52 protein-coding genes (2 of these 52 only partly in view) are annotated in these 57,671 nt (G+C 71.1%); 17 read left to right on the top strand and 35 right to left on the bottom strand.

What is annotated here, in order from left to right; genetic code table 11:
* The 4 genes from OG933_RS12045 to OG933_RS12060 form a co-directional block, all read right to left on the bottom strand.
* Positions 1-1,764 carry the 5' portion of a polynucleotide kinase-phosphatase gene (locus OG933_RS12045; protein ID WP_405627025.1) on the bottom strand. It extends 819 nt beyond the left edge of the window, so only the first 1,764 of its 2,583 coding nucleotides appear in the window; its start codon is at positions 1,762-1,764; its stop codon lies beyond the left edge, outside the window.
* Positions 1,761-3,230 (bottom strand): 3' terminal RNA ribose 2'-O-methyltransferase Hen1, encoded by a 1,470-nt coding sequence (locus tag OG933_RS12050; protein WP_405627027.1) that lies wholly within the window; start codon positions 3,228-3,230, stop codon positions 1,761-1,763. Before OG933_RS12050 ends, OG933_RS12045 begins: the two co-directional genes overlap by 4 nt.
* A 328-nt stretch (positions 3,231-3,558) precedes the next feature.
* Positions 3,559-4,500 (bottom strand): DUF4232 domain-containing protein, encoded by a 942-nt coding sequence (locus OG933_RS12055; RefSeq protein WP_405627029.1) that lies wholly within the window; start codon positions 4,498-4,500, stop codon positions 3,559-3,561.
* Positions 4,501-4,719: 219 nt separating this feature from the next.
* Positions 4,720-5,643 (bottom strand): LLM class F420-dependent oxidoreductase, encoded by a 924-nt coding sequence (locus OG933_RS12060; RefSeq protein WP_362274621.1) that lies wholly within the window; start codon positions 5,641-5,643, stop codon positions 4,720-4,722.
* Positions 5,644-5,885: 242 nt separating this feature from the next.
* On the opposite strand from OG933_RS12060, the gene OG933_RS12065 reads away from it, so the two are divergent.
* Positions 5,886-6,071: a hypothetical protein gene (locus OG933_RS12065; RefSeq protein ID WP_362531281.1), complete on the top strand. Its 186-nt coding sequence runs from the start codon at positions 5,886-5,888 to the stop codon at positions 6,069-6,071.
* 154 nt (positions 6,072-6,225) lie between these two features.
* Here the strand turns inward: OG933_RS12065 and OG933_RS12070 are convergent, their stop codons facing one another.
* From OG933_RS12070 to OG933_RS12090, 5 genes are all read right to left on the bottom strand, one after another.
* Positions 6,226-6,705, bottom strand: a complete 480-nt coding sequence (locus OG933_RS12070; RefSeq protein ID WP_054243428.1) for a DUF6099 family protein — start codon at positions 6,703-6,705, stop codon at positions 6,226-6,228.
* 285 nt (positions 6,706-6,990) lie between these two features.
* A complete protein-coding gene (locus OG933_RS12075) occupies positions 6,991-7,320 on the bottom strand; it encodes a nucleotide pyrophosphohydrolase (protein WP_054243429.1) in 330 nt (109 codons plus the stop codon).
* The gene (locus tag OG933_RS12080; protein ID WP_405633359.1) at positions 7,317-8,435 is read right to left on the bottom strand and encodes an ATP-binding protein; all 1,119 of its coding nucleotides are present in this window, start codon (positions 8,433-8,435) and stop codon (positions 7,317-7,319) included. Before OG933_RS12080 ends, OG933_RS12075 begins: the two co-directional genes overlap by 4 nt.
* A gap of 508 nt (positions 8,436-8,943) precedes the next feature.
* On the bottom strand, positions 8,944-9,333 hold the full coding sequence (locus OG933_RS12085) for a cell division protein SepF (protein WP_028806047.1): 390 nt from the start codon (positions 9,331-9,333) through the stop codon (positions 8,944-8,946).
* Between the two features lie 641 nt (positions 9,334-9,974).
* Positions 9,975-10,490, bottom strand: coding sequence for a YceI family protein (locus tag OG933_RS12090; RefSeq protein ID WP_405627033.1), 516 nt, complete (start codon positions 10,488-10,490; stop codon positions 9,975-9,977).
* A gap of 116 nt (positions 10,491-10,606) precedes the next feature.
* Here OG933_RS12090 and OG933_RS12095 point away from each other — a divergent pair, with 116 nt between their 5' ends.
* Positions 10,607-11,182, top strand: a complete 576-nt coding sequence (locus OG933_RS12095; RefSeq protein ID WP_405627036.1) for a MarR family winged helix-turn-helix transcriptional regulator — start codon at positions 10,607-10,609, stop codon at positions 11,180-11,182.
* A gap of 113 nt (positions 11,183-11,295) precedes the next feature.
* Here the strand turns inward: OG933_RS12095 and OG933_RS12100 are convergent, their stop codons facing one another.
* Positions 11,296-12,924 carry an MFS transporter gene (locus OG933_RS12100; RefSeq protein ID WP_405627037.1) on the bottom strand — a complete coding sequence of 543 codons (1,629 nt, stop codon included), beginning with the start codon at positions 12,922-12,924 and terminating at the stop codon, positions 11,296-11,298.
* Positions 12,925-13,547: 623 nt separating this feature from the next.
* Here OG933_RS12100 and OG933_RS12105 point away from each other — a divergent pair.
* Complete coding sequence (locus tag OG933_RS12105) at positions 13,548-14,333, top strand: DUF2993 domain-containing protein (protein WP_405627039.1); 786 nt, start codon at positions 13,548-13,550, stop codon at positions 14,331-14,333.
* Between the two features lie 43 nt (positions 14,334-14,376).
* On the opposite strand, the gene OG933_RS12110 is transcribed toward OG933_RS12105, so the two are convergent.
* Together OG933_RS12110 and OG933_RS12115 are read right to left on the bottom strand one after the other, a co-directional pair.
* The gene (locus tag OG933_RS12110) at positions 14,377-15,033 is read right to left on the bottom strand and encodes a TetR/AcrR family transcriptional regulator (RefSeq protein ID WP_405627041.1); all 657 of its coding nucleotides are present in this window, start codon (positions 15,031-15,033) and stop codon (positions 14,377-14,379) included.
* A 409-nt stretch (positions 15,034-15,442) separates the two neighbouring features.
* Positions 15,443-16,726 carry a multidrug effflux MFS transporter gene (locus OG933_RS12115; protein ID WP_405627042.1) on the bottom strand — a complete coding sequence of 428 codons (1,284 nt, stop codon included), beginning with the start codon at positions 16,724-16,726 and terminating at the stop codon, positions 15,443-15,445.
* Positions 16,727-16,790: 64 nt separating this feature from the next.
* Between OG933_RS12115 and OG933_RS12120 the strand changes: the two genes are divergently transcribed.
* The 5 genes from OG933_RS12120 to OG933_RS12140 all read left to right on the top strand — a co-directional run bounded on the left by OG933_RS12120 (position 16,791) and on the right by OG933_RS12140 (position 23,787).
* Positions 16,791-17,294 (top strand): MarR family transcriptional regulator, encoded by a 504-nt coding sequence (locus OG933_RS12120; RefSeq protein ID WP_362531308.1) that lies wholly within the window; start codon positions 16,791-16,793, stop codon positions 17,292-17,294.
* A gap of 175 nt (positions 17,295-17,469) precedes the next feature.
* Positions 17,470-17,886, top strand: a complete 417-nt coding sequence (locus tag OG933_RS12125; protein WP_405627044.1) for a hypothetical protein — start codon at positions 17,470-17,472, stop codon at positions 17,884-17,886.
* Positions 17,883-18,539 (top strand): hypothetical protein, encoded by a 657-nt coding sequence (locus tag OG933_RS12130; RefSeq protein ID WP_405627045.1) that lies wholly within the window; start codon positions 17,883-17,885, stop codon positions 18,537-18,539. Before OG933_RS12125 ends, OG933_RS12130 begins: the two co-directional genes overlap by 4 nt.
* 2 nt (positions 18,540-18,541) lie before the next feature.
* Positions 18,542-23,317 carry a putative T7SS-secreted protein gene (locus tag OG933_RS12135; protein WP_405627046.1) on the top strand — a complete coding sequence of 1,592 codons (4,776 nt, stop codon included), beginning with the start codon at positions 18,542-18,544 and terminating at the stop codon, positions 23,315-23,317.
* Positions 23,318-23,349: 32 nt separating this feature from the next.
* The gene (locus tag OG933_RS12140) at positions 23,350-23,787 is read left to right on the top strand and encodes a hypothetical protein (protein WP_405627048.1); all 438 of its coding nucleotides are present in this window, start codon (positions 23,350-23,352) and stop codon (positions 23,785-23,787) included.
* Positions 23,788-23,868: 81 nt separating this feature from the next.
* Here the strand turns inward: OG933_RS12140 and OG933_RS12145 are convergent, their stop codons facing one another.
* Both OG933_RS12145 and OG933_RS12150 read right to left on the bottom strand, forming a co-directional pair.
* The gene (locus OG933_RS12145) at positions 23,869-25,209 is read right to left on the bottom strand and encodes a class I SAM-dependent RNA methyltransferase (RefSeq protein WP_362531322.1); all 1,341 of its coding nucleotides are present in this window, start codon (positions 25,207-25,209) and stop codon (positions 23,869-23,871) included.
* A gap of 131 nt (positions 25,210-25,340) precedes the next feature.
* Complete coding sequence (locus OG933_RS12150; RefSeq protein WP_405627050.1) at positions 25,341-27,434, bottom strand: APC family permease; 2,094 nt, start codon at positions 27,432-27,434, stop codon at positions 25,341-25,343.
* Positions 27,435-27,847: 413 nt separating this feature from the next.
* On the opposite strand from OG933_RS12150, the gene OG933_RS12155 reads away from it, so the two are divergent.
* The gene (locus OG933_RS12155) at positions 27,848-28,516 is read left to right on the top strand and encodes a TrkA family potassium uptake protein (protein ID WP_020125146.1); all 669 of its coding nucleotides are present in this window, start codon (positions 27,848-27,850) and stop codon (positions 28,514-28,516) included.
* Entirely contained in the window at positions 28,516-29,193 is a 678-nt protein-coding gene (locus OG933_RS12160; RefSeq protein WP_020125145.1) for a TrkA family potassium uptake protein, read from the top strand. Before OG933_RS12155 ends, OG933_RS12160 begins: the two co-directional genes overlap by 1 nt.
* Positions 29,194-29,384: 191 nt before the next feature.
* Here OG933_RS12160 and OG933_RS12165 read toward each other — a convergent pair whose 3' ends face one another.
* From OG933_RS12165 to OG933_RS12200, 8 genes are all read right to left on the bottom strand, one after another.
* Positions 29,385-30,149 (bottom strand): DUF3159 domain-containing protein, encoded by a 765-nt coding sequence (locus tag OG933_RS12165; protein ID WP_405627052.1) that lies wholly within the window; start codon positions 30,147-30,149, stop codon positions 29,385-29,387.
* A gap of 3 nt (positions 30,150-30,152) precedes the next feature.
* Entirely contained in the window at positions 30,153-30,551 is a 399-nt protein-coding gene (locus OG933_RS12170) for an OB-fold nucleic acid binding domain-containing protein (RefSeq protein WP_078615454.1), read from the bottom strand.
* 57 nt (positions 30,552-30,608) lie between these two features.
* Positions 30,609-31,325 carry a response regulator gene (locus OG933_RS12175; protein WP_362527699.1) on the bottom strand — a complete coding sequence of 239 codons (717 nt, stop codon included), beginning with the start codon at positions 31,323-31,325 and terminating at the stop codon, positions 30,609-30,611.
* A complete protein-coding gene (locus OG933_RS12180) occupies positions 31,319-33,877 on the bottom strand; it encodes an ATP-binding protein (RefSeq protein ID WP_405627055.1) in 2,559 nt (852 codons plus the stop codon). The genes OG933_RS12175 and OG933_RS12180 overlap by 7 nt, the downstream gene beginning before the upstream one ends.
* A 185-nt stretch (positions 33,878-34,062) precedes the next feature.
* On the bottom strand, positions 34,063-35,241 hold the full coding sequence (locus tag OG933_RS12185) for an alginate lyase family protein (protein WP_405627056.1): 1,179 nt from the start codon (positions 35,239-35,241) through the stop codon (positions 34,063-34,065).
* Between the two features lie 208 nt (positions 35,242-35,449).
* Positions 35,450-36,214: a DUF3710 domain-containing protein gene (locus OG933_RS12190; RefSeq protein WP_054243625.1), complete on the bottom strand. Its 765-nt coding sequence runs from the start codon at positions 36,212-36,214 to the stop codon at positions 35,450-35,452.
* Position 36,215: 1 nt separating this feature from the next.
* Positions 36,216-36,767, bottom strand: coding sequence for a dUTP diphosphatase (dut, locus tag OG933_RS12195; protein ID WP_054243626.1), 552 nt, complete (start codon positions 36,765-36,767; stop codon positions 36,216-36,218).
* Positions 36,764-37,348, bottom strand: coding sequence for a PaaI family thioesterase (locus tag OG933_RS12200; protein WP_405627060.1), 585 nt, complete (start codon positions 37,346-37,348; stop codon positions 36,764-36,766). The genes dut and OG933_RS12200 overlap by 4 nt, the downstream gene beginning before the upstream one ends.
* Before the next feature lie 58 nt (positions 37,349-37,406).
* Between OG933_RS12200 and OG933_RS12205 the strand changes: the two genes are divergently transcribed.
* The gene (locus OG933_RS12205) at positions 37,407-37,871 is read left to right on the top strand and encodes a DUF3093 domain-containing protein (protein ID WP_142266559.1); all 465 of its coding nucleotides are present in this window, start codon (positions 37,407-37,409) and stop codon (positions 37,869-37,871) included.
* Positions 37,872-37,880: 9 nt separating this feature from the next.
* Here OG933_RS12205 and OG933_RS12210 read toward each other — a convergent pair whose 3' ends face one another.
* From OG933_RS12210 to OG933_RS12225, 4 genes are all read right to left on the bottom strand, one after another.
* Positions 37,881-38,873 (bottom strand): hypothetical protein, encoded by a 993-nt coding sequence (locus tag OG933_RS12210; protein ID WP_405627062.1) that lies wholly within the window; start codon positions 38,871-38,873, stop codon positions 37,881-37,883.
* A 13-nt stretch (positions 38,874-38,886) separates the two neighbouring features.
* A complete protein-coding gene (locus OG933_RS12215) occupies positions 38,887-39,183 on the bottom strand; it encodes a DUF4193 domain-containing protein (RefSeq protein ID WP_003993510.1) in 297 nt (98 codons plus the stop codon).
* Between the two features lie 396 nt (positions 39,184-39,579).
* A complete protein-coding gene (locus tag OG933_RS12220) occupies positions 39,580-40,824 on the bottom strand; it encodes a HAMP domain-containing sensor histidine kinase (protein ID WP_362527712.1) in 1,245 nt (414 codons plus the stop codon).
* A gap of 6 nt (positions 40,825-40,830) precedes the next feature.
* On the bottom strand, positions 40,831-41,484 hold the full coding sequence (locus OG933_RS12225; RefSeq protein WP_020125132.1) for a response regulator transcription factor: 654 nt from the start codon (positions 41,482-41,484) through the stop codon (positions 40,831-40,833).
* Between the two features lie 416 nt (positions 41,485-41,900).
* Here OG933_RS12225 and OG933_RS12230 point away from each other — a divergent pair, with 416 nt between their 5' ends.
* The gene (locus tag OG933_RS12230; RefSeq protein WP_362527715.1) at positions 41,901-42,077 is read left to right on the top strand and encodes a hypothetical protein; all 177 of its coding nucleotides are present in this window, start codon (positions 41,901-41,903) and stop codon (positions 42,075-42,077) included.
* A 72-nt stretch (positions 42,078-42,149) separates the two neighbouring features.
* Here OG933_RS12230 and OG933_RS12235 read toward each other — a convergent pair whose 3' ends face one another.
* Positions 42,150-42,965 (bottom strand): inositol monophosphatase family protein, encoded by an 816-nt coding sequence (locus tag OG933_RS12235; RefSeq protein ID WP_362527718.1) that lies wholly within the window; start codon positions 42,963-42,965, stop codon positions 42,150-42,152.
* 8 nt (positions 42,966-42,973) lie between these two features.
* The gene (locus OG933_RS12240; RefSeq protein ID WP_405627065.1) at positions 42,974-44,101 is read right to left on the bottom strand and encodes a ferrochelatase; all 1,128 of its coding nucleotides are present in this window, start codon (positions 44,099-44,101) and stop codon (positions 42,974-42,976) included.
* A 233-nt stretch (positions 44,102-44,334) separates the two neighbouring features.
* On the opposite strand from OG933_RS12240, the gene OG933_RS12245 reads away from it, so the two are divergent.
* Positions 44,335-45,573: an MFS transporter gene (locus tag OG933_RS12245; RefSeq protein ID WP_362527722.1), complete on the top strand. Its 1,239-nt coding sequence runs from the start codon at positions 44,335-44,337 to the stop codon at positions 45,571-45,573.
* Positions 45,533-46,861, top strand: coding sequence for a D-arabinono-1,4-lactone oxidase (locus tag OG933_RS12250; protein ID WP_362527725.1), 1,329 nt, complete (start codon positions 45,533-45,535; stop codon positions 46,859-46,861). Before OG933_RS12245 ends, OG933_RS12250 begins: the two co-directional genes overlap by 41 nt.
* On the opposite strand, the gene OG933_RS12255 is transcribed toward OG933_RS12250, so the two are convergent.
* Positions 46,785-47,621: a hypothetical protein gene (locus OG933_RS12255; RefSeq protein ID WP_405627068.1), complete on the bottom strand. Its 837-nt coding sequence runs from the start codon at positions 47,619-47,621 to the stop codon at positions 46,785-46,787. The two genes, OG933_RS12250 and OG933_RS12255, sit on opposite strands and share 77 nt — an antisense overlap.
* Positions 47,622-48,140: 519 nt before the next feature.
* On the opposite strand from OG933_RS12255, the gene sepH reads away from it, so the two are divergent.
* The gene (gene sepH, locus OG933_RS12260) at positions 48,141-49,178 is read left to right on the top strand and encodes a septation protein SepH (RefSeq protein WP_327185494.1); all 1,038 of its coding nucleotides are present in this window, start codon (positions 48,141-48,143) and stop codon (positions 49,176-49,178) included.
* A 145-nt stretch (positions 49,179-49,323) separates the two neighbouring features.
* On the opposite strand, the gene OG933_RS12265 is transcribed toward sepH, so the two are convergent.
* A complete protein-coding gene (locus tag OG933_RS12265; protein WP_362527732.1) occupies positions 49,324-50,175 on the bottom strand; it encodes a sulfurtransferase in 852 nt (283 codons plus the stop codon).
* A gap of 220 nt (positions 50,176-50,395) precedes the next feature.
* Here OG933_RS12265 and OG933_RS12270 point away from each other — a divergent pair, with 220 nt between their 5' ends.
* Positions 50,396-51,196, top strand: coding sequence for a VOC family protein (locus OG933_RS12270; protein WP_405627070.1), 801 nt, complete (start codon positions 50,396-50,398; stop codon positions 51,194-51,196).
* 26 nt (positions 51,197-51,222) lie between these two features.
* On the opposite strand, the gene OG933_RS12275 is transcribed toward OG933_RS12270, so the two are convergent.
* The 4 genes from OG933_RS12275 to OG933_RS12290 form a co-directional block, all read right to left on the bottom strand.
* Entirely contained in the window at positions 51,223-51,870 is a 648-nt protein-coding gene (locus OG933_RS12275) for a thymidine kinase (RefSeq protein WP_362527738.1), read from the bottom strand.
* A gap of 50 nt (positions 51,871-51,920) precedes the next feature.
* A complete protein-coding gene (locus OG933_RS12280) occupies positions 51,921-53,132 on the bottom strand; it encodes an alkaline phosphatase family protein (RefSeq protein WP_054243637.1) in 1,212 nt (403 codons plus the stop codon).
* Complete coding sequence (locus OG933_RS12285) at positions 53,132-53,728, bottom strand: DUF5998 family protein (RefSeq protein WP_054243638.1); 597 nt, start codon at positions 53,726-53,728, stop codon at positions 53,132-53,134. Before OG933_RS12285 ends, OG933_RS12280 begins: the two co-directional genes overlap by 1 nt.
* Before the next feature lie 172 nt (positions 53,729-53,900).
* On the bottom strand, positions 53,901-56,714 hold the full coding sequence (locus tag OG933_RS12290) for a GNAT family N-acetyltransferase (protein ID WP_362527741.1): 2,814 nt from the start codon (positions 56,712-56,714) through the stop codon (positions 53,901-53,903).
* A 177-nt stretch (positions 56,715-56,891) separates the two neighbouring features.
* On the opposite strand from OG933_RS12290, the gene OG933_RS12295 reads away from it, so the two are divergent.
* A complete protein-coding gene (locus tag OG933_RS12295) occupies positions 56,892-57,173 on the top strand; it encodes an HPr family phosphocarrier protein (protein WP_054243640.1) in 282 nt (93 codons plus the stop codon).
* 226 nt (positions 57,174-57,399) lie between these two features.
* On the opposite strand, the gene OG933_RS12300 is transcribed toward OG933_RS12295, so the two are convergent.
* Positions 57,400-57,671, bottom strand: partial view of a GntR family transcriptional regulator gene (locus OG933_RS12300; RefSeq protein WP_054243641.1) — the 3' end only. The gene runs 424 nt beyond the window's last position; 272 of the gene's 696 nt are visible here — the last part of the coding sequence; its start codon lies off the right edge, out of view; the stop codon is at positions 57,400-57,402.

A 57,671-nucleotide genomic window follows, 5' to 3' on the forward strand; every position in this document is an offset into this window, starting at 1 on the left:
CCAGAGGCCCGCCTCGTCCACCGCGGTCCGTATCCGGCCGAGGATCTCCTCCGTCACGCTCTCGTCGTCGAAGAACGGCCGGCCCGTGCGGGTGTAGAGGGATCCGGTGGGGCCGTCCACGCCGAAACGCTTGCGTGCCGTTTCCGCGTCCCGGCACACCAGGGCCACCGCCCTCGAGCCCATGTGCTTCTCCTCGCACACGACCCGCGCGACACCGTCCTGCGCGTACTGCGCGAACGCCTCCGCCGGGTGCTCCAGGTAGCCCTCGACGTGCGAGGTCGCCGTGGGGGCCATCGTCGGCGGCAGGTACGGCAGCAGCCGCGGGTCCACCGCGAAACGGCTCATGACCTCCAGGGCCGCGGCCGCGTTCTCCTCGCGGATCGAGACACGGTTCTGACCCTCGTAACGGGTTTCGACAATGCGTCGGCCGTGGACGTCCGCCAGGTCCAGCGGGCGGCCGTCGTGCCCGCCGGGTGCCTCGGAGCGCAGCGGCTTCGTCGGCTCGTACCAGACCTGCTCCGCCGGTACGTCGACCAGCTCGCGCTCCGGCCAGCGCAGCGCGGTCAGCTTGCCGCCGAACACGGCGCCGGTGTCCAGGCAGATGGTGTTGTTCAGCCAGGTGGCCTCCGGGACGGGCGTGTGGCCGTAGACCACCGCCGCGCGGCCCCGGTAGTCCTCCGCCCACGGGTAGCGCACCGGCAGGCCGAACTCGTCGGTCTCGCCGGTGGTGTCGCCGTACAGCGCGTGCGAGCGGACGCGCCCGGACGTGCGGCCGTGGTACTTCTCCGGCAGACCCGCGTGGCAGACCACGAGCCTGCCGCCGTCGAGGACGTAGTGGCTGACGAGGCCGTCGATGAACTCCCGTACCTCGGTGCGGAACTCCTCGCTCTCGCTCTCCATCTGCTCGATGGTCTCGGCCAGGCCGTGGGTGTGCTGGACCTTGCGGCCGCGCAGGTGACGGCCGTACTTGTTCTCGTGGTTGCCGGGCACGCAGAGGGCGTTGCCCGACTTGACCATCGCCATCACGCGACGCAGCACACCCGGGCTGTCCGGGCCCCGGTCGACCAGGTCACCGACGAACACGGCCTGCCGGCCCTCCGGGTGGACGCCGTCCACATAGCCCAACTTGCCCAGGAGGCCCTCGAGTTCGAAGGCACAGCCATGGATGTCGCCGACGATGTCGAACGGGCCGGTGAGGTGGGTCAGGTCGTTGTAGCGCTTCTCGGTGACGACCGAGGCGTTCTCGATGTCCTCGACACCCCGCAGGACGTGCACCTTGCGGAAGCCCTCGCGCTCCAGGTGGCGCAGCGAGCGGCGGAGTTCGCGGGTGTGGCGCTGGATGACCCGGCGGGGCATGTCGGCGCGGTCGGTGCGGGCCGCGTTGCGTTCGGCGCACACCTCCTCCGGTACGTCCAGCACGATGGCGATGGGCAGCACGTCGTACTGCTTCGCCAGCTCGATCAGCTGACGGCGGGCGTCCTGCTGCACGCTGGTGGCGTCGACCACCGTGCGACGGCCGGCCGCGAGCCGCTTGCCCGCGATGTAGTGCAGGACGTCGAAGGCGTCCCGTGTCGCGCTCTGGTCGTTCTCGTCGTCGGAGACCAGACCTCGGCAGAAGTCGGAGGAGATGACCTCGGTGGGCTTGAAGTTGCGGTGGGCGAAGGTGGACTTGCCGGACCCGGACGCACCGATCAGCACGACGAGGGAGAGGTCGGTGACGGGCAGTACACGGCCCTGCTTCGTGGAAACCTGAGTCTCGGTCATGCTGCCTTCGCCTCCTTCTCGTTCACGCTGCTCATGGTGAAAACGGCCATCTGGGTGGGCGGGCCGACCTCCGGGTCGTCCAGGCCGACCGGGACGAACTCGACGGCGTAGCCGTGCCGTTCGGCGACGGTGGCCGCCCAGCCGCGGAACTCCTCCCGGGTCCACTCGAAGCGGTGGTCGCCATGTCGGACGTGTCCTGCCGGGAGGCTCTCCCAGCGGACGTTGTACTCGACGTTCGGGGTGGTCACCAGGACCGTACGCGGGCGGGCCGAACCGAACACCGCGTACTCCAGGGCAGGCAGCCTGGGCAGGTCGAGGTGCTCGATCACCTCGCTGAGCACGGCGGCGTCGTAGCCCTTGAGGCGGGTGTCGGTGTAGGCGAGCGAGCTCTGGAGGAGCTGGACGCGGGAGGCCTGCCGCTCACCCATGCGGTCCAGCTTCAGCCGCCGGGAGGCGATGGTGAGCGCGCGCATCGACACGTCGACACCGACGATCTCGGTGAAGCGCGGGTCCTTCAGCAGCGCCTGCACCAACTGGCCCTGGCCGCAGCCGAGGTCGAGGACCCGGGCGGCCCCGGACTCCGACAGCGCCGTGACGATGGCCTCACGGCGCAGCACGGCCAGCGGCGTCGGGCGCTCCTCCGTCTCGGCCTCCGCCTCGACCGCGTTGTCGATCTCCTCGACCTCGCTGTCGTCGGCTTCGGCGAGCCGGACCAGCTCCAGCCGCTCCATCGCCTGGCGGGTCAGCGACCAGCGGCGGGACAGGTAACGGCTGGTGATCAGTTTCTGCTGGGGGTGATCCGACAGCCAGCCCTCACCGGCGCGCAGCAGCTTGTCGACCTCGTCGGAGGAGACCCAGTAGTGCTTGGCGTCGTCGAGGACGGGCAGCAGGACGTACAGGTGACGCAGGGCCTCGGCGACGGTGAGCGTCTCCGCCTCCAGGACCAGGCTCACATACCGCGAGTCTCCCCACTCCTCGAACTCCGTGTCGAGGACGACCGGTTCGGCGCTCACGGCCCAGCCGAGCGGCTCGAAGAGACCGCGTACGAGGTCGACGCCGCCGCGGGCGGGCAGTGCGGGCACCTCGACACGCAACGGCCGCTTCTGCGCGGGGAGTTCGGGCTTCGCCGCGCACACACCGCGCATCGCGCTGGAGAACACCCCGCTCAGGGCGACCGCGAGCAGCGAGGAGGCCGCGTAGGGGCGGTCGTTGACGTACTGGGCGAGGGCTGCGTCCGGAGCGCCGCCCCGGCCCTTGCCCTTGCCTCGCCGGACCAGCGCCACGGCGTCCACCTCCAGCAGCAGCGCCGCCGTGCAGCGGTCGGCATCGGCCTCGGGATAGAGGACGTGGGCCTTGCCGTAGGAGGTGGAGAACGCCTGCGCCTTGTCGGGATGCTTGTGCAGCAGGAAGCCCAGATCGGTGGCGGGACGTTCAGGGGTGCCGGTGGTGCTGATCGTCAGGAACACGTGGGTGCCTCGGTGGGTTCGGAAGAAGGAGCGGAAGCGCTGATCGTGCGCTCGCGCACCCTTACAACGTACAGAGAACGCTTCCGCGCCACTCGCGATTTTCCCAGCCGGCCGACGACCGTCCGCGCTGGTCAGACACCGGGCGCCGGGGGCGGAGACGCTCACCGCCGCCGGGATCCCCGGCTCGCCCCTTCCAGAGGTTTCTCGGACCTTTCGGTCGTCCGCCGTTTCGGTCGTCCGCCGTTTCGTCCCTCCGGCGCTCCGTCCCTCCGGCGCTCCGTCTCCCTGTCTCCGCGTCCCTCCGTCTGTCTGCTGCTCCGTCCGTCTGTTACTCCGGTGTGCTTCGCCACGGGCTGACGCCCAGCTTTCCGGTGGTGCCGAGGTCCAGGTGGGGGGTCACCATCACCGGCTCGGCGTCGGACCTGGCACGCACCCGGACGTACGGGACGTCGACCGCGGTGCCGGAGCCGGTGGTGTTGCGCCACATCAGGCCGGCGTTCGCGCGTTCGCCGGGCTTCAGCGTGACGGGCCGGGGCGCGTCGTCGAACCCGGTGACGGTGGAGATGCCGCCGCTGCCCTTGAAGATCTTGACGCCGTCGACCGGCTTGTGGTCCTCGTCCAGGAGGGTCACCTGCGGGTAGCCGTCCACCGTGTAGTCCCGATCGCCGCAGTTCTCCAGGATGAGTCCCACGACGCGCAGCCCCATCGCGGCGTCGCCGTCGTCGGCAAAGACGCGGACCCCGGAGGGCGGGCAGACCCCGGCCTCGGTCGGCGCCTCGGCCGCCGGGACCTTGGTCACCTCACTGACCTTCACCGTCGTCACCGGCGACGACCCCGGCACGAGCTCCCCCGGCCGTACGGTGCCCCGTACCGTCCGGCCGGCCCCCACCGAGCGCACGGTCACCCGCTCGTTACTCATGACCTCGCCCGCGCTCGTCGTGAAGTCGAAAAGGACGGTGTACGTCAACGCTTTGGTACCGGAGTTGGTGACCTCGTACGCGGCCGAGATGCCGGAATCGGCGGCGAGCCCGGTCGGGAGGCGTTCGGCCTTGACGAGGCCGCCGTCGGATGCGCTGGGGCTCGCGGAGGCTGAGGGGATGGTCACCGAGGTGATCCGGACCCCGTCCACGGCGGGCTGGGTGACCTGCGTCCGCGGTGTCGAGCCGCTCGCGCCGACGCCGCCGTTCTGGGTGCCGGCCTGTTCCGATCCGCACGCCGTGAGGAGCAGCACGGCGGCGAGAGCCGGCAGGAGCGGGAGGGGTCTGCGCATCCGGCCACCTCATCAGGGCCCGGCCATGCCGACTGTGACGGAAGCCATAGCTCCGGTCACAGCCGTGTCACAGATGATCGGCGGCGCGTCCCGGCCGTCCGGACAATGAGGATAACGAAGACAACGAAGACAACGATGTCCAAGCCGGGCCGGGCGCGCCGCCGCGCACGTCCCCGATCGCCGTACTAGTTCAGCTGCGCCTGCCCCTGCATCGCCGTACTAGTTCAGCTGCGCCTGCACCTGCGCGGAGATCAGCTCCAGGTGGTCCAGGTCGTGCAGGTCGAGGACCTGGAGGTAGAACCGCCGGGAGCCTGCCTCGGCGTAGCGGCCGATCTTGTCGACGACCTCGGCCGGAGAGCCGGCCAGCCCGTTGGCCTTCAGCTCGTCGACCTCGCGGCCGATCGCGGCGGCGCGCCGGGCGAGCTCCTGGTCGTCCTTGCCGACGCAGACGACGAGGGCGTTGGAGAAGGTGATCGAATCGGCTGCGCGGCCCGCCTCCTGAGCGGCGGCCCGTACCCGGCCGAACTGGCGCTCACTGTCCTCGATCGAGCCGAACGGCATGTTGAACTCGTCGGCGAACCGGGCGGCCAGCCGCGGTGTGCGGGTCGCGCCGGTGCCGCCGATCAGCACCGGGATCTTCGCCTGCGCGGGCTTGGGCAGCGCGGGCGAGTCGGTGAGGTCGTAGTACGTGCCGTGGAAGTCGTACGTCTTGCCGAGTTCCGTCGCCCACAGGCCCGTGACGATCTCCAGCTGCTCCTCCAGCCGGCCGATCTTCTCCTTCGGGAAGGGGATCCCGTACGCCGTGTGCTCCTCCTCGAACCAGCCCGCGCCCAGGCCCAGTTCGACCCGTCCGCCGGACATCTGGTCCACCTGCGCGACCTGGATGGCGAGGACGCCGGGCAGCCGGAACGTGCCGGCGGTCATCAGCGTGCCGAGGCGGATGCGCTTGGTCTCGCGGGCGAGCCCGGCGAGGGTGATCCAGGCGTCCGTGGGGCCCGGGAGGCCGCTCACGTCGCCCATCTTCAGATAGTGGTCGGACCGGAAAAAGGCGTCGAACCCGAGGTCCTCGGTGGCCTTCGCCACGGCGAGGAGGGTGTCGTAGGTCGCCCCCTGCTGGGGCTCGGTGAAGATACGCAGATCCATGCCTCCATCCTGCACTCCGGCCTTCCCGTCAACCCCACCGGTCCCGTCTCCCCCGGCCGTCCCCGGTCGGGTGAAAAATCGTCCGTGCCGTGCGTGGGGGGTTGCCCGGGCCAGTGACCCGCCCCTCCGGTGATCGTTGGGCGGGCGGAGCCGGACCGCCCGGCGCCCGTGCCCGGCCGGTCAGCGCCGGGACGTCACCCGCATCGGCCCTCCTCACGGGGGCCAGGGCCGAGGAGGCCGTCATGTCCGAAGAGACCGTGCCGCAGCAGGGCGGCGCCCACGCCGCAGCCCAGCCGAAGGGGTTGTTTCAGCAGATGGAGGAGCTGATGGCGGCCCTGAACGCGGACCTCTCCGCGTTGGATGCGGATTTCCAGTCGACCGGGGGTGCGCAGCGGGGGCCCAGAGAAGAAGGCGGCATGGGGGGCTGAGCCTCTCCGCCCCCTCCCCCCTCCCCCCTCCCCCTGCCCCCTCCCCCACCCGCCCCTCCCGCCCCTCCTCCACTCCCGCCCCTTCGCTGGGCGCCGGATGCCGGGCGCCCGGCGAAGGGGCGCCGAGCACCGAGCGCCGGACAGGTCGGCTTTCTCACCTCTCCGGCAACGCGCCCTCTCTCTCCTCCCGTTCCTCTCTCGCCGCCAGCTTGCGCAGCATCTCCAGGACCCTGTCCCTGGACTCGTCCGCCGCGTCGATGGCCTCCATGCACTTCCAGTACGTGCCCTGGTCGTCCGCCGAACTCGCGAGGCCGACCAGGGCGATGCCGACCTCGCCCAGCAGGCCGCTCAGGTCGAGCAGCGCCTGACGGGCGTCGTCCAGTTCGGTGAGCCGGGCGGCGAGCAGGTCCCCGGGATCGAGGTCCGGCGCGCCCAGCACACCGCAGCCTCTGCCCGCCAGCTCGGTCAGTCCCAGTGCCTCGCCACGCAGTTCGGGCGGGCCCGAGACGGCGAGGCGACTGCCGATCGCCTGCGCCAGGGCCTGTGCCTGCCACACCTCCTCGAGGATCCTTGCTCCCTCGCCGCTGCCCGCGAGCGCGCGCCTGCTCGTCAGGATGAGCCGCACCGCGTCCATGCGCTGCCCCCGTCTGCCCGACGTGCTGCCCGCACGTCCGCCCGAACACCCGTGTCCACCAGTCCACTACCCAGAGTGAGGGTCTGTGGGGCGAAAAGCCAGAGGAAGACCGAAATCTGTGGACAACAAATCGATTTCGGTCCGCCCGTTGACTGCGGAGAGTGAAAACGGACTGTTCGGCTCCCTCCGAGAAGCCGCCACGCACCGCTACGTCGTTGCCGAGCCACCGCCGGGCCGACGCCGAGTCACCGCCGGGCCGGCGCCGGGTCACCGCCGCGGCCGGCGCTACGGCGCCGGGAACCTGTGCTCGTTGCGGTCGATCTTCGCGTTCAGCGCCGCCAGCGGATCGACACCGAGCACTTCGCACAGCTGGAGCAGATAGGCGAGCACGTCGGCGACCTCGTCCGTGACCCTGTGGGCGGTCTCCGGGTCCTCCATCACGTTCGCCGACTCCTCCGGCGTCAACCACTGGAAGATCTCGACCAGTTCCGACGCCTCCACGCTGAGCGCGGCGACGAGGTTCTTGGGGGTGTGGAAGGGCTGCCAGTTCCGCGCGGCCGCGAACTCGGCGAGTCTGCGCTGGAGCTTCGCCACGTCGAGGTGTTGTTCTGTCACGGACCCAGGTGTACCACCGTCACTCCCTCGGTCCGGGCGGCCCCGTGCTCGTCGCCGACGGCGCCGACGCAGCGGATGTGCCCGCGCTCGGCCATCCTCACCGCCAGCCGCAGCAGTTCGGCGCGCTGTCGTACGTCGAGGCCACGGTCGAGGCCGTCCGCGAGCAGGGTGAGGGTCTGCATCGCGGCGGGCACCTCGCCGACCGGGTCCACGTCGAGGACGCCCGGTCCGGTGAGGAGCACCAGCGCGAGGGCGACGTAGCGCAGTTCGCCGTATCCCAGCCGGGCGAGCTCCGTGCGGCTGCCGTCGGCGCGGTGAAGCAGTGCGCGGACCGTGCCGTCGGCCAGCGGTTCGGCGCGCAGGTCCACGACCGGTCCCGTGGATCCCGCGGACAGCGCGGCCACCAGTTGCGCGTGCCGTCGTCCGCACTCCTCGCGGGTGCGCCAGAGGACGTCGGCGAGGTTGTCGCAGCCGGCGAGCAGTCGGCCGGAGCCGGTGGGGACGGGGACCCCCATCCAGTCGGGTTGCGGATCGCAGGCGAAGACGGACCGCAGGGCGACGACCATCTGTTCCGCGGCGGCGAGCACCTGCCGCTGTCCGTCGGTCTTGCCGGCCACGCGCAGCGGCAGCAGTGCGGTGCCGAGCCGGTCGTCGGGCAGGGGGGCGCGCGTCACCGGTGCGGAGCCGCCGGTGTGCCAGGCCGCCTGTACCGCGCGGCGCCCGGGATCGCGCAGCGCCGTCTCCAGCAGCACGACGCCCGCCGCGCTCAGCCGCTCCCCCACGATGCGCAGCTCGGGTTCGGCCTGCACGGCGACGTCGAGCAGCACCGGGCCGCCGGGACCGTCGGCCGTGCATCCGATACGGAACCCCCGGCGACGCTGGGCATCGGGCCGCGCCCCCTGCGGCACACACGCGGCCGGGTCGGCGAACACCTCGCCCAGCGGGGCCCCGCCCCCCAGCCGGGCCAGCGCCTCGTAGGCCCGCAGCGCGCTGCTCTTGCCACTCCCGCTGGCCCCGACGAACAGCGTGACCGGACCCAGCGGAAACCGGGCCCGCCGGTGCCCCGCAAAGGCGGAGAGCCGCAGTTCGGTGACACAGGGCCGGACGTACCGCACCTGGGCGGACGCCGTACGGAGACCCGGCGCGGGGGACGGACCATGTCGCTCCGCCACGGACGGCCCCTGCGCGGGCACGGTACGGGAGACGTCCCCAAACGGCGGCTGGTCGGACGCCGGTTGCGGTACGGCCTGGTGAGGTAAGGGCGTGGAGGCGGCGGAAGAGGCGGCGGAGGACGCAAACGGCGAGGACATATCCGGACCGTAGGACTCCGCCACCAGACGAACCGTTCCGCCCCGCACAGCTTCCTACGATCGAGCGACCCGACGACCACGCCGACCCTACGACCTGACGGCCCGACGGCCCGACGACCTCAAGGATCGGACGACCCGGAGGCCCCCGAGGATCCGGTACGACTCCGCCGACTCCGAAGACTTCGAAGACTCCGACGATCGTCGCGGAGCGCGACAGTGGCGGAGGCGACGTGTGTGCCGAGCCGACGTGCCGACGTGCCTGGAGGTCGCCGAGCGCCGCGCCAGGTGCGGGCGCTCGACGCCCGAGGACCGCTCAGACTCCGGGAACCCCCGCCCCCTCCATGATCCCGCTGACCTCGGTGCCCGGTGGGGTCAGCAGGAAGACGTTTCGGTCGACCCTGTGCATGCCGCTGGCCAGGCCGAAGACGACTCCGGTGGAGAAGTCCAGGACCCGCTTGGCGGTGTCGGTCTCCGCGCCCGTCAGGTCGAGCAGCACCGGGATGCCCGCCATCAGCGTCTCGGCGACCTCGCGGGCGTCCGCGAAGACGTTGACCCGCAGCACGACGAAACGGCGCCGGGTCTCCGTCTCCGCGTCGGGGAGCGAGCGGTGGCTCACCGCCGACGGCCACGCGTCCCGGCCCCGCAGCGGAACAACCTGAGCGAGCCCTTCCCACTGTTCATCGGTGACGTCGTAACGGTTCACCGGCACCCCCCGAACTGACTCGCCTTCAATGCCTGCACCAGCCATTCTTACGCCAAGTCACCCGTTCAGCCCAACAGCGACACGGTCCGCCACCGGCTCCGGTGCCGCGCAACGGCTTCCCACCGTGTCCGCACCGGAGTCCTCAGGTCCAGGCGCACCCCGCTCACCAGCCCCGATAACGTTGCGAAACGGCTTACTCGGCAGAAACGGCGCTGGTAACACCCGCCGAAAGCGAGAACCCGCGGCGTCCGCCGGACAGCAGCGGGCGGCTCGCGGTGTGTGCACGCGAGCATTCTGCCGCGCCCCGGCCGGATCGGCCGCCGGGAGCGCACCGGAGGCCGATCCGGCCGACCGACCGGGCCGACCGTCCGCATCACCGCGTCGGATCCCCCCGTCGGCACACCGCGTCGGCACACCGCGTCGGATCCCCGCGTCGGCACACCGCGGCCGCACTGAGCGTCGTCCTGGTCCCTGGCACGTACGACAGGATGATCACGAAGGGCCCCCGCCCTCCACCCCCCGAGCCCACCTACCGGCGACCTGCGAACCCCGGTCATGAGCAGGGCAGTTCACTTCCTCGCCCAAACCCAAGCGCATGAGATGCCACTGACGCCGCGTCAGGCAAAACCTTTGGCGATACCTCAGGCGACCGTGCGGGTGAAGCGGAGCGTGGTGGTGATCGTCGTCAGGCCGCCCATCATGCCGAGCTGGTTCAGGGTGATCCCGAACTCGTTCCGGTCCACGGTGAATGTGGCGTCCAGGGTGACCGCGTCGGCGTCCGCCTGGCTCAGGCGGGCGGTGAAGTTCTGCGGTCGGCTGATGCCGTGCACCGTCAGCCGGCCGGACACCTTCACGGCCCCGTCGGCGCCGAGTTCGGCGGCACGCACCGCGAAGGTGATCTCGGGGTACTTCTCGACGTCGAAGAAGTCCGCACTGCGCAGGTGCGCGTCCCGCTTGGCGTTCTTGGTGTCGATGGAGGCCGCGTCCAGGACCAGGGTGCCGGTGACCGCTCCGTCGGCGGCCACCTCACCCCCGCCGCTGACGATGGCGAAGACGCCCTTGGCGGCGGCCAGGCCCCACATCGCCTTGTGCTTCAGGGCGACGGTGGAGGCACCCGTGTCGAGCTGCCACAGTCCGGCTTCCACGGCGACGGTCATGGTCGTTCTCCTCGATAATCCAAATTTGGATGAAGCTGGGACGACCCACGCTAGCCGGTAATCCAAATCTGAACAACCTGGTCGTGCAAATTTGGACCACAGATACACTCGTAGCTATGGCAGACCCCGCTGAGCACCCCACCGACCTGCCCTCATGCCCGTCCGCTCAGGGCGCCGGCCTGCTGCCGGCCGAACTGCGCGGCTGGATGCTCCTGCTGGCCGCGACCGGGGCGGTGGAACAGCGGCTGCGCTCGGTGGTCAAGGAACGGCTCGACGTATCGCACGACGAGTTCCTGGTCCTGTGCCTGCTGGCGGAGCAGCCCCGGGAAGGCCTCCGCATGACCCGCATCGCGGAGCTGCTGGGGCGACCCAAGACGCGGCTGACCTATCAGATCGCCTGTCTTCAGCACGCCGGCCTCGTGACCCGCAAGTCGGTCTGCGGCGACAAGCGCGGCATAGAGGTGGCCCTCACCGACAAGGCCCGGCGCATGCTCCGGGAGACGTCCGGCGCCCTGGCCGAGACGGTGACGGGGGCGCTGGCCCATGTCATGGGCCCCGAGCAGTGCGCCGCGATGAGCGGGCTGATACCGAAGACCGCCACGGCTACAGCCACGGCTCCGGAGCCGACGCCGGAGCCGGAGCTGGAGCTGGAGTCGGAGTCGGAGCCGCAGCACTCCACCGTCTCCGACTGACATCCGTCCGCCGGCGGCCGGACGCCGGACGCCCCACCGGCGGGGTTCCGAGGAACACCACGGCAGGGCGGGGCGAGCGGCAACGGGGCAACGGGGCAACGGGGCGGATCGTCCTACCGGGAAGCGTCGGAGTACTCCTCCGCGGACGCGGCATCCTCCGACCCCGCCGGCTCCTCCGACCCCTCCGTGTCCAATGAGGCCTTACGGCCGGGCAGGACCGCGAAGACGATCATCGTGCCGGCGGCCATGATGATCCCGCCGACCAGGCTGGTCTGGGCGACACCCTGCGCGAACGCCTCGTGCACCGCCTCGACCAGGGCCTGCGCCTGCTGCGCCCCGCCTGCGGGGTCCTTCGCGACCTGCTCGGCAACCGCCAGGCCACCGCCCACCGAGTCCTTGGCGGTCTCCAGCGCGGCGGCCGGAAGGTTGCCGCCGACCAGGTCGGTCAGCTCGTCGCGGTACGCGGTGCCGAGGAGCGAGCCGAGGATCGCGATGCCGAGCGAACCGCCCAGCTCCAGCGCGGTGTCGTTGGCTCCGCCGCCGACACCCAGCTCACTCTCCGGGAACGATCCCATGATCGTGTCGGTGGCCGGGGACACGCTCAGGCCGATCGCGAAGCCCAGCATCATCATCGGCGCGAGGAAGTCCGCGTACGTCGAGCCCGTGTCGACCCGGGTGAGCAGGAAGACGCCCGCGGTGCCGATCACCATGCCGGACACGACCATCGCCCGCACGCCCAGCTTCGGGGTCAGCCGCCCGGTCACCGCGGCGCCGACGAAGACCGCACCGGCCAGCGGCAGCAGCCGTACACCGGTCTCCAGCGCGTCGTAGTCCAGCACGAACTGGAGGAACTGGGTGGAGTAGTAGATCGCGCCGAAGGTGCCGAAGAAGAAGAACAGCACCGCCAGCATCGAACCGCTGAAGGGCCGCATCCGGAACTTGCGGACGTCCAGCATCGGATGCGGATGACGAAGCTCCCAGGCCACGAACCCCACCAGACCGGCCCCGGCGACCACGGCAGCGGCGATCGGGCCGGTGCCCCAGCCGAAGTGCGGGCCCTCGATGGTCGCGTACACCAGCGAGCCGACGGAGACGATCGACAGCAGCCCACCGACGTAGTCGATCCGGCCCATGCCCGCCGCCTTGGACGGCGGGACCAGCGCGAGCGCGCCGACGACGGCGATGACCGCGATGGGGATGTTGATCAGGAAGGTCGAGCCCCACGCATGGTCCTGGAGCAGCCAGCCCGCGACCAGCGGTCCGACGGCGATGGCCAGCCCCGAGGTGGCCGTCCAGGCCGTGATGGCCTTGGCCCGCTCACGCCGCGGGAAGATCGCGACCAGCAGCGACAGCGTGGCCGGCATGACGACCGCTGCACCGACACCCATGATCGCGCGGGCCGTGATGACCAGCTCGGTCCGGTCCACCAGGCTGCCCATCACCGAACCGCCCGCGAAGACCAACAGCCCGGTGACCAGGGCGCCACGACGGCTGTACTTGTCGCCGATCGACCCCAGCACGAGCATCAGCGCCGCATACGGGACGGTGTAGCCGTCGATGACCCACTGGAGGTCGCTGCTGCTCAGGCCCAGGTCCGTGGTCATGTCCGGCGCGGCCACGATCAGCGAGGTGTTCGCCATGACCACGATCAACAGGCTCAGGCAGAGCACGATCAGCGCCGACCAGCGCTTGGCGTACGGCCCGGTCATCTTCTCGACGGGTGTGTTGACGGGGAAGGGCATGGGGGCTCCTAAGAGGACGAGTTAATTGCCCGTTGATGTGCAGACTAGTTTATTGCCCATCGGTGTGCAAATATTCCGATGACCCGCTGCCCGCTGCTCCGAGCCACGAGCGACGAGCCCCGAGCCCCGAGCCCCGAGGAGGCGAAGTGACCGGCCTACCGCCCCCGTGCGAACCGCAGCGCCACACCCCCTCACGCGCCACCCTCGATCCGCCCGGCCCATCGCCAGCGCCCGGGAGACTGCCGGCGGGACCGAGCCGTGGCTCCGACACCCGGATCGCTGGCCTCGCCGGGACCGCCGAGACCGCCGGGACCGACGCCGCCACGAGTGCCCTGGCCCGCCCCGTCCTCACCTTGTGCACGGTGAACGACCGCTTTCGCACGCTCATCGGGCTCACCCACCGGGCTCACCCACCGGGTTCGTTCACCGGGCTCACCCACCGGGTTCGTTCACCGGGCCCACCTGCCGGGTCCGTTCACCGGGCTCGTTCACCGCCGCTCATTCATCGGGCTCAGGACCTCGACGCCACCCGGCTCGGCGAACTCCTCACCGCCGCCCGGGACATGGCCGTCCCGTACCGGCCCCCTTGCGCAGGCGAAGCCGCCGTCCACGAAGGAGAGTTGATGTACCAGCACACGTACGGGACCGGCGCGTCCTACGACACGACCGAAGCACCCCGCACGCGACGCAGGCGGCGGCCGGCCGCCACCACCATCGCCCTTGCCGCCCTGCTCACGCTGATCCTGGTCCCCGTCACGGTCGACCGGCTCGTGACGGCACGGGTGGAGTCGCGAACGGCGGAGGCGTTCCAGGAGGGCATGGACACCCCGGCGCGGCCCCAGGTCCACGTGCGCGGGTTCCCCGTCCTGACGCAGGTGGCCTCCGGCACCCTGCGGCGGGTGGACATCACCGCCCACGACATCCCCGCCGACGGGTCGGCCCGCCCGCTGCCGCTGTCCGAACTCGACCTACGGCTGGACGGGCTGACCAGGTCCGACGACGGCAGCGAGGCGCGGGCCCGTTCGGCGGCGGCGACCGCTCGTCTGACCTACCCGGACGTGTCCGAGGCCCTCGGTCTGGAGGTGTCCCAGGGCAAGGGGCCGGGGCGGATCAGCGCGGACATCCTGCTGCCTCTCGGCGGAGGGCGGGTCACTGTGACCACGACCGTCTCGGCGGCGTCCGGCAACCGGATCGCGTTCGACGACTTCCAGGTCGAGGGCGGCGCGCTGCCCGCGGCCGGGGAAGCGGTGCTCGACCAGGTCTTCGAGCAGCCGATCCGGCTGCGGAACATCCCCGACGGCCTGAACCTGCGCTCCGTGACCACCACCGCCACCGGCCTCGACGCCCGGTTCACGGGAAGGTCGGTCACCTTCCGACCGGACGAAGCACCGTCGGACCAGGACCTGTGAGCGCGGAACGGAGAGGCAGGGGAACTATGGCGATCCGGACAGCTCAGGCCCCCGGCTCAGCATCCGCTGCCGCTGCTGCTGCCGCCGACACGACCTCGCCGACCACGGCCCGGGCCCGCTCCTCCGGCACCCCCGCCGCGACGAGCGTCACGACGGCCGTCCGGGTGCCGTCGTCCTCCAGCGCCCCGGTGTTGACCTCCTCCAGCAGCGCGACCTGCATCGCCTCGAGCCCCGCGCTCAGCACGGCGGGCGGCAGCTGCGTGTGGAAGACACCGTCGCGCTGCCCGCGCGCCAGGATGGCGGTGACCTCGTCGCGGGCGGGGGCGAGGATCTCGGCGACGCGCTCGTCGCCCAGGTCACGCCGGGCCAGCGCCAGGAGCAGCCGGTAACGGTCGCCCACCGGCCAGATCGTGTGCACGAAGTGCGCGAGCGCCCGCTCGGCCGGCTCCTGCGGCGCCGTCGCGACCGCCAGCGCGCCGCACAACGCCTCGGACGCCTCCTCCGCGAGCGCCTCCAACAGCGCCGCCCGTCCGGGAAAGTGGCCGAAGAGCGTTCGCCGTACGACGCCGGAGGCCCGCGCGATCTCCTCCAGGGTGACGTCCGGGTTCCGGCCGAGCTCCTGCCGGGCCGTGGCCAGAATGCGCGCCCGGTTGGACCGCGAATTACGCCGCTGCGGCTCGCGGGCCACGGAGTGGGTCACGGGAAACCTCGGGTGGTTCGGTACGGACGAACGGACGACGGGCGCCCATTGTGGCCGATCTTCGCCGCGGGGGCGACCCGGGTGCGACTCGGGTGCCACCCGGATTTGACGTGGGTACGACCCGGCTGCGCCTGGAAACGAGGGCCGCGCCCCACCGAGAGCAGCGCCAGACCGACGACGACGTCACGCCGAGAGCAGCGCCAGACCAGACGGCAACACCTCACCGACGACAGCGTCAGACCGACGGCAGCACCTCATCTCACCTCACCGACATCAGCGCCGGACGACGACACCGTCACGCCGACGACGACACCGTCACGCCGACGGCGACACCGCAACGTCACACCGCCAGCACCACCAACACCGACAGCCCCGTCCCGCCGACAGCCCCGTCAGACCGACAGCCCCGTCAGCCCGAGGCGGCCGGTTCCCCGTGGCCCTGCCACGGCCGGGCCAGCCCGACGAGGGCGAGTCCCGCCCCCGCCGCGGCGACCAGCATGATGACGGCCATCGGCAGGGAGCTGTCCTCCCCGAACAGCCCCACCAGCGGCGAGGCGAGCGCTCCGAAGAGGAACTGGAGGCCGCCCAGCAGCGCGGACGCCGCTCCCGGCGCCATCCGCCCCACCGCCTGTCCGATGCTCATGCCGCCCGGGAAGACCAGCCCGATGCCGCTCGCGGTCACGAACAACGTGACCCACGTGCCCACGAGGCTCTCTCCCACGGACAGGACCAGCAGGACCTGCGCCAGCGTGCCCACCAGCACCACGCCGACACCGGCCGCGAGCAGGGTGTTCAGCCGCACGCCCCGCCCGGCGAGCCGGGAGAAGACCGTGCCGGCGAGCAGCATGCCGACCGCGTTGGTGGCGAAGATGAGGGAGTACGTCGTCGAGGAGACGCCGTGGAGGTTCTCGAAAACGAAGCTGGAACCGCTGATATAGGTGAACAGGGCCGCCGCCACGAAGGCGACGACCAGGACGTATCCCATGAACGCCCGGCGGCCGAGCAGCGTTCCCATGGCACGGAACGTGTTCACGAACCCGCCGCTCTGACGCCGCTCGGGCGGCAGGGACTCCGGCACCCGGCGCACCACGGCGAGCAGCAGCAGTCCGCCCAGCACCGCCAGCACGGCGAACACCGCGCGCCAGGTGGACACGCTCAGGATCACCCCGCCGAGCACCGGCGCGGCGATCGGCGCCACGCCCATGACCTGGGAGAGCACCGCGAAGTGGCGCGGCAGTTCGGCGCCGTGGAAGCGGTCGGTGAGTACGGCCCGGGCCAGCACCATGCCCGCCGCGCCGGCCACGCCCTGGAGAAAGCGGGCGCCGGTCAGCAGACCGACGTTCGGGGCGACGGCGCACACCAGGGAGAAGAGGACGAATCCGGCCGACCCGGATATCAGCAGCCGGCGCCGCCCGAGCCCGTCGCTGAGCGGTCCGATCAGCAACTGCCCGAAGACCAGCCCGGCCAGGAACGCGGTCATCGTCAGCTGTACGGCCGAGCTGCTCGCGCCGAGCGTGTCCCCCATGGCCGGGAAGCCGGGGACGTACATGTCGGTCGCGAGCGGGGCGACCGCCGTCAGGGCGCCGAGGACGGCGACAAGGGCGACGGCCGAACGCTCCCCGGGGGCAGGGGCAGGGGCAGGGACGCCGGCGGTCGGCAGGGCGGTGGCACGGGAGGATGACGGAGGTACCATGAGAATAAAGATAACCAATAGTTCACTAGCTAACAAATAGCGAGCAGGTCAGAAGGCGAGCCTCATGCCCACCTCCCCCGCCTCCCCCGCCGACGTCCGCGCCCAATGGGCCGCGCACCATCCGGGCCTCGACACCTCCCCCATGGAAGTGGTCGGCCTGCTCAAGCGCGCCACCGGCCTGCTCGACCGCGCCGTCGAACCCCTCTACGCGGGCGCCCCGCTCACCGCCCCCGAGGTCGACACGCTCATCCCCCTGCGCCACGCCACCGAGCCGGTCATCGCCCGCAGCCTCGCCGAACGCCTCGGCCTCTCCCGCGCGGGCGTCAGCAAGACGCTCGCCAAACTGGAGAAACGCGGCTTCATCACCCGCACCCCCAACCCCGCCGACCGCCGCGCCGCCCTGCTCACCATCACCGAGTCGGGCGCCAAGGCCGTCGACGACCTCTTCCCCCGCCAACTCGCCGCGGAGGTCGATCTGTTGGCAGGTCTGGGAGACGACCGGGACTGGGTCCTCAAGGCGTTGGGCCGACTGGTGGAGACGATGGAGGGGCAGGGACGCCACGGCTGAACCCGGGGCCGGCCGAGTGGTGGCCGGGCCGGGCCGACGGGGGAGGACGCAGGTCCGGCGGGATCCCGTCCTCGGGAGGTGCCTGTCGGACGGGCGGGGCTCACCAGAACCGCCCGCTTCTTCGCGCGCGTCCTGCTCTACGGTGCCATCAGTCACCTACGACCGGGGAGGAACCGTGCAGCAGCCGAAGGCGGCTCTCGCCGAACGCATCGCCGAGCGCAGAAGCGGAGGCGACGACCCGCGTGCTCTGGTGGGCGAGATGCGACGCTCGGTCCTCCTCGTGCCGCTGGCCGACGGAGGTCTGTGGTCGGTGCGTTCGGGCGGGGTGCGGTGGATCTGCGGGTTCACCGACGAGGTCGCACTGGCCCGGTTCGCCCTGCGCCACGCGCGCGGTGACCAGCCCATGGAGTACGCGGCGCTGCTGGGTGCGCGCATCGTCGACGAGCTCGTGCCCGCCCTGGGCGAACCCGCCGGTCTCGCCGTCGACATCGCCACCGAGGACGGGTCGATGTTCTTCCCGCCGGTCGTCGGCATCGTGCCGGACGCGGTCGCCGTGGACGCCGGTGCGGCGGGAGAGGGGCCGCGGTCATGAGCGGTGACGGACCGGACCTGCGGCTCGACAAGGCGTCCGTCGCCAAGTTCACCCAGGGGGTGGGCGCGACCATCGACCAGCTCGGTGAACTCGGCGGCGCCACCGGGTCGGTGATGGGAAAGGGTTTCTCGGAGCTGGCGATGACCGGGATGGAGGCCGGGCACCACGGCCTCGCGGTCGACTTCGAGGACTTCTGCGAGCGTTGGGAGTGGGGCGTGCGCGCCCTGGTGCACGACGCCAGTGCGCTCGCGAACCGCCTCGGTCTGGCAGCGGGCACCCAGTGGGAGCACGACCAGTACGTGGCGGCAACGCTCAAGGTGGGCGCCAACTCCCTGTTCGGCGGGAACCCGCACGCCAGTGAGGAGGAGATCGCCCAGCAGAACTGGGGCGACATCTTCACGCCGGACTACCTGAACCCGGACTGGAGCGCCGAGTCGTTCGACAAGGCAGGTCAGGACATGGAGCAGACCTGGAAGGACACCGGCCGCACCGTTCTCACCGAGGGCCAAGGCGGCCGGCAGTCGCAGGTGCTCAACGACGCTCTCGGCATCTCCGACGACCAGTGGAACCAGGCGCTGGACGACACCTTCGGCCCGTCGCCGGAGGAACGCGCCCAGCAGGAGCAGCAGCAGGGTGAGTCCGGGGGGAACTGACGGTGGGTATCGGCGACTTCATCAGTGACATCACACCCGACTCGGTCGAGGACGCGGTCGAGGACGGCGTCGAGTGGGTGGGCAACCGGGTCGAGGACGCGGGCAACTGGACCGCCGACCGGCTGGAGGACGTCGGGTGGGAGTCCGGCGCGGACTGGGTGCGCGAACAGTCCCGTTCGGTCGCCAACCGGATGGGCGCCGAGGTCGACGAGATGGACCTCGGGCAGACCGAGGACAAGACCAAGCTGATCTACGGCAGCGCGAGCGAGATCACCTCCACCGCCACGAAGCTCCGCGCCTTCCAGTCGGCCTTCGACAACGCCGGCGACGGGCTCAAGGGCCTCGACTCGTCCCGGCTCAAGGGTGAGACGGCCGAGGCGCTGCGCACCGCGGTGAGCACCCAGCCGCCCAAGTGGTACACCGCCGCCGACGCCTGCGCGAAGGCGGTCGGTGCGCTGGACGCGTTCGCCGGCACCGTCACCTGGGCGCAGGGGCAGGCGCAGACGGCGATCGACAAGTGGAAGGAGGGCGTCAAGGCCTCCGAGGACGCCGCCGACGCCCACCGCAAGAAGGTCGACGACTACAACGGCGCCGTCGATCGCTACAACGCCCAGCCAGCGGACCAGCGCGACCCGGCCTCGCTGCCGCCGAAGCCCGCGGCGACGTTCGACGATCCCGGCAAGAAGCTGATGCAGGACGCTCAGGACCTCCTCGCCGAGGCCCGCAAGCAGCGCAACTCGGCGGCGGAGACCGCGCGCACGGCGGTCCGCGCCGCCCGCGACATGGCTCCGCAGAAGCCGTCCTACGCCGAGCAGTTGGGCGACGGGATGCAGGAGCTGCAGCTCATGGGCGACCATGTCGGCGGCGGCGTCATCAAGGGCACGGCGGGGCTGCTCAACTTCGTCCGCAGCGTCAACCCCATGGACCCGTACAACATCACGCACCCGGCCGAGTACGCCACGTCCCTCAACAGTCTGGCCGCCGGTCTGGTGGTGGCCGCCAACGATCCGGTCGGCACCGGCAAGCAGATGGTCGGCGACTTCATGAAGGACCCGGCGGAGGGCTTCGGCCGGCTGCTGCCCGACGTCGCGCTGACCGTGGCCACCGGGGGCGGCGGCGCCGCGGTGAAGGGCGTGCGGATCGCCGAGGAGGCCGCCGACGCCGCGCGGCTGCGCCGCCTGATCGACGACGCCCCGGACGGCACCCACCGCCGTCCGGACGGCGAGCGCACCACCGACGGCACCGACCCGGTGGACCTCGCCTCGGGCCGGATGTTCCTGCCGCAGACCGACCTCGAGATCCCCGGCATCCTCCCGCTGCTCTTCACCCGCCGCACCGAGTCCGGCACCGCGACCGGCCGCTTCCTTGGGTCCGCCTGGACGTCCACGGTCGACGAGCGTCTGGAGATCGACGCGATCGGCGTCGTCCACGTCACCGCCGACGGGCTGCTCGTCCCGTACCCGCACCCGGCACCCGGCGCGCCCACCACACCGGAATCGAGCCGGGCCCGAACGCTTCTCGCCAGGGAGACCGACGGCGACTACACGGTCACCGACCCCGACACCGGTCTGACCCGTCGTTTCACCGCCCCGCCCGGCACCGAGCCGGGCGACGACGGCACGGCCTGGCTGTCGACCGTCGCCGAACGCAACGGCCGCACGAGCACCGTCGACCGCGGCGAGGACGGCCTGCCACTGGCCCTCGTCCACTCGTCAGGCCCCCGGGTGAACCTGTCCGTCACCGACGGCCTGGTCACCGCGCTGTCCCTGGCCGGCGCGGGCGAGGGCGGCGCGGACCTGGCGCTGACGAGCTACGGCTATCAGGACGGCAATCTCACCACCGTCACCAAACCCTCCGGCGCCACCACCACCTTCGTCTACGACGACCGCCGCCGGGTCATCGCCTGGATCGACTCCAACGGAAGCCGGTACGACTACGTCTACGACGATCGCGACCGGGTCATCGCCGAAGGCGGCGAAGCCGGCCACATCCAGATCACCCTCGCCTATTCCGCACCCGAAGCCGGAACCGGCCACCGCACCACCACCCTGACCACCGCCGAGGGTCACACCACCCGCCATCTCATCGGCCCCGGCTGTCGCGTGCTGGCCACCACGGATCCGCTCGGCCACCTCAGCACCTTCACCTACGACGCCCGCGGGAACCTCCTCACCCGCACCGACCCACTCGGCCGCACCACCGCCCACACCTACGACGAGCACGACCGCCTGGTCGCCGTGCTCCGCCCGGACGGCAGCCGACTCACCATGAAACCCGGCCCGTTCGGGAGGTACACGGACCTCCACGGCCCGGACGGCAGCCGCTGGCTCCAAAGCTTCGACGAGCGCGGCAATCGCGTGGCGGTCACCGATCCGGCCGGCCACACCACCCGGTACGCCTACGACGCTCGCGGATGCCCGACGTCGATCACCGACGCGCTGGGAGCCGTCACCACCGTCCGCTGCGACGCCATGGGCCTGCCCGCGCAGGTCGTCGACCCGGCCGGCGGGACCACCCACGTCGAGCGCGACGCCCTCGGACATGCCGGACGCGTCACCGACCCCACAGGTGGCGTCACTTGTCTCGAGTGGGACACGGACGGCAATCTGATCCGCCGGGAGGCCCCGGACGGCGCCACCGAGTCGTGGACCTACGACGGCGAGGGCAACCGCCTCACCCACACCGACCCGATCGGCGGGGTGTCCCGCTTCGAGTACACCCACTTCGACCTGGTGGCGTCCCGCACCCGACCGGACGGAGCCCGGTACGAGTTCGGGTACGACGCCGCCCTGCGGCTCGTCCAGGTCACCGACCCGCAGGGCGCACGCTGGGCCTACGAGTACGACGCGGCCGGTCGGATGGTCTCGGAGACCGACTTCGACGGCCGAACCCTCGGCTACCGGCTCGACTCCGCCGGACAACTCGCCTCCCGAACCGACTCGCTCGGCCACGTCATCTCCTTCGAACGGGACGAACTCGGCCAGGTGATCCGGAAGGACGCCGACGGCCGGGTCACCGACTACGGCTACGACCGGGCCGGACGGCTGCTGCAGGCGTCCGGCCCGGACAGCGAACTCCTCTACGTGTACGACCGCCGGGGACGGGTCAAGTCCGAGCTCGTCGACGGCCGCGCCATGAGCTACGCGTACAACGCCGTGGGCCGCCGCACCCGCCGTGTCACTCCCACCGGCCACGTGACCACCTACGCATACGACGCCGGTGGCCGTCCCGAGCGCCTGACCAGCGGGGGGTCCCCGGTCGTCTTCGCCCACGATGTCGCGGGCCGTGAAACGGCTCGTGTCTTCGCAGACTTCGCCGACGCGCTCACCGTCACCTCGGCCTGGGACGAGGCCGGGCGGCTCTCCGCCAGCCACCTGACCGTCGACGGCCGTACGGTCAACAGCCGCGCCTACTCCTACCGCCCGGACGGCCACCTCTACTCGGTCAGCGACTTCCTGTCGGGCACCCGCACCTTCGACCTGGACACGGTCGGCCACGTCACCGCCGTCCACGGGCAGGGTTGGACCGAGCGGTACGCCTACGACGCCGGCGGCAACCTGACCGAGGCGTCCTGGCCCGCCTCCCACCCCGGCAACGAGGCCACCGGCCCGCGGACCTACGCCGGCACAGCGATCACCCGCGCCGGATCCGTCCGCTTCGAGCACGACGCCCTCGGCCGCATCACCCTGCGGCAGAAGACCCGCCTGTCCCGCAAACCCGACACCTGGCGCTACGAATGGGACGCCGAGAACCGACTCACCTCGGTGGTCACCCCGGACGGAACCCGTTGGCGCTACCGCTACGACCCCCTGGGCCGCCGCGTCGCCAAGCAGCGGCTGGCGGACGACGAGAGCGTGGTGGAGGAGACCCGGTTCGCCTGGGACGGCATGACCCTCTGCGAACAGACCCTTCACCACCCGGATCTCCCGAACGCCGTCGCCCTCACCTGGGACCACCGGTCCGGCGTTCCCCTCTCACAGACCGAGCGCATCCTCACGGCGGATGCCCATCAGGACGAGGTGGACCGGCGCTTCTTCGCCATCGCCACCGACCTCGTCGGCACCCCTGTCGAGCTGATCGGCCAGGACGGCGACATCGCCTGGCGCACCCGCGCCACCCTCTGGGGCACCACCGCCTGGAGCAGTTCCAGCACGGCCTACACCCCGCTCCGCTTCCCCGGTCAGTACTACGACCCGGAAACCGGCCTGCACTACAACGTGTTCCGGCACTACGACCCCGAGACCGCGCGATACCTCACTCCGGACCCCCTCGGGCTCGCGCCCGCCCCCAACCCCGCCGCCTACGTCCACAACCCTCACACCTGGTCCGACCCCCTCGGACTCAGCCCGTATCCGCGTGGCGAGAAGGGCAACCCGTTCGAGAACCGTGCGGACGCGGAAAAAGCGGCGTTCGAGCTCGCCGGTGTTCGTTACGGCGAAGAACCCATCGCCGAGTGGGTGGTCACCGGGGACAAGCAAATGAAGCACATGCCGGGCTATATCTATTCGCCCGATCCGGCACACTGGGGAAATTTCCGGCAATTCGAGACCGACAGTGGCTCGCGTGTGGTCGTCGAGCACACCAACGATCCGGCAGGCCCACACTTCCATGCCGGCAAGCCGAAGATCGACGACACCCGGAGCCTGGTCAACTTCGGCTGGGACAACGCACGGGTGCAGCGTCCCGACGGCAGCCTCGGCTATCCGGAGTCCATGGAGAGATACGGCAAGATAGACAAGTCGGGTGGCGACCATCACCTGTTCTACGGAGGCGGCTGAATGTCCTGGGGACCGATGAAAGGTCAGGGAGCATGATGGACCGGCAGGCACCGCAGTGGCGGGACGCCCTTCGCCGCTGCGGGCTCGAGGTGACGGGAGAGGCCGCCCCTGACGGCCCGCCCGTGAACGCCGCCATCCATGCGGTCAGCGGCTTCGAGGTGGAACCGGTCGCCACCGTCCCCGCCGCCGCCCCCCACGCCGCCGACGAACTGGACGAGGCATGGCATCGCCATGCCTCACAGGCCTCGCTCTACGGGGAGAACGGGGAGTTCCTCATCCTCCCGCCCGTACCCGGCGGGAGCGCGATCGGCTGGGTGCGGGTAAAGGACCCGGTCGGCAAGAACCTCCCGTCACGTATCTCCGGAGTGACGGGTTCACCCGAGTTCGTGGCCGTCTCGGCCGACGGCCGCCACCTGTGTGCCGCCTCGGTCGAAGAATCCGACTACTGGGTGGTGGTCCACGAGTTCTGAGGTCCTCAAAACCCCGGCCGCGGCGAATCGATCGACGGCACGGCCGGGAAACTCGGACAAAGCCTCGTTCGGCCTTGTGGTTCAGGCGCCCTTGGCCACCGGCTCCAGAATCGCCACGCACTCCACGTGATGCGTCATCGGAAACAGATCGAACGCCCGCAGCATCCGCACCTTGTAGCCGCCGTCCCGGAAGTACGCCAGGTCGCGCGCCAGCGCCGCCGGGTCGCACGCCACGTACGCGATCTTCCGCGCCCCCAGCGAAGCCAGGTGTGCGACCGTCTTCTTGCCCGCGCCCGCGCGCGGCGGGTCGAGGACGATCAGGTCGACCTCGGTGATCCCGGTGCGCGGCAGCACCGCCTCGACCTTGCCCTGCTCGATCCGCACCCGCTCGAACCCGGCGAGGTTGTGCCGGGCGTCCTCCACGGCGCGCTTGCCGGACTCGATGCCCAGCACCGCGCCCTTGTCGCCGAGGCGGTCGGCGAGGGCGCCCGCGAAGAGGCCGACGCCGCAGTACAGGTCGAGCGCCATGTCGCCCTTGCGCGGCAGCAGGCCCTGCATGACCGCCTTGACGAGGGTGTCGGCGGCCTGCGGATGGACCTGCCAGAAGCCGCCGCTGCCGACACGGTACGTCCGGCCGTCGGCACGCTCGCGGACGAAGGCCCGGCCATGGACGCGGTGGATGCCGCCGTCGTGCTCCTCGACCCGCATGACGGAGACGGGCCGGTCCAGCTCGACGAGGGGCAGACGGGCGCCGGGGCGGGGTTCGAGGATCACCATGCGGTCCTGGGAGCCCGTCGCGGCGATCGCGTCGACGGACGCCATCCCGGACCAGTCGCGGTCCTCGATGCCCAGCTCGCTGACGCCCGGCGCCGCGATCATGCAGTGCTCGATCGGCTCGACCTCGTGCGAGCGGTGGCGCCGCAGCCCGGCGTTGCCGTCGGCGTCGACCGCGTACTGGACGCGGGTGCGCCATGCGGGCACCTCGCCGGCCGGCAGTTTGTCGCCCTCGGCCGGCATCACGGTGCCGTCCCAGCCGGCCTCCTCGGGCGTGAGGCCCGCGAGCCGCAGCAGCTGCTCGGCGATCACCTCGCCCTTGAGGCGGCGCTGGGCGCCCGGCTTGGCGTGCTGCCAGTCGCAGCCGCCGCAGCGGCCGGGTCCGGCGTACGGGCAGGGTGCCTCGACGCGGTCCTTGGACGCCTCCAGCACCTGTACGGCGTCCGCGCGCAGGTACCGGGCCCCTTCCTCGCCCTCGGTCACCCGGGCCACGACCCGCTCGCCGGGCAGCGTGTGCCGGACGAACAGCACCTGGCCGGCTTCCGTCCGGGCGATGCAGTGGCCGCCGTGGGCGACGGGGCCGATCTCGACCTCGTATTCCTGCCCCACGAGCGACACCGCCTGCGACTTCTTCGGTTCTGCCTGCATGGCGGGGTGACTCCACAACGTCGAACGAGGAACGGCCGGACAACAGCCCACCAGTCTACGTGGCTGTCGTCCGGCCGTTCACCATGCGCCGGGACGAGGGTCGAGGGTCGAGGTCCCGCCCGGCGTGAGGGTCACTTCTTCGGGTTCGGCCCCGAGGAGCCCGGGGCGCTGCCGGAACCGGTGCCCGACGGCTCCTTCGGGTGACCCTGCTGCGCGGGACCGCGTCGTACCGAGCCCGGAGCGTTCCACTCCGAGCGCCTGCGGGCCCGCTTCTTCGCCGCCTCGGACGACTGGAGCTGGTACGGGACGGACGTGACCATGACGCCCGGCGTGAACAGCAGCCGGCCCTTGAGCCGCAGTGCGCTCTGGTTGTGCAGCAGATGCTCGTACCAGTGGCCGACCACGTACTCCGGGATGATCACCGACACCGCGTCGCGCGGCGACTCCTGGCGCAGGCTCTTGACGTACTCGATGACCGGCCGGGTGACCTCGCGGTAGGGCGAGTCCAGGACCTTCAGCGGTACGTCGATCCCGCGCCGTTCCCACTCGTCGCGCAGCGTCTTCGTCTCGGCCGGGTCGACGTTGACGGTGAGCGCCTCGAGGGTGTCGGAGCGCATCAGCTTGGCGTAGGCGAGGGCGCGCAGCGTCGGGCGGTGGATCTTGGAGATCAGCAGCACCGAGTGGACGCGCGAGGGCCGGACGGTGTCGTCGCTGGGGCCCTCGGGAGCGGCGATCTCCGCGGAGACGCCGTCGTAGTGGCGGCGGATCGCGCTCATCGTCCCGTAGAAGATCACCATGCCGAGCAGGGCGACCCAGGCACCGTGCGTGAACTTGGTGACCAGGACGACGATCAGGACCAGGCCGGTGAAGAAGGCGCCGAAGGTGTTGATCGCGCGGGAGCGGACCATGTGGCGGCGCTTGGCCTGGTCGGTCTCGGTCGCCAGGAGGCGGTTCCAGTGCCGGACCATGCCGATCTGGCTGAGGGTGAACGACACGAACACGCCGACGATGTACAGCTGGATCAGCCGCGTGGAGTCGGCGCCGTAGATGATGACCAGCAGCGTGGCCGCGCCGGCGAGCAGCACGATGCCGTTGGAGAAGGCGAGGCGGTCGCCGCGGGTGTGCAGCTGGCGGGGCAGGTAGCGGTCCTGGGCCAGGATCGAGCCGAGCACCGGGAAGCCGTTGTACGCGGTGTTCGCCGCGAGGAACAGCACCAGGGCGGTGGCCGCGGCGAGGACGATGAAGAGGAAGCTGTCCTTGCCGAAGACGGCCTCGGCGACCTGGGTGATCACCGGGTTCTGGACGTAGTCGGCGCCGACCGCGACCCCGTCGTGCAGCAGGTCGACGGCCGGGTTCTCGGCCATCCGGACCTTGGTGAACAGGGCCAGCACGATGATGCCGCAGAACATGGTGACGGCCAGCAGGCCCATCGCCGCGAGCGTACTCGCCGCGTTCTTCGACTTGGGCTTGCGGAAGGCGGGGACGCCGTTGGAGATCGCCTCCACGCCGGTCAGCGCGGCACAGCCGGAGGAGAAGGCGCGCAGCAGCAGGAAGACCAGGGCGAACCCGGCCAGCCCCTGGTGCTCGGCCTTGATCGTGTACTCGGCCGTGGGGGCCCGCATGGTGTCGTCGAGCACCAGCCCGCGGAAGGCACCCCAGGCGATCATGATGAAGACGCCCGCGACGAAGACGTAGGTCGGGATCGCGAAGAGCTTGCCGGACTCCTTGACGCCCCGCAGGTTCATCAGCGTCAGCAGCACGATCACGGCGACCGCGCAGGCCACCTTGTGCTCGACCACGAACGGGATCGCGGAGCCGAGGTTCTCGATGCCGGAGGCGATGGAGACCGCGACGGTCAGGACGTAGTCGACGAGCAGCGCGCTCGCGACGGTCAGGCCGGCCTTGGGGCCGAGGTTGGTGGTGGCCACCTCGTAGTCGCCGCCGCCACTGGGGTAGGCGTGGACGTTCTGCCGGTAGGAGGCGACCACCGTGAACATCAGCACGACGACCGCGAGGGCGATCCAGGGGCTGAAGTGGTAGGCCGACACGCCCGCGATGGACAGGACCAGCAGCACCTCCCCGGGCGCGTAGGCCACGGAGGACAGCGGGTCGGAAGCGAAGACGGGCAGGGCGATGCGCTTCGGCAGGAGCGTTTCTCCGAGCCGATCACTGCGCAGTGCGCGCCCGATCAGAATCCGTTTGGGCACGTCGGTCAGTTTGGACACAACAGAGGATCGTAGGCCTTCGAACACGGGACCGCCCACCCTCCCCCGGCGTCGGCCGGGTGATGGCGTGCCGCGTCTGCCTCCCGGGTGAATTCGGCCATGCCCGTGCTGCGGATTCCGCGACCGCGCCGATCCCCATGTCTATATGACAATCCCCGCCCGCTGCCGCCCCCTTGGAGGGTCCATGCACACGACCGCGGAGATCATCGGCGCCGTCGGCACCCTCGTCGGCCTCGGAATCCTTACCTTCCTCAGTCTCTGGAGCATCAGCCGCCGCTGATCGCGTAAAGCGTGCACGGGGGTGCCCTGCGCCGACCGCACGTGTGTAGCTTGGGCGACGGTCTGAGACCCTGTTCAAAGCCAAGCCAGAATTTTTATTGACTTCTTGACTTCTTGACCTCGGAAGGACGGTCGTGCACATCGTCATCATGGGCTGCGGCAGGGTGGGTTCCGCCCTCGCGCAGACCCTGGAGCAACAGGGGCACACGGTCGCCGTGATCGACCAGGACCCCACCGCCTTCCGACGACTGGGCTCCGGTTTCGGTGGCCGGCGGGTCACCGGAGTCGGCTTCGACCAGGACACCCTGCGCGAGGCGGGCATCGAGGAGGCCGGCGCCTTCGCCGCCGTGTCCAGCGGCGACAACTCCAACATCATCGCCGCCCGGGTGGCCCGTGAGATGTTCGGCATCGAGAACGTCGCCGCGCGCATCTACGACCCTCGGCGCGCCGAGGTCTACCAGCGCCTCGGCATCCCCACCGTCGCCACCGTCCGCTGGACGGCCGACCAGATGCTGCGCCGGCTGCTCCCCTCGGGTGCCGAGCCGCTGTGGCGCGACCCCACCGGGGGCGTCGAGCTCGCCGAGGTGCACGCCGCCCCGTCCTGGGTCGGCCACAAGATCAGCAAGCTGCAGGAGGAGACGGGCGTCCGCGTCGCGTTCCTCACCCGCCTCGGCGAGGCGATCCTGCCCACCTCCCAGACGGTGCTCCAGGAGGGCGACCTGGTGCACGTGATGCTGCGGAGCGACGAGGTCGAGAAGGTCGAGGCCTCGTTCGCCGAGGGCCCCAAGGAGGACGGTCACTGATGAGGGTCGCCATTGCCGGAGCCGGCGCCGTCGGCCGCTCGATCGCGGGCGAGCTGCTGGAGAACGGCCACGAGGTCCTGCTCGTGGACAAGGCGCCGACCGCCATCTCGGTCGAGCGCGTCCCGCAGGCGGAGTGGCTGCTGGCCGACGCCTGCGAGATCACCTCCCTCGACGAGGCGGCCCTCCAGCGTTGCAACGTCGTGATCGCCGCGACCGGCGACGACAAGGTCAACCTGGTCGTGTCGTTGCTGGCCAAGACGGAGTACGGCGTCCCGCGCGTCGTCGCCCGGGTGAACAACCCGAAGAACGAGTGGCTCTTCAACGAGTCCTGGGGCGTGGACGTGGCCGTCTCCACCCCGCGTCTGATGTCGGCCCTGGTCGAGGAGGCGGTGAGCGTCGGCGACCTGGTGCGACTGCTCCGCTTCAGCCACGGCGACGCCAACCTCGTCGAACTGACCCTCCCCGAGGAGTCGGCCCTGGCCGGCACTCAGGTCGGCGACGTGGAGTGGCCGGAGGACACCTCACTGGTCACCATCATCCGCGGCACCCGGGTCCTGACCCCGACCCGCGAGGACTCCCTCGAGCCGGGCGACGAACTGCTCTTCGTGGCCGCCCAGGCGAGGGAGGAACAGCTGGAGGACCTCCTGTCGGTCCGCAAGGAGGACACCGGCAGCTGAGCCGCCAGGGACACACGCGCGATGGGGGCGCCCGGAGATCTCCGGGCGCCCCCATCGCGTGTACGTCTATTCGGCCCGTCCGGCGTTACGAGTCCCTGTCAGCCCGTCCGGCGTCTGAGGACGAGGCCCGTTCAGGGCCGAAGGGGGTCTGGGGGCGCAGCCCCCAGGGACGGTCACCCCGACACCGGGAGCTAACCCTCCCGACGGTGCCGCCCACCAGCCTCCGACGCCTCCGACGCCTCCGCGGCAGCGGCCGCGGCCTTCTCCTCCGCCTCCATCTCCGCGAACACATCGATCGGCGCGGGCGCCTTCGCGAGGAAGACCCACGTCAGCCAGACGGCGAGCAGGAACGGCGGGATCTTCAGTGCGATCAGCACCCAGCCCAGCTGCGCGGTGTTGGCCCACCAGTACAGCGGGAAGAGGATCGCGCACTTGGCGAGCAGGATCAGCCCCCACGCCCAGCTGGCCTTGGCGTACGCCTTCTTGCGACCCGGGTTACGGGTCCGCCAGGAGAGGTTCTCCTTGAAGACCGGGCCCAGGATCAGGCCGATCAGCGGCACCCCGCACAGCGTCGTGACGATGTAGGCGAGGGCGAGGCCGAGCGTGTAGAGCATGCCCGGCAGATAGAAGTCCTTGGCGTTGCCGGTCATCATCGCGAAGACGACGCCGAAGGCGACGCCGAAGACCCCGCTGAAGGCGTGCTTGACCGTGTCCTTCATCGCCAGGCGGACCACGACCAGGATCAGCGACACCGCGAGCGCGGCGATCGCGGACATGTGCAGATCCTTGTTGATCGTGAAGATCGTGACGAAGAGCAGGCCGGGCACGACCGTCTCGACCATGCCCCGCACCCCGCCGAACGCCTCGAACAGCGCGGCCTCGGTCACCGCCCGGGCGTCGGCCGCGGTCGTGTCGTCCGCGGTCGTCTCTTCGGTCGGCTTGTCGAGCGACGTCACCGGCTACTCCCTACCCAGGGGTCTCAGTTCGTACTTGGGGTTGAACAGCACCCGGCGGCCCCGGCTCATGGAGACCCGCCCCGATGCGATGAGTCTGCGTCCCGGCTCTATGCCCACTATGGAGCGCCTGCCCAGCCACACCACGTCCAGCGCCGCGGTGCCGTCGAACAGCTCGGCCTCCAGGGCCGGGACTCCGGCGCGTGGCCGCAGAGTGACCGTGCGCAAGGTACCAGTAACCGTGACGATCTGGCGGTCCTGGCAGTCTCCGATCCGCGTGCATCCGGCCGTCTCGGCGTCCTCTCGCAGCTCCTCGGACTCCAGGTCCTCCTGCGACGAGGAGAGCCGGTCGAGCATGCGCCGGAACCGGCCCACCGGCTTTTCGGAACGAGGGACAGCACTCATGTCTGAAGGGTACCGGGGCACACCCACCGAGCCGTAGCCGCCGCCCCACCCGTCGCACTAGCGCTCGAACCGGTATCCCATCCCGGGTTCGGTGACGAAGTGCTTGGGATGCGAGGGATCCGCCTCGAGCTTGCGTCTCAGCTGCGCCATGTACACCCGCAGGTAGTTGGTCTCCGTTCCGTACGACGGCCCCCACACCTCCTGGAGCAGCTGCTTCTGGCTGACCAGCCGGCCGGTGTTGCGCACCAGCACCTCCAGCAGATGCCACTCCGTGGGGGTCAGCCGTACGTCCTTCCCGGCCCGGTTGACCTTCTTCGCGGCCAGGTCGACGGTGAACCCGTCGGTCTCCACCAGGACCTCGTCCTCGCCGCCCCCGGCGGGTTCCGCCCGGCGGACCGCGGCTCGCAGCCGGGCCAGCAGCTCGTCCATGCCGAACGGCTTGGTGACGTAGTCGTCGGCGCCCGCGTCCAGCGCCTCGACCTTCTCGTCCGAGGAGTGCCGGGCGGACAGCACCAGGATCGGCACCCTGGTCCAGCCGCGCAGTCCCTTGATCACCTCGACGCCGTCCATGTCCGGCAGCCCCAGGTCGAGGACGATCACGTCCGGGTGGCGGGCGGCGGCGAGCCGCAGGGCGGTGGCGCCGTCGTGGGCCGAGTCGACCTCGTACCTGCGGGCCTTGAGGTTGATCACGAGGGCGCGGACGATCTGCGGCTCGTCGTCGATCACGAGCACTCTCGTGGGGGCCTGGGGCGTCCCCTCGGCCGGGCTCAGCATGAGGCATGCCTTTCGGGTTGTGCGGGTTGCGCGGCTTGCGGCTCGAGGCGCGGCCCCGCCGCGCGGACGGTGAGGACCATGGTGAGGCCGCCGCCGGGGGTGTCCTCGGCGTTGAGGGTGCCGCCCATGGCCTCGGCGAAGCCACGCGCGACCGCGAGGCCCAGCCCCACCCCGGCCCCGCGCGGAGCGTCACCGTAGCGCTGGAAGGGGGCGAATATCCGCTCCTTGGCCTCGTCGGGAACGCCCGGCCCGCGGTCCACGACCCGTACCTCGACCCGGTCGGACATCGCGCTCGCCGAGACCAGCACGGGCTCGCCGCCCGGACTGTACTTGACCGCGTTCTCCACGAGGTTGGCGACCGACCGCTCCAGCAGCCCGGCGTCCACGGCGACCATGGGCAGCGACTCCGGGATGTCCAGCTCCACGCTCGCCGCCGGATCGGGCACCCCGCCGAGCGCCATCGGCACCACCTCGTCCAGGTCGATCTCCCGGATGATCGGCGTGACCGTACCGGTCTGGAGGCGGGACATGTCCAGCAGGTTGCCCACCAGGTGGTCGAGGCGGTCCGCGCCCTCCTCGATGCCCTCCAGCAGCTCCGCCCGGTCCTCCTCGGACCAGGCCACGTCGTCGGATCTGAGGCTCGACACGGCCGCCTTGATCCCGGCCAGCGGGGTCCGCAGGTCGTGGCTCACGGCGGCCAGCAGGGCCGTGCGGATGCGGTTGCCCTCGGCCAGCGCGCGGGCCTGGTCGGCCTCCTCCTGGAGGCGCCGCCGGTCCAGTACGACGACCGCCTGCGCGGCGAACGCGGCCAGCACCCGCCGGTCCTCCGCGGGCAGCAGCCGCCCGGTGAGCGCCAGCGCCAGGTGGTCGCCGACCGGCACCTCCACGTCCGCGTCCTCGGGCCGCTCGACCGGTCGTCCGAACCCGACGTGGCCCGCGCGGGTCCACGGCGCCCTGTCGTCCGCCCGCTCCAGCAGGGCCGCCGACTCCATCCCGAAGGTCTCGCGCACCCGCTCCAGCAGCGCCTCCAGGCTGGTCTCGCCCCGCAGTACGTTGCCCGCCAGGTAGGACAGGATCTCCGACTCGGCCCGCAGCCGGGCCGCCTGGTGCGTACGCCGGGCCGCCAGGTCCACCACCGAGGCCACCGACACCCCCACCCCGACGAAGATCACGATGGCGACGATGTTCTTCGGGTCGGCGACCGTCCATCGGTGCAGGGGCGGTGTGTAGAAGTAGTTCAGCAGCAGCGAGCCCACCGCCGCCGAGGCCAGCGCCGGCAGCAGCCCGCCGAGCAGCGCCGCCGCCACCGTCACGGCCAGGAAGAGCAGCATGTCGTTGGCGAGGCCGAGGTGGACGGTGTTCAGCAGCAGCGCCAGCAGGGCCGGGCCCGCCACACCGACCAGCCAGCCCCAGATGATCCGGGCCCGCCCGAGCCGGGCTCCCCGGGCCACCGGCAGTCCACGCCCCTTGGCGACCTCGTCGTGGGTGACGATGTGCACGTCGAGGTCGGACCCCGACTCCCGGGCGACCGTCGCGCCGACGCCGGGCCCGAAGACGTACTGCCAGGCCTTGCGGCGCGAGGAGCCGAGCACGATCTGCGTGGCGTTGACCCCGCGGGCGAAGTCGAGCAGCGCGGCCGGGATGTCGTCGCCGACGACGTGGTGGAAGGTGCCGCCCAGGTCCTCCACGAGGGTGCGCTGGACCGCCAGTTCCTTGGGCGAGGCGGAGGTCAGCCCGTCGCTGCGCGCGATGTACACGGCCAGCACCTCGCCGCCGGCGCCCTTCTCCGCCAGCCGCGCCGCCCGCCGGATCAGGGTGCGTCCCTCCGGACCGCCGGTCAGCCCGACCACGATCCGCTCGCGCGAACCCCAGATCGCCGACACCCGGTGCTCACTGCGGTACTGCTTCAGGTACTCGTCGACCCGGTCGGCCACCCACAGCAGGGCCAGCTCCCGCAGGGCGGTGAGGTTTCCGGGCCGGAAGTAGTTGGACAGGGCGGCGTCGACCTTGTCCGGCTTGTAGATGTTCCCGTGCGCCATCCGCCGCCGCAGGGCCTGCGGTGACATGTCCACAAGCTCGATCTGGTCGGCGCGCCGGACGAACTCGTCGGGCACCGTCTCCTGCTGCCGCACCCCCGTGATCGACTCCACGACGTCGCCGAGGGACTCCAGGTGCTGGATGTTCACGGTCGAGACCACGTCGACGCCGGCGGCGAGCAGTTCCTGCACGTCCTGCCAGCGCTTGGCGTTGCGCGAGCCCGGGACGTTGGTGTGCGCGAGTTCGTCCACCAGGGCGACCCGCGGGGCGCGGGCGAGAACCGCGTCCACGTCCATCTCGGTGAAGACGCCGCCCCGGTACTCCAGTTCCCGGCGCGGGACCTGCTCGAGGCCGTGCAGCATCACCTCGGTGCGCTGCCGCCCGTGGTGCTCGACGAACGCCACCACACAGTCCGTGCCGCGCTCCACCCGGCGGTGCGCCTCGGACAGCATCGCGTACGTCTTGCCCACGCCCGGTGCCGCACCGAGGTAGATCCGAAGCTTTCCGCGTGCCATGGCCTCATTGTCTTCCTGTGACTCCTGCGTACGCAGCGTCGACCTTACGGCCAACAGTTCCGACATAAGGGACGAGCTGAAGGGTGAGGGGCGCCTTTGACGCAACCCTGACGCGGCGGGACGACCACCGGCGCCCCTCACCCCTTCATCGGACGAGCCCTCCGAATCGGTTCACGCACACCGGGTCACGCGGGATTGTCTCCGTGGGTGAGCGTCTCCCAGGCGACGAAGAGGTTGTTGCTGCCGGCCGGGCGGTTCTGCAGGGTGAGCGTCTGGGTGTTGGTCATCGCGATGCCCAGACGGTTGTGCAGCGCGTTGTAACCGACCTCGGTGACCGGGCCGAGCGCCTGGTTCAGCGAGCCGCCGCACAGCCAGCTCGGGACGGCCGCGCCGAGCTCGTACTTGGCCTGGAAGCCGAGGGCCTGCCGCAGCCGCTCGCCGACGTCGGTGCCGTACAGGTCCTGCCCCTGGATCCGGCTGGTCTCGGCGACGTGCGAGATCGCGGAGATGCCGTACCCGGTGTGGGTGAGGTCGCGGCAGGTCTCCTGGGTCAGGCCGGTGACGAAGGTGCCCTGTCCCTGCCAGTAGGCGACGACCTTGTCCCGGGTGTTCAGGTTCTGGCTCGGCACGGTCTTCGGCAGCTCCCCGTCGGAGGCCAGGTAGACGTAGGCCGCCGTGCGGGTGCGGAATTTCGCCATGGCCTTGTCGTACGAGGTTCTGTCCTCGAGGAAGACGGAGATGCCGATCGCGGCCTCCGTCATGGACAGCTCCCAGTTCCCGTTGGAATTGGAGCCGTTGATGACCTCGGGCAGGTAGACGTCCCGCAGCATGGTCGCGAAGCGGCCGGAGTTGGCCCAGCCGCCGGTGTACGTGTACTTGATGATCTCGGCGGCCCTCGGCCAGGACGAGCCGGCCCAGCCGGTCTGGAGGGGCGCGTTGCTGTTCGTGTGGTCCTTGACGACGGCCGACCAGGCGTCCATCAGCTCGATGGCCTTCTTCGCGTACCGCTCGTCCCGCGTGACGTACCAGGCGAGGGCGTCGGTGTACGCCGCGAGGGCGTCCTCCCGCTCGTCCGTGCAGCCGTAGTTCGGGTTGGAGTAGGACCCGCACTCGACCACGGCGCGGGGCTTGGGGGTGCGGCTCAGGCTGGCGTACTTACTGGCCAGAAGCTGGTCGAAGGCGCCCTTCCAGGGCTGGGCCGCGGAGTCGACCTTGCCCCGGACGAAGTCCAGTTGCGCCCGGGAGACGGTGACGCCGGGGTGGGCGAAGGTGGTGGGGGCGGCTTGAGCCGGGGGGACGTTCGGTGACGCGAGAGCGCCCAGGACCAGGGCGGTGACGGTCACAAGGAATGCGGTTCGACGCACAGCAGCTCCGTTCTTGTTCGTGTATGTGAACGCAGAGCGCCCTTATGAACTCAGGCGTTGAGCGGAGACCGTAGGTCCAGACCAATGCACCGTCAAGGGTTCCCACACGAGAAGAACGCGAGACGCGCACACGAGACGCGAACACGACAAAGGGCCGCACCCCGTGCGGGGTGCGGCCCTGTCAGCCGTTACGGTCTGCCGTCGCCGACTAGCGGACCTCGGTGATCTCCGGTCCGCGCTGGAGCTGACCCATGCCGCCGGAGAAGCGGGAGCCCTCGTCCTGCTGCTGAACGCCCTCGGGGACCATCTGCGCGTCGTTCGGCAGCTTGAGGACGATCGGGTCGCGGGGCGCCATCGGGCCCTCACCGCGGACCACGACGGTGTCCCGGAAGATCTGCTCGAGCAGACCGGCCGCCTGCGGCTGCACCGCGCCCTGGCCCGAGATCACCCCGCGCAGGAACCAGCGGGGACCGTCCACACCGACGAACCGCACGACGTGGAAGCCACCCGTGCCGTCCGGCAGCTGCACCGGCACCTGGGCCCGCAGCTCCCAGCCCAGCGGGCCTTCGACCTCGTCGACGATGCCACCCTGCTGAGTGATGCCGGAGCCGATCTCCTCGCGCACCTCGCCCCAGATGCCCTCGCGCTTGGGAGCGGCGAAGGCCTGGAGCTGGATGGCGCTGTCGCGCAGTACGACCGTCGCCGCGACGATCGCGTCACCGGCGACCTCGACCCGCAGCTCCATGCCGTCGACCCCGGGCACGAAGATCCCGCCGAGGTCCACACGGCCCTCGGCGGGGTCGCGCACCTCCGAGTCGTCCCAGGGCCCGTCGGGCCGCGGCTCGGGCTCGAGCCGCACACGCTCGCGCTCGCCTTCTACGTCGTCCGCCTCAGCGTCGACATTGTCGACGACCTGCTCGGCCTCGCCGGCCGCGTCCTCGGCGGCACCCTTCTTCTTGCGACGTCCGAACACGTCACTGTCCTTCCCGGTCGGATACGACCGAAGCGTATCGATTCCCACCCGTCGCGCCGCCCTCGGCGGCCGAGGCGCTTGTACCGCTTTCACCGCCCACGGCGGCATGCCCGCCGGTGGACCCGAAGCCCCCTGCGGCCCGCGCCGATTCGGGAAGCTCCGCCACCTCCTGGAAGCGGACCCTCTCGACCTGCTGGACGACCAGTTGGGCAATCCGGTCGAAGCGCTCGAACCGCACGGACTCGCGCGGGTCGAGATTCACCACGATCACCTTGATCTCCCCACGGTACCCGGCATCAACCGTCCCCGGGGCATTCACGAGGGCTACTCCGCACCGGGCGGCCAGCCCCGAGCGCGGGTGCACGAAGGCCGCGTACCCCTCGGGCAGGGCGATGGACACCCCCGTGGGCAGCACGGCCCGCTCCCCCGGCGCGAGTTCATGGCTGCGCGTGGTGCGCAGATCGGCCCCGGCGTCACCCGGGTGCTCGTACGTCGGAAGCGGTACGTCGGGGTCGACGCGCCGGATCAGGACGTTCAGGGGGTCGCGGCTCACGGGTTCACCTCGAAGGCGCGGGTGCGCCTGATCTGGTCCGGGTCGCTCATGGCGGCCTGGATCTCCGCCTCACGGCCGTGGCTCACGAAGTGCTCGACCGCGACCTCGATGAAGAGCGCGTCGGCACGGACGGCGAGCGGCCCGTCGGGGCCGCCGATCCGCCCGGTGGCGCTCGAGTAGATCTTGCGCCTGGCCACCGCAGTGACCTCGGCCTCCAGGTACAGCGTGGTACCGACGGGCACGGGGCGCACGAAGTCGGTCTCCAGCCGTCCGGTCACGGCGATCGTCCGCAGCAGCCAGTTCAGCGAGCCGAGCGTCTCGTCGAGGGCGGTGGCCAGGATTCCGCCGTGCGCGAGGCCGGGCGCACCCTGGTGCGCGGACTGCACGGTGAACTCGGCGGTGACGGTCACGCCCTCACCGGCCCGCGCCTCCAGATGCAGCCCGTGCGTCTGCTCGCCGCCACATCCGAAACAGTGTTCGTAGTGGGCACCGAGAAGCTCACCGGGCACGGGAGCGTCGGGGTGCCGGACGGGTTTCACGGCATCGGCCGGAGGCTCAAGAGCTGCGGAAGTACCACTCACAGCCGCAGACCTTACCCGCGCGTCCGCCATATCAGGACACCGTGCCAAGCTTGGCTCCATGCAGCTCTCGACCACCCCGTACGAAGAACGCCTCACCGCCCCACGATCGTGGTGGTTCGTCTCGTTCCTCGTGGGTGTCTCCATGGCCCTGATCCTGCTGCCCTTCGGCACCCTGCCGTTGCTCGGCGGTCTGGTCGGCGGCACCGCGGCCGCCGCGGTCGTGGCCAGCTCGTACGGTTCCCTCCGCATCCGCGTCGTGGGCGACTCGCTGATCGCGGGCGAGGCGAAGATCCCGGTCGCGGCCCTGGGCGAGGCGGAGATCCTGGACGCGGACGGGGCGCGCGCCTGGCGCACCTACAAGGCCGACACCCGGGCCTTCCTGCTGCTGCGCTCCTACATCCCCACGGCCCTGCGGGTCGAGGTCACCGACCCGGACGACCCGACGCCCTACCTCTACCTGTCGACGCGAGAGCCGGAGCGCCTGGCAGAGGCACTGAAGGCGGCGCGGGAGGCGACGGCGTAACCGGCGTCCTCAGCGTCCGATTTCTCTGGGGTTCCCGGGGTCGTCGGGGTCGTCGGGGCCCAAGGGGTTCAAGGGGTGCTGAGCGATCTCCCCCATGGCCAGGGGATCCGCCGGCCTCTCCAGCGGCGGCAGTTCCGGCAGCGCGTCCCACGGCACCTGCATCTTCCGCAGGTCGGCCCGGACCTTCGCGGCCACCCTCCTAGTGTCCCGCCGGTTCATAACCGCGCCGACGGCGGCGCCCACCATGAAGGGCATCAGGTTCGGCAGGTCACGGACCATGCGCTTCATGATCTGCTGGCGCAGCTCGCGCTTCATCTGGCCGCCGAGCGCCGAGTTGATCGAGGACGGCTTCATGACATCGACGCCGCGTTCGCCCGACCACGAGCGCAGATACGCGGTACTGCGGTCCTTGAGATTGCCCGCCGGCCGCACGCCGTAGACCTCGTGGAGTTCGGCGATCAGTTTCAGCTCGATGGCCGCGACCCCGGTGATCTCCGCGGCCAGTTCGGTCGGCATGGCGGGCGGCACGGGAAGCATCGCCGCCGCCCCGATGCCCGCGCCGACGGTGGACGTGGCGTTCGCCGCGCCCGACACGAGTTTGTCCGCGAGCTGCTCGGGCCCGAGGCCGGGGAACTGCCTGCGCAGCGTCTGAAGGTCCCGTACGGGGACCCGTGGGGCAAGGTCGATGATCCGGTCGGCGAGGTGCCCCAGTCCCGCCCTGGCGCGGTTCCCGCCCTTGCGGACGCCTTCCAGGGCCAGGTCCTTCGCCTTGTCCCGGATGACCGCCGCCCGTCGCTTGGCGACGGGGGCGGCGTTCCGCGTCGGCACCGGGAGGTCAGCCCGGTCGGCCGCGGGTTCGAGCGAGGCCGATCCTGCCGGGACATCTCCCGTACCGGATGAGCCTCGCTCGTCGTCACGCACGCCGTGAGGGCCTTGGGAAGGCCCCTTGTCCGTTCCCCGCAGGGGGAAGCGGCGCTTCCGAGGTGGGGTCGAGCCAGTCACGGCCGACCCCGCCTCAGTCGCAGTCGCGGCAGATCGGCTGGCCGTTCTTCTCCCGGGCCAGCTGGCTGCGGTGGTGCACCAGGAAGCAGCTCATGCAAGTGAACTCGTCCTGCTGCTTCGGCAGCACCCGGACGGCCAGTTCCTCGTTCGAGAGGTCTGCGCCGGGCAGCTCGAGCCCCTCCGCGGCCTCGAATTCGTCGACGTCGACTGCCGAAGCGGACTTGTCGTTCCGCCTGGCCTTCAGCTCTTCAAGACTGTCTGAGTCGACGTCGTCATCGGTCTTGCGTGGGGTGTCGTAATCGGTAGCCATTTCGCCTCTCCCCCTCTGGGTGTCTGCGGTGTCTCCAGCGCACGTAACGCGTGAGAGGCCGGACTTGTGCCCGCCTCGAGGCGGAGATTTTGCCTCACATCAAGGTCTGTTACTCAATCGACACCCAACCGAACTCCTCACGAGTGATCGGCTTGGATGGCGATCGGGACCGTACACGGTCCGAATGCCGCACTTCAAAGGCGTCTCACCGTGTACTTCCCGTGATCAGGACCCCTGAAAACCCGGATTTTCCGGGCTTTACGACGGCATTCATGATCACGGAGAGTAGATGGCCGGAAATTCGCCCTTGTGATCGATCACACACGGGATAGCCAGGTCGGGATCCAGAAAATTCCGCGCAAAGCGAACATCCCCGCGTGTGTCGGCGACATGATCTCAGACGGGGAAGGTGACCCGCATCACGAGCCCACCCCCCTCGCGCGGCTGGGCCGCGATATGGCCGCCGTGCGCCCGGGCCACGGACCGCACGATGGACAGGCCCAACCCGACCCCCTTGTCACTGCCGGTCCGCTCCGTGCGCAGGCGACGGAAGGGCTCGAACAGATTGTCGATCTCATATGCGGGCACGACCGGCCCGGTGTTCGACACGACGAGGACCGCCTGCCCGTGCTGGACCTCGGTGGTCACCTCGACCCAGCCGCCCTCGGACACGTTGTACCGTACGGCGTTCTGCACGAGATTCAGCGCGATCCGCTCCAACAGGACACCGTTGCCCTGGACGACGGCGGGTTTCTGCTCCCCGCGGATCACCACACCCTTGGCCGCCGCCTCCCCGTGCACCTGATCGATGGCCTGCCCGGCGACCTCCGCGAGGTCGACCGGCTTGCGCTCGACGATCTGGTTGTCGCTGCGGGCGAGCAGCAGCAGGCCCTCGACGAGCTGCTCGCTGCGCTCGTTGGTGGCCAGCAGCGTCTTGCCGAGCTGTTGCAGCTCCACCGGCGCCTCCGGATCGGAGAGGTGCACTTCGAGCAGCGTGCGGTTGATCGCCAGCGGGGTCCTCAGCTCGTGCGAGGCGTTGCCCACGAAGCGCTGCTGGGCCGTGAAGGCGCGCTGGAGGCGCTCCAGCATGTCGTCGAAGGTGTCGGCCAGCTCCTTCAGCTCGTCGTCCGGCCCGTCCAGCTCGATACGGCGGGACAGGTCCGAGCCCGCCACCGCGCGTGCGGTGCGGGTGATCCGGCCGAGCGGGGACAGCACCCGGCCGGCCATGGCGTAACCGAAGGCGAAGGCGATCACCGCGAGGCCCAGGAGGGCCAGCAGGGACCGGCTGAGGAGGTTGTCCAGAGCCGCCTGGCGCTGGTGGTTCATGCACTGGCTGATCGCGTCGTTGAACTCGCCCAGTGTCTGGCCGCTTGCGAGCCCGGGACAGTCGGTGCTGGAGACTTTCAGGTCCCCGACGTCGATGATCTTGAACAACGGCTGGTTGCCGGTGTGCAGGGCCTGCGCGGCCAGCAGATAGATGATCGACAGCAACAGGATGCCGGCGATCAGGAACATGCCGCCGTACAGCAGCGTGAGCCGTATGCGGATGGTCGGGCGCAGCCACGGGAAGGGGGACTGCGGACTCCTGGGGGCCCAGGTGGGCTTCGGGGGCGCCTGGGGGGGCGCGGGTGTCGATGCCACGGCGGATCAGATCCGGTAGCCGGAACCGGGGACGGTGACGATCACCGGAGGTTCGCCCAGCTTGCGGCGGAGCGTCATGACGGTCACGCGTACGACGTTGGTGAACGGGTCGGTGTTCTCGTCCCAGGCCTTCTCGAGGAGCTGCTCCGCGGAGACCACCGCACCCTCGCTGCGCATCAGCACCTCCAGGACGGCGAACTCCTTGGGTGCGAGCTGGACCTCCTTGCCGTCGCGGAAGACCTCGCGGCGGTTGGGGTCGAGCTTGATGCCGGCCCGCTCCAGGACGGGCGGCAGCGGCAGGCTGGTGCGCCGGCCGAGGGCACGCACGCGTGCGATCAGCTCGCTGAAGGCGAAGGGCTTGGGGAGATAGTCGTCGGCGCCGATCTCCAGACCCTCGACGCGGTCGCTGACGTCACCGGAGGCCGTGAGCATCAGCACGCGCGTGGGCATGCCGAGTTCGACGATCTTGCGGCAGACGTCGTCGCCGTGGACGAGGGGGAGATCCCGGTCGAGGACGACCACGTCGTAGTCGTTGACGCCGATGCGCTCCAGGGCGGCCGCCCCGTCGTACACGACGTCGACGGCCATGGCCTCCCGGCGCAGTCCGGTGGCCACCGCATCGGCGAGCAGTTGCTCGTCCTCGACGACGAGTACGCGCACGTCGCTTGTCCTTCCTGTGTCCACCCGCGTAGCGCCCAGTGAGCGCACGCGAGCAGGGGTTTCGGTGAGTGTGGGCTTCCATCCTGCCCTTTTCGGCCATAAGTCGGCGGTAAGGCGGGTGCGCGGAAGATGAAGGCCGGGTGTGAAGCCCGGGAATGCGAGATTTTCTCGTGAGGTTGAGGTTTCCACGGAAGAGAGCAGGGGGAGGACGGCTTTACACCCCGCGATCACGCTCTGCATGTGCCGCAGCACCATGCGGTACTCCGCGGTCCATTTGCCGCAGAGCGGGCGTGGGTGTCCGGCACCGTCGCCGCCCGGCAGGGCAGCGCTGGGCACCTATGGCAGACGTGATCGCCCCTTCCCAACCGGCACACCCCCGTGCCACCGACCCACGACCCAGGACGAGGGGGCGCAGCATGGACGCATTCACCGCAGGACTTCTGCACCGCATAAGGACGACCGAGTCCGACCTGACGCGGGCTCGCGACGAGGGCGACGACTTCCTCGCCGAGGTGGAACAGGCCGAGCTCGACGACCTGCGCCGCCTCGCCGCCGAGCACGGTGTCGAGGTCGGCGCGACGAGCGTCGTCTGAGCAGTTCGCAGGTACACGGAGGGGCCCCGGCGAATCCAGCGCCGGGGCCCCTTCGCGCGTGCGCGCGGGAGCTCAGTCGTGCCAGGCGCCGAACTCCTCCAGGAGCCGCTGGAGGGGCTCGAAGACGCCGGGGGTGGCAGCGACCGTCAGGTCACGTGCGGGGCGCTCTCCGGGCCGCCCACCGGTCAGCGCGCCCGCTTCCCGGGCGATCAGGTCGCCCGCGGCGAGGTCCCAGGGGTGCAGCCCGCGTTCGTAGTAGCCGTCGAGGCGGCCCGCGGCCACGTCGCACAGGTCGACCGCGGCCGAGCCACTGCGCCGGATGTCCCGCAGCAGCGGGATCAGCCGCTGCGCCACGTCGGCCTGGTGGGCGCGGACCTCGGTGACGTAGTTGAAGCCGGTGGAGACCAGGGACTGCTCGAGGGGCGCCGCGGCACGGCAGGACAGGGCGCGCTCGCCCTCCCGGGCGCCGCTCCCCCACGCACCGCCGCCGCGCACCGCGTGGTACGTCTCGCCGCGCATCGGGATCTCGACGACCCCGACGACGGTCTCGCCGTCCTGCTCGGCGGCGATGGAGACGGCCCAGGTGGGCAGTCCGTAGAGGTAGTTGACCGTGCCGTCGAGGGGATCGATCACCCAGCGGATGCCGCTGCTGCCCTGGCTGGAGGCACCCTCCTCACCGAGGAAGCCGTCGTCGGGCCGGTGTTCGGAGATGAGGCCCGTGATCAGTTTCTCGGCCGCGATGTCCATCTCGGTGACCACGTCGATCGGGCTCGACTTGGTGGCGGCGACCGCGAGGTCGGCCGGGCGGCCGTCCCGCAGCAGTTCGCCGGCCCGGCGGGCGGCCTCCTTGGCGAGCTCGAGCAGTTCGGTGTGCAGGGGGTCGGTCACGCCGTTCCTCACGCGTAGGGGCTGTCGGCGCCCGCGGCGGCGGGCTTGGTGGCGCGGGCGGGGCAGCAGCCGACCGGGCACAGGTTGTGGCTCGCGCCGAGCGCCCCCAGGGCGCACGGGGTGACGTCGATGCCGCTCTCCGCCGCGGCGCGCTCCAGGACGAGCTCTCGGATCGCGGCGGCGAAGCGCGGGTCGGCGCCCACGGTGGCCGAGCGGCGCACCGGCAGGCCCAGCTCCGCGGCCTTGGCCGTGGCCTCCGTGTCGAGGTCGTAGAGGACCTCCATGTGGTCGGAGACGAAGCCGATGGGGGCCATCACGACGGCCGGGACGGCGGCCGCGTGCCGCTCCTCCAGGTGGTCGCAGATGTCGGGCTCCAGCCAGGGGATGTGCGGGGCGCCGGAGCGGGACTGGTAGACGAGCTGCCAGGGGTGGTCCACGCCGGTGCGCTCGCGGACGGCCTCGGCGATGAGCCGCGCGGTGTCCAGGTGCTGCTTCACGTACGCGCCGCCGTCGCCGTGGTCCTCGACCGGGCCGGAGGTGTCCGCGGAGGCGTTCGGGATGGAGTGGGTCGAGAAGGCGAGGTGCGCGCCGTCCCTGACGTCCTCGGGGAGGTCGGCCAGCGACCGCAGCACACCCTCGATCATCGGCTCCAGGAAGCCGGGGTGGTTGAAGTAGTGCCGCAGCTTGTCGACCTTCGGCGGCTCGAGCCCCTCGGCCTCCAGCGCGGCCAGCGCGTCGGCGAGGTTCTCGCGGTACTGGCGGCAGCCGGAGTACGAGGCGTAGGCACTGGTGGCGAGGACGAGGACGCGGCGGCGGCCGTCGGTGACCATCTCGCGCAGAGTGTCCGTGAGGTACGGCGCCCAGTTGCGGTTGCCCCAGTAGATCGGCAGGTCCAGGCCGTGGTCGGCGAAGTCCTTGCGCAGGGCGTCCAGCAGGGCGCGGTTCTGGTCGTTGATGGGGCTGACCCCGCCGAACAGGAAGTAGTGCCGGCCCACTTCCTTGAGGCGTTCCTTGGGGATGCCGCGCCCGCGCGTCACGTTCTCCAGGAACGGAACCACGTCGTCCGGGCCTTCCGGGCCGCCGAAGGAGAGCAGGAGCAGGGCGTCGTAGGGGGTGGCATCGAGCGCGTCTCGCATGAGTCGATCCTGCCACCCCCCTCTGACAGGCGGGAAACGGCGGGGTGCCGGCCGGGCGCCGCCCACACCCTGATGCGTTAGGGTTGCCTAACTTCGTAAGCTGTATGAGCTGCATTCACGCCTTACCGGTTCCGCCGGGCTCACCGCACGCCTTACCGAGTCCCTGCCGAACCGCCTTCCCTCACGCCGCGCCGAGCCCTCACGCGCGCGTGCCCGGACCCACCGGAGACCCCGTGCCCAGCCCCTACCGCGCTCTGTTCGCCGCCCCCGGCTCCAAGCGTTTCTCCGCCGCGGGGTTCGTCGGCAGGATGCCGCTGTCGATGATGGGCATCGGCGTGGTCACGATGGTCTCCCAGCTCACGGGGCGCTACGGGCTGGCGGGCGCGCTGTCGGCGACCATCGCGCTGGCGGCCGCCGCCTTCGGGCCGCAGATCTCGCGACTGGTGGATGTGCACGGTCAGCGCCGGGTGCTGCGCCCCGCGACGCTGGTCGCGCTCGCCGCCGCGACCGGGCTGCTGCTGGCCGCGCACTTCGAATGGCCGGACTGGGTGCTGTTCGTGTGTGCCGCCGGGATCGGTTCCGTGCCCAGCCTCGGCGCGATGATCCGGGCCCGCTGGGCGGCCCTGTACCGGGGCACGCCACAACTGCACACCGCGTACTCCTTCGAGTCCGTGGTGGACGAGGTGTGCTTCATCTTCGGGCCGATCATCTCCATCGGCCTGTCCACGGCCTGGTTCCCGGAGGCGGGGCCCCTGCTGGCGGCCTGCTTCCTCGCCGTCGGCGTCTTCTGGCTGACCGCCCAGCGGGCCACCGAACCCGCGCCGCATCCGCGCGAGCAGCGCGGTGGCGGTTCGGCCCTGCGCTCGCCCGGACTCCAGGTTCTGGTGGCCACCTTCGTGGCGACCGGAACGATCTTCGGGGCGGTCGACGTGGTCACCGTCGCCTTCGCCGACGAGCAGGGCCACAAGGGCGCCGCGAGCGTCGTCCTGGCGCTCTACGCGGCCGGTTCCTGCGTGGCCGGGCTCGTCTTCGGCCTGTTGCACCTCAAGGGGGCACCGGAACGACGCTGGCTGCTGGGCGTGTTCATGATGGGCGTGAGTATGATCCCCCTCCTACTGGTCGGAAACTTGCCGTTTCTGGCCGTGGCGCTGTTCTTTGCGGGTCTGGCCATCGCTCCCACGATGATCACCACGATGTCCCTCATCGAAGAGCACGTACCACGCGCACAACTGACCGAGGGCATGACCTGGATCAGCACCGGGCTCGCGGTCGGCGTCGCGCTCGGCTCCTCCATCGCCGGCTGGGTCATCGACGCGGCGGGCGCACGGGCCGGGTACGGGGTTCCGGCGGTGTCCGGAGCCGTCGCGGTCGCGGTCGGTTTCCTGGGGTACCGCCGGCTGAACAGGCCGGCGCCGGGTCGGGGAGGCACCGTTGAGCAGGACAGCGAGCGGGAAGAACGGCACGTGGCGTAACTGGGGCGGCAATGTCGCCGCACGCCCCGTGCGGGAGGTCACGCCCGCCTCCGTCGACGAACTGGCCGAGGCCGTGCGCCGGGCCGCCGAGGACGGGCTGAAGGTGAAGGCGGTCGGCACCGGCCACTCCTTCACGTCGATCGCGGCGACCGACGGTGTATTGATCCGCCCTCAACTCTTGACCGGCATCCGCAACATTGATCGCGACAACATGACCGTCACGGTCGAGGCCGGCACCCCGCTCAAGAGACTCAACCTGGCGCTCGCGCGCGAAGGCCTGTCGCTCACCAACATGGGCGACATCATGGAACAGACGGTGTCCGGGGCCACGAGCACCGGCACACACGGCACCGGCCGTGAGTCCGCCTCGATCGCCGCCCAGATCAAGGGCCTCGAGCTCGTCACGGCGGACGGCTCGGTCCTCACCTGCTCGGAGAAGGGGACCGAGGAGGAACGCGCGCTCTTCGCCGCCGCCCGGATCGGCCTGGGCGCCCTCGGCATCGTCACCGCGATCACCTTCGCCGTGGAACCGATCTTCCTGCTCACCGCGCGGGAGGAACCGATGCCCTTCGACAAGGTCCTCGCCGACTTCGACGAACTGTGGGCCGAGAACGAGCACTTCGAGTTCTACTGGTTCCCGCACACCGGCAGCACCAACACCAAGCGCAACAACCGCAGCGCGGGCCCCCGCAAGCCGGTGAGCCAGGTCTCGAGCTGGATCGAGGACGAGTTCCTCTCCAACGGCGTCTTCCAGGTGGCCCAGTGGGTGGGCCAGGCGGTGCCCGCCACGATCCCGACGATCGCGCAGGTGTCCAGCAAGGCCCTGTCCGCGCGCACCTACACGGACATCCCCTACAAGGTCTTCACGTCTCCGCGCCGGGTGCGCTTCATGGAGATGGAGTACGCCGTCCCGCGCGAGGCGGTGACCGAGACGCTGCGCGAGCTGAAGGCGATGCTCGACCGCTCGGGCCTGCGGGTCAGCTTCCCCGTCGAGGTGCGCACCGCCCCCGCCGACGACATCACCCTGTCCACCGCCTCCGGCCGCGACAGCGCCTACATCGCCGTCCACATGGTCAAGGGCACGCCCTACCAGGGGTACTTCACCGCCGCCGAGCGCATCTTCACCGCCCACGAGGGGCGGCCGCACTGGGGCAAGGTGCACACGCGGGACGCGGAGTACTTCGCCGGTGTCTATCCGCGCTTCGGCGAGTTCACGGCGCTGCGGGATCGGCTGGATCCTGATCGCCTGTTCCAGAACGACTACTTGCGGAGGGTTCTGGGGACGTAGCGGACTCCGTGGGTGCGGGGGTCGCCGAGTCGTCGGCCCCCGTGCCGCCCTCCGGGGCCGTGGGAGTCGGCGCCGTCCCGGCCGTCGTACCGCCTCCGGTGTCGTCGCCCGAGTCCTCCCCGCTGTCGCTGTCCGGGGCGGAGGTCCCGTCCGAGGAAGGCGACTCCCCGGTCGAGGGGGAGGTGGGCGAGGACGAGGAAGGCGACGGCGAGGGGGTGTCCTCCTCGTCGGAGGAGCCGGGCGAGGTCCCGGACGAGGAACCGCCGCCCGAGACCGCCTCGGTGACCGTCGTGCCCCGGTCGCCGCTGAAGCTGTCGCCCGACACCATCTCGTACGTGGTGATCCCGGCCATCGCGACCCCGAAGACGAGCGCGGCCGCCACCACCGGCCGCCTGCGGCGCCCGCTCCGGGCGCGGTGGACGGTGCCCTCGGTGAACTCACCCGGCGCGAGCGGTGTGCGCACCCCCGGTTTCGCGGCCACCTGCGGGTCGCGAACCGGTACGTAACGGCCCTGTACGTCGCGAACCGGTACGTCACGGCCCTGTGTGTCGCGAACCTGTGTGTCGCGGAACTGCTCGCCGGTACGCCTGAAGAAGTGCTGGAAGAGCGATCCGCCACAGGTGGCGACGACACTGACCAGACCCGCGCCGAGGATCGTGCCGTAGACCCCGAAGTACGAGGCGAGTTTCGCGGCCACCACCGCGGCCACGGCGCTGCCGGCGACCTGAGGCACGCTCAGGTCGATCCGTTTCCCTTTCACCTCCTCCCCGGCGCTCGGCTCACCAACGACTTCGGGCCTTTCACGCATACCGGGAGCTTGCCTGCCTTTCCCGCACTTGATCAATCAACTGCACGAGAAGGGGACGTACGGACGAAACCGATAGTTCCTTTTCGGGAGATTGCGTGAACTACGCCACGTCCAAGATCGATAAACGCCCGCGACGGACAGTCAAGTCCCGCCTCTCCGCAGAAGTTGGATGGCGCGCCAATCCACGCACGTGGCCCAAATGGAGTACTGTTGCGAGCCCTGGGCCCGGTCTCCCTCCAGGATGTCCGGGGCCTCGCTGGACCGCTTGAGGGGGGCTAGTTGCACAGGGTGACGGTGTTGGTCACTTAGCGTGGCGGATAGGTAACCGTGCCATAACGGCGGCGCAGGGCCTGTGCCCGACACGCCGGGCAACTCGGCAAGGTTGTGGCAGGCTGCACCCGGGCAGGCCACACTCGACTAGCGGAAGCAGCGACGCACGTGACGTCGGCAGGCACCACCCGGGAGGTCCCCATGCCCGAACTGCGTGTCGTGGCCGTCTCGAATGACGGCACACGGCTGGTGCTGAAGGCTGCGGACAGCACGGAGTACACGCTTCCGATCGATGAGCGTCTGCGCGCTGCCGTCCGCGGCGACCGTCCCCGCCTCGGCCAGATCGAGATCGAGGTGGAGAGCCATCTCCGCCCCCGTGACATCCAGGCGCGTATACGTGCCGGTGCCACCGCGGAAGAAGTCGCCCAGATGGCCGGCATTCCCGTCGACCGTGTGCGCCGCTTCGAGGGCCCCGTGCTGGCCGAGCGCGCCTTCATGGCCGAGCGGGCCCGGAAGACTCCGGTCCGTCGGCCCGGCGAGAACGCCGGACCCCAACTCGGCGAGGCCGTCCAGGAACGGCTGCTGCTGCGCGGCGCCGACAAGGACACCGTCCAGTGGGACTCGTGGCGTCGCGACGACGGCACCTGGGAAGTCCTGCTGGTCTACCTGGTCGCGGGCGAGCCGCACTCGGCGAGCTGGACGTACGACCCGCCCCGGCGGCTCGTCCAGGCCGTCGACGACGAGGCGCGTTCGCTGATCGGCGAGTCCGACGACCTGGCCGCTCCCGAGCCCAGTTTTCCGTTCGTCCCGCGCATCGCACGGCTGCCGCGCGATCGTCCGCTGGACCGCGCGCTCGATCGGCCCGGCCTGCCGGCCCAGCCGTCCGAGCCGACCGAGGAAAGCACCGGCGAACGGGAACGCGACTCGCTGACCAGCCTGTTGGAGGCGGTGCCGAGCTTCCGTGGCGACATGGTCGTCCCGGAACGTCCGGCCGAGCCCGCCCCGGAGGAGCCCGACGAGCAGGAGCCCGCCGCCGAGGAACCCCCGGCGCCGGCCGCCTCCGCCGGATCCGCCTACGCGGACGTCCTCATGCCGCGTTCCGTCGGCAGCCACCGCGACCGTCTCGTCGGCGCCACCGACCGTCAGGCCGAGGCGGACGGCGTCCGTCCGGGCCGCCGGGCCGCGGTGCCGAGCTGGGACGAGATCGTGTTCGGCACCCGGCGGAAGAAGCAGGAGTAACCGGCCCTCGGGCAACTCGCCCGAGGCGTCGGCCGGTTTACGGAATCCGGTGGGCACACCAGTACATACGTGGGGGAGGGCCGCACCTGTTCGGTGCGGCCCTCCCCCACGTGTCCGCGCGGCGGGACTACCGGGGGCGGCGGGACTACCGGGGGTCGGGCCCCACGGCGACGGGCCGGGCCGGGTCCGAGGACCACTCCGACCAGGAGCCGACGTACAGGGCCGCCGGAATGCCCGCGACCGCCAGGGCCAGCACCTCGTGGGCGCCGGAGACGCCCGAGCCGCAGTACACGCCGACCTCGATGCCGTCGGACGCCCCCAGCGCCTTGAAGCGGTCCCTCAGGTCCTCGGCGGACAGGAAGCGACCGTCCGGACCCACGTTGTCGTTCGTGGGCGCGGAGACGGCACCCGGAATGTGCCCGCCGACCCGGTCGATCGGCTCGACCTCGCCCCGGTACCGCTCCCCCGCGCGGGCGTCGAACAGCACTCCGGAGCCGGCGAGAGCGGCGGCCCCGTCGGCGTCGAGGAGTCCCGTGGCGCCCGGCACCGGCTCGAAGTCGCCCTCCACGCGCGCGGGGACATCGTCCGAGAGATCGCCCTGCCACGACGGCAACCCGCCGTCGAGGACCCGCACGTCCGGGTGACCCGTCCAGCGCAGCAGCCACCACGCGCGGGCCGCCGCCCAGCCCTGCCCGCCGTCGTACACGACCACCGGCCTGCCCGCCGAGACACCCGCCCGGCGCATCGCGGAACCGAACAGCGCGATGTCGGGCAGCGGATGCCGGCCGCGGCCGCCCGGAGCGCCCGCGAGCTCCCGGTCCAGGTCGACATAGGCCGCGCCGGGCACATGCCCGGCCTCGTACGCGGCGCGCCCGTCGAACGGCGGCTCCCCCGCCGCCTTCGCCACGCTGAGCTGCCAGCGGACGTCGAGGACGACGGGCGGGTTCTCCCCCGCCAGGTCGCCGGCCAGTTCCGATGCGGTGATGATGGCGTTCATGGTCACCATCCTCGCGCACGGGGTGGCCCCATCGCTCAGGTCCGGCTACTCTGCTCGGCCGGACAGGCTCGATCACGCGGCGTGCGGGATCGAGCACATGCCGTACAGGCGATCGACATACGGCGACAACCGCGCGTAAACCAACGAGAAACCCCCTATCAGGCATCCTCCGAGGGCGGAAGCGACGCGGCCACCGCAAGGGGCTGAGGAGAGAGTGACGATGACCGAGGCAGGTGGGTCGGCCGGCCCGATCGGCGCAGCACACGCCCGGTACGCGCCCGGTACACCCTGCTGGGTGAGTCTGATGGCGCACGGGTTGACCGCGACGCAGGAGTTCTACGGCGAGCTGTTCGGCTGGGAGTTCCGGCCCGGCCCGCAGCAGTTGGGCCCCTATGTGCGGGCGCTGCTCGACGGCCGCGAGGTGGCCGGGATCGGTCAACTGCCGCCGGACCGCCACCTCCCGGTCGCCTGGACGCCCTACTTCGCCTCGGACGACGTGGACACGACTGCCGAAACGGTCCGGCTGTGCGGCGGCACGATCGGGGTCGGCCCGCTGGACGCCTCCGACGCCGGACGGCTGGCCATCGGCTCCGACCCCTCCGGCGCCGTCTTCGGCGTCTGGCAGGCGGCGGCCCACGTCGGCACCACCATCACCGGCGTGCCCGGCACCCCCGCCTGGAACGAGCTGACGACCTACGAGGCCGCGAGCGTCCGCAAGTTCTACGAGACGGTCTTCGGCTACGAGGAGACGGTGGTGTCCGCCGACTTCGACCACATGACCCTGCACGTCGCCGGCCACCCGGTCGCCGGCATCCACGGGGTGGGCGCCGCGCTGCCCCGGGACCGGGGACCGCACTGGACGACGTACTTCGAGGTGGCCGACACGGACGCGGCGCTCGGCCTCGTCGTCGATCTCGGCGGGCAGGTCCTCGAGCCGGCCCAGGACAGCGAGCACGGGCGCGTGGCGGGCGTGGCCGACCCCGAGGGGGCCCGCCTCTCCCTGATCCAGGGACCTCGTTGACGGGCGGTCCCCGAAGCCGCCGGCGGCTAGACCGGCTGCACCGGCAGCACGTCCGGCGACAGGGCCGCCGCCCGCGCCGATGCCGAGGTCATACGGCGGCGGTGGTGGCGCCTGCACAGGACCTCGTAGCCGACCGTGTCCGCCCGGTCGACGTCACCGACGACGACCTGGGCGCCCTCCACGACCATGACCCCGCCCACGGTGCGGGCGTTGTGCGTGGCGCGGGCGCCGCACCAGCACAGGGCCTCGACCTGGAGGACCTCGACGCGGTCGGCGAGTTCGACGAGCCGCTGGGAGCCGGGGAACAGCTTGGAGCGGAAGTCGGTCGTGATCCCGAAGGCGTAGACGTCGATGTCCAGGTCGTCGACCACGCGCGCGAGCTGGTCGATCTGCTCCTCGGCCAGGAACTGCGCCTCGTCCGCGATCACGTAGTCCGCGCGGCCGCCCTGCGAGAGGTGGTCGACGAGGGAGGCGTAGAGATCCTGACCGTCCTCGACCTCGACGGCGTCGGTGACCAGACCCAGGCGGGAGGACAGCTTGCCCTCGCCCGCGCGGTCGTCCCGCGTGAAGATCATGCCCTGGAGGCCGCGTGAGGAGCGGTTGTGCTCTATCTGGAGAGCCAGCGTCGACTTCCCGCAGTCCATGGTTCCGGAGAAGAAAACCAGCTCGGGCATGGGGAGTTGAGCGCCTTTCGGTGAAGGTGGAGAAGAAACGGTTCTGGGCGTCAGGAGCGTACTTCGAGCAGCGGGACCAGTTGCTCGGCAGGGGTCATCGAGCCGTGGTTGCCGACCATCGCCGACTCCTTGGGCTCCCGCTCGGAGGCGATGATCAGCACGTCGTCCCGGGCGGCCGCGACCACGTCGCCGAGGCGGGCGTACACCCGCTCGTCGACCTGTGGACCGAACCAGCCCGCGGCGATCGCCTCGTCGCGCGAGGCGATCCAGAACTGCTCGCCGAGCACCTCGCGCCAGCAGGTCAGGACGTCGTTCTCGGCGCCCGGTACGGCGTAGACATGGCGGGCGCGGCCCTCGCCGCCCAGCAGGGCGACCCCGGCGCGCAGCTCCCAGTCCGCGTCGAAGTCGATGCGGTGCTCCTCGTCGAAGGGCACGTCGACCATGCCGTGGTCGGCGGTGACGTAGAGCGCGCTGCGCGGCGGGAGCTGCTCGGCGAGGCGCTGGACGAGCCGGTCGACGTACATGAGCTGGCCGCGCCAGGTGTCGGAGGCGACGCCGTAGCGGTGCCCGGCGCCGTCCAGTTCCGCGTAGTACGTGTAGACGAGGGAGCGGTCACCGGCGGCCAGTTGCTCGGCGGCGAAGTCCATGCGCTCCTCGCCGGTCAGCCGCCCGTGAAACGTTCCGCCGCTGAGCGCGACCTTGGTCAGCGGGGTGTTCTGGAAGGTGGGGGACGACACCTGGGCGGCGTGCACACCCGCCTCGTGGGCGAGCTGGAAGACGGTGGGGTACGGCTGCCAGGCGCCCGGGGCCGTCCACGGCTGCCAGCGGAGCTGGTTCATCAGGGCGCCGGTCGCCGGGTTGCGCACGGTGTAGCCGGGCAGGCCGTGCGCGCCCGGGGGAAGGCCGGTGCCGACGGAGGCGAGGGAGGTCGCGGTGGTCGCCGGGTAGCCGGCGGTGAGCGGACGTCCGGTGCCGCCGCGCGAGCTGCCGAGTAGCGCGTGGAGATAGGGCGCCTCGTCGGGGTGGTCCTTGATCTGCTCCCAGCCGAGGCCGTCGATCAGGAAGACGCAGTTGCGGTCGGCCGGGGTCAGCTCCGGGATCGCCGCGGTCGTGCCGGGTACGCCCATGCCCGCGGCCAGCGTGGGCAGCAGGTCGGCGAGGGAGCCGGAGCCGTACTCGGGGACGGGCGCGGAGCCGACCGCGAGCGGTTCGGGGAAGTCCCAGGGGGCGGAGTCGAAGGGAGTGGGCACGGAGCGCGACATCAGCGGGTTACGTCCGCTGTCGCCTCGGACAGCGACTGCGCGAAGACGAGCGCCTGGCGGACCGTCTCCGGGCCGTCGCCGGCCTCGCTCACCCGCAGGCTGAGGTCGTCCGCCGTCGAGCTGCCGGTGTAGCCGTGGTCGGCGTCGCAGTTGGGGTCACCGCACGCGGCCGGCTCCAGGTCGATACGGGAGACGGCGCCCCAGCCGATGGTCAGCACGATCTCGCGCGGCAGCGTGCCCGGCGTGTACGACTCCGGGTTGGCGACCACCCTGCTGAGGACGACGGACGAGATCCGGCCGAGCTTCACGGACTCCGTGGACGTCGTGGCGTACGGCGTCGGGGAGGTGGTGTCGGCGGCCTGCTCGTCGGTGTGGCTGACGATGAAGCGGTTGCCGGTGAGGACCAGCACGGTCACATGCCGGCGCACCTCGTTCTGGTCGAACGTGGTCTCCTGGTGGACCAGGTACGACCGGATCGGCTCGCCGCCCACAGCGGCCTCCACCGCCTCGGCCACGAGGGCCGGGTAGTAGCCGCTGCGCTCGATCGCCGCGCGCAGCCCCTGGGTCGTCGTACTGGTCTTGGCCATGCCCTCCATCCTACGGGGACCCACTGACTGCAAGGCACCGCTCAGGACCCCTTCGATACGTCGGCGGCGGCCTGGGCGCGCTCCGTCCGTGCTCCGTGGGACGCGCCTCCCCGGGGCGATCCGCTGCCCGGGCGGCGCGTCCTCACGCGCGTGCCCGACGACGCGCTCCCGGGCGGTCCGCTCAGTACGTGGGCAGCGTCCTCGGTCCGAGGTCGTCGCGCGCCGGCGGGGGTGCGAGGCGGACGGAGGCGCCGAGGACGCTCAGCCCGTGCGGGGCAACGACAACCGGCTCCAGGGTGACCGCGACGACCTCGGGGTGGTCGTCGACCAGCCGGGACACCCGCAGCAGCAGCTCCTCGAGGGCGGCGGTGTCGACGGGTGTCGAGCCGCGCCAGCCGAAGAGGAGCGGGGCGGTCCGGATGGACCGGATCAGCGAGGTCGCCTCGCGGTCGGTGACCGGAACCAGCCGGTGCGCCATGTCTCCGAGCAGCTGTGAGGCGGCCCCGGCGAGCCCGAAGGACAGTACGGCTCCGGCCGCCGGGTCGATGACCGCGCGGACGACCGTGTCGACCCCGCGCGGTGCCATCGCCTGGACGACCGGGCGGATCTCCTCCGGCTTGCCGAAGAGCTCGGTCAACTCGGCGTACGAACGGCGCAGTTGCTCCTCGTCGGGCACATCGAGCCGTACGCCGCCGAGGTCGGCGCGGTGCCGCAGGTGCGGGGCGGTGGCCTTGAGGGCGACGGGGTAGCCGAGGGCGGCCGCGGCCCGTGCCGCCTCGTCCGGGGTGGGTGCCGGGATGGCCCGGCGGGTGCGGATGCCGTAGCGGCCGAGCAGCTCGCACGTCTCGTCGGTGCCGAGGGTCAGGCCCTGCCCGCGCGCGAGGAGCCCGCCGATCAGTTCGGCGGCGCCCTTCTCGTCGATGTCCTCGTACTCGGGCACCTTGCCGGCGTCGGCCGCCTCGCGCCGCCAATGGGCGTACTTCACGGCCTCCGCGAGCGCGCGGACGGCGCGTTCGGCGGCTGGGTAGGCGGGGATGAGGTGCGTTCCCTCGGGTGCCGCGACGGCGGTGGGCACCGGCTGCGCGCCGTCGGGGACGTCGGTACGCGCGCGTGGGGCTGCTTCGGCGCGCGGTGCGGTGCTCGTCGCTGCGGACAGTGCCGTGGCGAGACCGCCGAGTTCCACGTGCACGACGAGCACCGGTTTGGCGGGAGCGGCCGCCGCGGCCGACCGCAGGGCCTCCGCGAGTTCCGCGTCCCCGGGCGACCTCTCGCCGATCGCCGGGATCGCCGTCACGACCACCGCGTCGCACGTCTCGTCGGCCAGCGCCCGGGCCAGCGCCGCGTGGAAGTCCTGGGCCGACGCCTCGGTCGTCAGGTCCAGCGGCGGCAGCGGACGCAGCCCTTCCGAGAGACAGGCGTCGTACGTCAGCAGGCCCAGCGACTCGGAGTTGCCGAGGATCGCCACCCGCGGGCCCGTCGGCAGTGGCTGACGGGCGAGCAGCAGGCCCGCGTCGACCAGTTCGGTGATGGTGTCCACGCGGATCACGCCGGCCTGCCGCAGCAGCGCCGACACCGTCGCGTGGGGCAGCCGGGTCGCCCGTACGGCGTGCCCCTGCGGGGCGGAACCGGCGCCCTGGACGACGACCAGGGGCTTGGCGGCCGCCGTGCGCCGCGCGAGGCGGGTGAACTTGCGCGGGTTGCCGATGGATTCCAAATACATGAGGGCGACGTCGGTGTCGGGGTCGTCGTACCAGTACTGGAGGACGTCGTTGCCCGAGACGTCCGCGCGGTTGCCGGAGGAGATGAAGGTCGATACGCCGGTGACGCCGGTGACGCCGCCGCCACGCCGGTGGAGGCGGGACAGCAGGGCGATGCCGATGGCACCGGACTGGGCGAACAGGCCGATCCGGCCGGGTCTCGGCATCTCCGGAGCCAGCGAGGCGTTCAGCCGCACCTCCGGGGAGGTGTTGATGACTCCGAAGGCATTGGGGCCGATGATCCGCATGCCGTACGCGCGTGCGTGCCGGACGAGTTCGCGCTGGCGCTCGCGCCCGTCGGGGCCGCTCTCGGCGTAGCCGGCGGAGAGGACCACGAGTCCCTGCACGCCGTGCTCGCCGCACTCGGTGACGGCCTCGGGGACCTGCTCCGCCGGGACGGCGACGACCGCGAGGTCGACGGGCTCCGCTATGTCGCGCACCGAGCGGTGGGCGGGCACCCCGTCCAGTTCCTTCAGGTCCTCGGGGAAGGCCTTGTTCACGGCGTACAGCCGCCCGGTGAAGCCCGCCTCGCGGAGGTTGCCGAGCACGCTTCGGCCGACGCCGCCGGGGCTGCGGCCGGTGCCGACGACGGCCACGGAGCCGGGCGCCAGCAGCCGCCCCACGGAGTGCGCCTCGGCGCGCTGTTCCCGCGCGCGCTGCACGGCGACGGAGCGCTCGGTGGGTTCGAGGCCGAACTCCAGGCGTACGACGCCGTCCTCGAAGCTGCGCTTCTGGGTGTAACCGGCGTCCGTGAACACCTTGATCATCTTGTTGTTGGCGGGGAGCACCTCGGCCGCGAAGCGGCGGATGTCACGCTCGCGCGCCACGGCCGCGATGTGCTCGAGCAACGCGGAGGCGACGCCCCTGCCCTGGTGGGCGTCCTGCACGAGGAACGCGACCTCGGCCTCGTCGGCCGGGGCCGAGGCGGCCATGCCGTCGGCACCAATGCGGTCATAGCGTACGGTGGCGATGAACTCGCCGCCGACCGTGGCCGCGAGTCCCACCCGGTCCACAAAGTCGTGGTGCGTGAAGCGGTGGACGTCCTTGTCGGACAGGCGCGGGTAGGGCGCGAAGAAGCGGTAGTACTTCGACTCGTCCGAAACCTGCTCGTAGAAGCTGACCAGACGCTCGGCGTCATCGACGGTGATGGGGCGGATGCGCGCGGTGCCGCCGTCGCGCAGCACCACGTCGGCCTCCCAGTGGGCGGGGTACTCGTGCCGGTCCGACGCGCTCTGCATGGGGCCCAGAGTACGGCTCGCGTACGACAACGGCGCGAGGCAGTCTGTGGAGGACGTTCGTCGGATCGAGGCCGCGATCCGACGACCACGTCGGGAGGGGACACACGACCCCTCCCTCACACGCTTCACGTGTGGAACACTGGTCTAGACAACCTGAACACTGAAGGGCAGCATCACATGGCTGAGCGCCGCGTCAACGTCGGCTGGGCCGAGGGCCTTCACGCCCGCCCCGCTTCCATCTTCGTCCGGGCCGCCACGGCCGCAGGTATCCCGGTGACGATCGCCAAGGCCGACGGCAACCCCGTCAACGCGGCCTCCATGCTGGCCGTTCTCGGCCTGGGCGCCCAGGGCGGCGAGGAGATCGTCCTCGCCTCCGAGGCCGACGGCGCCGACGTCGCCCTCGACCGTCTGGCGAAGCTGGTCGCCGAGGGGCTCGAGGAGCTCCCCGAGACCGTCTGAGCGCGCAGCCCCCTTTGCGCCTGAGCCGCCGCCGCACTCGCGGAGGTGGTTGCGCGCCCTCGGGGGTGCTCAATTGACGGTGGCGGTGTTCGTCGCCCCAAAGGTGTCGTCCCGCTAAACCCCGAAGGGCTCGTCCGAATTATCGGGCGAGCCCTTCGTATTTCCCTTTACGGGCAGCAGAAATAATCCCCCGCGAATTATCCCCTCTTTGTATACGGCCCTCGTGTTAATGCCGCAGACCCGTCATGTTTACGGGAGGTTGCGAAGTCCTCACACGGTCTGCGCGCTCGGGGCCGCCGGAAAAGCGCAGCCGGTGCGCGCCCGTCGCGCGCTCGGTGTGCAGCGCCGTGATCGCCCGCGCACGCTCGCCGTCGCCGCGCGCCACCGCGTCCACGATGGCGCCGTGCTCCGCCCAGGACTCCACGGGGTTGGCCGGGGCCTCCACCGCGTACATCCAGGCGATCTTGTGGCGCAGCTGGGTGAGCATCGACGTCAGGG

The sequence above is a fragment of the Streptomyces sp. NBC_00016 genome (assembly GCF_045040885.1).
Lineage (GTDB): Bacteria > Actinomycetota > Actinomycetes > Streptomycetales > Streptomycetaceae > Streptomyces > Streptomyces coriariae.

Coding starts and splice junctions, on each gene's coding strand:
- OG933_RS12055 (WP_405627029.1), bottom strand. CDS start 4,500: ATGCGCAGACCCCTCCCGCTCCTGCCGGCTCTCGCCGCCGTGCTGCTC.
- OG933_RS12060 (WP_362274621.1), bottom strand. CDS start 5,643: ATGGATCTGCGTATCTTCACCGAGCCCCAGCAGGGGGCGACCTACGAC.
- OG933_RS12065 (WP_362531281.1), top strand. CDS start 5,886: ATGTCCGAAGAGACCGTGCCGCAGCAGGGCGGCGCCCACGCCGCAGCC.
- OG933_RS12070 (WP_054243428.1), bottom strand. CDS start 6,705: ATGGACGCGGTGCGGCTCATCCTGACGAGCAGGCGCGCGCTCGCGGGC.
- OG933_RS12090 (WP_405627033.1), bottom strand. CDS start 10,490: ATGACCGTCGCCGTGGAAGCCGGACTGTGGCAGCTCGACACGGGTGCC.
- OG933_RS12095 (WP_405627036.1), top strand. CDS start 10,607: ATGGCAGACCCCGCTGAGCACCCCACCGACCTGCCCTCATGCCCGTCC.
- OG933_RS12100 (WP_405627037.1), bottom strand. CDS start 12,924: ATGCCCTTCCCCGTCAACACACCCGTCGAGAAGATGACCGGGCCGTAC.
- OG933_RS12105 (WP_405627039.1), top strand. CDS start 13,548: ATGTACCAGCACACGTACGGGACCGGCGCGTCCTACGACACGACCGAA.
- OG933_RS12115 (WP_405627042.1), bottom strand. CDS start 16,726: ATGGTACCTCCGTCATCCTCCCGTGCCACCGCCCTGCCGACCGCCGGC.
- OG933_RS12120 (WP_362531308.1), top strand. CDS start 16,791: ATGCCCACCTCCCCCGCCTCCCCCGCCGACGTCCGCGCCCAATGGGCC.
- OG933_RS12130 (WP_405627045.1), top strand. CDS start 17,883: ATGAGCGGTGACGGACCGGACCTGCGGCTCGACAAGGCGTCCGTCGCC.
- OG933_RS12140 (WP_405627048.1), top strand. CDS start 23,350: ATGATGGACCGGCAGGCACCGCAGTGGCGGGACGCCCTTCGCCGCTGC.
- OG933_RS12145 (WP_362531322.1), bottom strand. CDS start 25,209: ATGCAGGCAGAACCGAAGAAGTCGCAGGCGGTGTCGCTCGTGGGGCAG.
- OG933_RS12160 (WP_020125145.1), top strand. CDS start 28,516: ATGAGGGTCGCCATTGCCGGAGCCGGCGCCGTCGGCCGCTCGATCGCG.
- OG933_RS12170 (WP_078615454.1), bottom strand. CDS start 30,551: ATGAGTGCTGTCCCTCGTTCCGAAAAGCCGGTGGGCCGGTTCCGGCGC.
- OG933_RS12175 (WP_362527699.1), bottom strand. CDS start 31,325: ATGCTGAGCCCGGCCGAGGGGACGCCCCAGGCCCCCACGAGAGTGCTC.
- OG933_RS12180 (WP_405627055.1), bottom strand. CDS start 33,877: ATGGCACGCGGAAAGCTTCGGATCTACCTCGGTGCGGCACCGGGCGTG.
- OG933_RS12205 (WP_142266559.1), top strand. CDS start 37,407: ATGCAGCTCTCGACCACCCCGTACGAAGAACGCCTCACCGCCCCACGA.
- OG933_RS12215 (WP_003993510.1), bottom strand. CDS start 39,183: ATGGCTACCGATTACGACACCCCACGCAAGACCGATGACGACGTCGAC.
- OG933_RS12230 (WP_362527715.1), top strand. CDS start 41,901: ATGGACGCATTCACCGCAGGACTTCTGCACCGCATAAGGACGACCGAG.
- OG933_RS12240 (WP_405627065.1), bottom strand. CDS start 44,101: ATGCGAGACGCGCTCGATGCCACCCCCTACGACGCCCTGCTCCTGCTC.
- sepH (WP_327185494.1), top strand. CDS start 48,141: ATGCCCGAACTGCGTGTCGTGGCCGTCTCGAATGACGGCACACGGCTG.
- OG933_RS12265 (WP_362527732.1), bottom strand. CDS start 50,175: ATGAACGCCATCATCACCGCATCGGAACTGGCCGGCGACCTGGCGGGG.
- OG933_RS12270 (WP_405627070.1), top strand. CDS start 50,396: ATGACCGAGGCAGGTGGGTCGGCCGGCCCGATCGGCGCAGCACACGCC.
- OG933_RS12275 (WP_362527738.1), bottom strand. CDS start 51,870: ATGCCCGAGCTGGTTTTCTTCTCCGGAACCATGGACTGCGGGAAGTCG.
- OG933_RS12280 (WP_054243637.1), bottom strand. CDS start 53,132: ATGTCGCGCTCCGTGCCCACTCCCTTCGACTCCGCCCCCTGGGACTTC.
- OG933_RS12285 (WP_054243638.1), bottom strand. CDS start 53,728: ATGGAGGGCATGGCCAAGACCAGTACGACGACCCAGGGGCTGCGCGCG.
- OG933_RS12290 (WP_362527741.1), bottom strand. CDS start 56,714: ATGCAGAGCGCGTCGGACCGGCACGAGTACCCCGCCCACTGGGAGGCC.
- OG933_RS12295 (WP_054243640.1), top strand. CDS start 56,892: ATGGCTGAGCGCCGCGTCAACGTCGGCTGGGCCGAGGGCCTTCACGCC.